Origin of the sequence: Marimonas lutisalis (assembly GCF_005434965.1) — a bacterium.
GTDB lineage: Bacteria > Pseudomonadota > Alphaproteobacteria > Rhodobacterales > Rhodobacteraceae > Marimonas_A > Marimonas_A lutisalis.
In genome coordinates, this window is the sequence record NZ_SKCI01000001.1 from 808886 (window position 1) to 866556 (window position 57671).

Consider the following 57671-nt stretch of genomic DNA (forward strand, 5'->3'; position numbering starts at 1 on the left):
TCTCAATCTTGGGGCAAGTGCTGACAACACGATTGCCGATCCGGATGACGCGATTCCGTTCCTGTCACGTGACCAGGTGACCTTTGAAGGCGACGTGAACTTGGGGACCATGGACCTCATCATTGAAGGTCAAGACCACAAGGATGTGGTGATCGTCAACGGGACGCTGACCGTCGATGACTTGACGATCAATGCCGAAGTCATCGAGGTTTCGGGGACCATTACGGCCAGCGGCAACGTGATCCTCAATTCGCTTGCCGAGGATGACGGCGTCATTGTCGATACGGATTCCCCGTCGTTCCTACAGGGCATCGGCCTTGAAGGCTTCTTCGTCGCTGCCACCACGGCCACGATCGACGTGACGGGTACGATCACCGCAGGCGGCGATTTGACCATGACCGCCGAAGGCGCGGTAGACATCACCACGACCACAGGCGATCTGGCCGGGGCAGGCGTGCTGGACCTGACCGGCGTGGGCGTCGTGCCCGATGTCGGGATCACCCTGACCGGCGCCACCCTGTCGGCCGACAGCATTACCGCTACGGCGACGGCGGATATCGACGTGGCGGTCGGCGACAATGCCGGTGACAACGGCGACGATGACAGCACCTCGAACAATGCTGATGCGGCGGTTTCGGTCGTCGTGGTTTATGGCAACAGCGCCGTGACCGTGGATGGCGCATCGTCCATCACATCCAGCGCAGGCGCCGTGAGCTTGGGCGCCGTCTCGGAACTGAACATCGAATCCGAGGCTGACGGATCGACCGATGCTGGGGCCAAGGGTGCCACGCTAGCCGTTTCGACCATTGGCATCGAGACCAGCACCAACGTCGCGGGCACGGCGTCGATCAGCGCAACCGGCGGCGATATTGGCCTGACTTCCACGCTGACTTCGGTCGTCACCACCGATGCGATCTCGACGGCGGATGGAGCGTCCGGGGCTGGCGGCGGCACGGGCAGCACCAATGCGTCGGAACAGCGCCTGGCGGACCCGAACGACGATGGCAACACCAGCGACCAGGCGGCGGCCAGCGACGGGGCTGGCGGCAGCAGCAGCATCACCTTTGCCGCAGCGGTCGTGGTGTCGGATTATCGCCCGGTCACCTCGGTTGATGTCGACGGCACGATCAACACCGATCAGGCGCTGACCATCACCGCGATGAGCACCGACAGCGTCACGGCAAAGGCCGATGGCACCACCACCGGCGACAGCGGTACTGGTGTCGGCATCGCCGTGGTTCTGGGCATTGTCGATCCAACCGTCAGCGCAATTATCTCGGGCGGCAGCCTGACCGCTTCGAACGGCATCACCATGACGGCGCATATGGACGCCGACGAGACTTTCTCGATCGAGGCGGTTTCGGGTGTGGGTGGCGGCACAACCGCCGCGGCCGGTTCGCTTGCCATCAACGTGGTGACGGCGAATGTCGAGGCCCGCGTTGGATCGGTTGACCTCAACAACTCCAACCTCAGCGTCAGCGCTCTGGCCGAGACCAAGACCGTCACGAAGGCGGTTCCTTCGGAAGATGGCGCGTCCGGCGAGACCATGGGTTTTGGCGCCTCGGTGGCCCTGGCGATCATCGACTACCAGACAACCGCCGCAATTGATGCAGATGCAACGATATCGAACGGCGCCGACCTGACCATGGCGGCGACCTCGACGCATGAGGTCGAGACGCTTGCCAAGAGCGGCGCTTCGGGCGGCACCTCGATCGTGCCTGTCGCGGCTATCACCCTGCTGTTCAGCGACACCTACACGGAAATCGGCATCGGCACCGGTGCCGTCAGCTTCAATGGCGACATCGGGCTTGGTGCGACCCACAACGCTGCGAACGTGACGACCGCCGAGGGCGCGACCGAAGGCACCAGCACGGCCGTCGGCATCTCCTTTGGCCTGACGGTGGACGAGCAGACCTCAATGGTGCGGCTGCTGCGCGACCTGTCCTCGGCCACCGGGGCAATCGCGTTGACCTCGACCGGCGTGATCCGGTCGCGCACCGATTCCAAGGCTTCGGCTGCCGGGGCGGAAGGCGAGGATTCCACGACTTCCGCCGATGGCGTCGACCAGACTTCGCAATCGCAGGCCGGTTTTGCCAACCAGCAATCCCAGAGCCGCACTGGCCAGCAGGCGGGCTCGTCTGAAGGGCAGACGCCGCCGAGCGCTTCGAACAGCGGCGGCACCATGTCTGTCGCGGCGGCGCTGGCGATTACGGTGCAGATCACTGACATCAGCGTCGAACTGGCCGACGGGGTCACTGTTGACGCTGACGACGAGCTGTCTCTGAAGGCGCGGTCGAACGTCGACAGCTGGGCGAATGCCGACGGCACGGCCACCAACGGCGCCAGTGGCACCACGGTCGGGGCGGCGGCATCGCTGAACTATGCCAACGTGCAGACCACGGCGAATTCCGGCACGGCGACTCTGCTGGGTGATGGCATCACGCTGGAGGCCAACAAGGCCAGCCGCGAGATGAGCCTGACCGCCACCAGCGGCCCGACCGTCAGCACCGCCGACGACACGATCTTCGTCGGCAAGGGCGCGGGGCTCGAAGACGGTGACGAGGTGGTCTATTCCGCAGGGGGTGGCACTGTCATCGCCGGGCTGACCGAGGGAACGACCTACAAGGTGTTCAATGTCGGCGACGGCAAGATCAAGCTGGCGCCGCAGGCAACGGCTGATACCGACCTCGAGGCCAACACGATCGACCTGACCAGCCAGGGCGCCGGCGACGAGCACACCCTGACCAAGTCGGGCGAAGATCCGATCACTTTCGATCCCGATAAGGACGTTTTTGCCCTGGACAGTGATGGCAAGGAAAGCCTGCGCACCGGCGACGAGGTGGTCTATGGCAACGGCGGCAATCCGGACATCACCGGCCTGACGGGCGGCAAGACCTATTTCGCCATCATCGACGAACATGGCGACCTCAAGCTGGCCACGAGCCGCGACAACGCGGCCAAGGGCGACGCGGTCGAGATCACCGGCACGGGCACCGGGACGCTGACCGAGACGACCAGCCGTGCGGCGGCGGATTCGACCTCGGGCGCGGGGCAGGGCAACCTGTCGATTGCCGGGTCGCTGGCGATCAACGTGGCGGAAATCAATGCTTCGGCGACGCATGCTGCGGGAGCGACAGCGACGCTGAACGAAGCAGACAATGATGGCGATAGCGATGTCGGTGCGCTGACGATCCGGGCGGTGTCCGACACCTTTGCGGGCGTCGATACGGGCGCCAAGCAGGAAAAAAGCGGCGGTACCGGCGTCGGGTTCTCGTTTGGACTGAACATCGCCGACAACAGCACCCGTGCGACCTATGAAACCGGTGCTATCCTGAGCGCGGGCGCGGATGATCTGACGCTGGAAGCTGACGGCAAATATGGCATGCGCACCGATGTCACCGGTGGCGCGGAATCGACCGGCGGCACTGGGGCGACCCCTGTTCTGGGTATTTCGGTTGCGCTGAACGACACCTCGGCGGTCATCGAGGCCGGCGACGCCCTGACCCTTTCTGGCGACCTATCGTCCACCGCGTCCCATGTGGCGGAAACGGTGACGACGGCCAAGGGCGACACCAAGGGCACTGACGCCGCTGTCGGTATTTCCTTTGGCCTGACCGTGGCCGAGGACGATGTGGTGGCGCAGCTACTGCGTGACGTGACCTCGACCGGCGGTGGCGTATCGCTGGTGGCCCAAGGGGCCGCGGCCAGCCGCACCGAAACCGAGGCCAGCGCCACTGGTGCGCCCGAAAGCAATGGCGGGCAGAACGTCAACGACCAGACCAACGCGCAAGCCGGCCAGGCAACTACGCAGACGCAGAACCGGACCAGTAGCGGGGCGACTCCGTCTTCGGCAAGCACTGGCCAGTCGCAGTCGAATGCCTCCAACAACGGCAGCAGCTTGACTGTCGCAGCGGCAATCAGCCTGAATATCGCGGATCTGGACGTCGTCTCGTCCATCGACAACGGTGCGGTTGTGAACACCACCGGCGCAGTCGAAGTGACGGCGCGCGGCAATCTGGATGCGTCGGCAAAGGCCGACGGCAGCGCTACCACTATTCCGACCAGCGGGACCAACAGCAGCAACATCGGCGCCGCCGTCGCGCTGAACTGGGGATCGGCGGATATCGACGCCAACCTGGGCAGCGCGGATGTGACCGCCGGCGGGCTGACCGTTCAGGCGCTGATGTTCGAGCGCGGCGACGACGATACCCATACGTTTAGCGCCGAAGCGACCTCGGGCGCCTCTGGCGGGTCGACCGGCGTGGCGGGCTCCTTTGCCCTGAATCTGCCCAGCGTTTCAACCTCGGCGCTGGTTTCCGACCTGGCGGTTGTGAACATCACCGGCGGCGGTGACGTGACGGTCAAGGCCGAGTCGAAGACCGATGCCACGGTCAAGGCGGGCGCGGCAACGGATGCCAAGAAGGCGCAGAGTTCCGGCACGTCCGGCACCAGCGGGACCACGGGAACCGGTTCCACCGGCTCAAGCTCGACCAGTTCGGGCAACACGATCGGCGTGGGCGTGTCGATCGGCGTCAATGTTAGCGACATGCTGACCGAGGCTTCGATGGGCGGCGCCGCGGCGCTGACCGGCGCCAACAACCTGATGATCGAAGCCAATGGCACCCATGCCATGGCGACCGAGGTCGAGGGCGGCGCGGCCGCCACCGGCGGTACCGCCGTGTCCCCGGTCATCGGCATCACGGTGGCGCAGAACGACGTTCTGGCAACCCTGCCGTCCGGCGCGGCACTGACCATCGGGGGCGACCTGACTCTGAAGGCGACGCTGGACGCCGACACCTCGACCGAGGCCAAGGGCAGCGCTGATGCGACCAATGCGGCCATTGGCGCCTCGCTGGGTCTGACCATCACCTTCGACAGTGCGGTGGCCACCCTTTCGCGGTCGATCACCGCGGGCGGTGCGATCCTTGTCACCGCCCGGTCCCTGGCGACCAGCCGCAGCGATGCGCGCGCCTCGGCGGTCGGCTCGCAGCAGGCCAACAATGATGGCACTGCGCAGAATGGCAACAGCGTTCAGAGCCAGACCGACAACCAGGTGGGCGAGGCCAATACCCGCTCGGCGGGCACAGGGACCGGCAATTCGGCCACCAGCCCCAGCAACCGTCAGAGCACCAATTCCGGCGCGTTGACCGTTGCAGCGGCCATCGGCATCAACATCGCCGATACGGAATCCCACGCCCAGATCATCGGCGCCGATGGCGCGCCGATCACTGTTGTGGCCGGTGGTTCGGTCACAGTGAAATCCGAGGCCAATGCCGATGCCAACGCCCGCGCCGACGGGCAGGCCACCTTGAAGAAGAAAGCCAGCCAAGGCAGCAACACCAGCAACGACACCACTATCGGCGCCGCGATCGCCGTGAACGTGGCGGATGTGGACAATATCGCGTTTGTGGACGATGCCTCGGTCACGGGCGAGGGGGTCAATGTTCAGGCGCTGATGGTCTCGCGCGATGTGAAGATCGAGGCCAGCGAACTTTCCGTGGTCGACACCAGCGATGACACGATCTTTGTAGGCGAGCCCGAGGTGGCCTTCACCACGGGCGAGAAAGTGACCTACAACAAGGGCACCGGGGGCACCGTCATCGATGGGCTGACCGATGCCACCGATTACTACGTCATTGTCGGCGAGAACGGCAAGATCCAGCTGGCGACCAGCCAATCCGAAGCCGAGGAAGGCAAGGCCATCGACCTCAAGGACCAGGGCGCTGGCGATGCTCACGAACTGGTTCGAACCGATGCCGGCGCCGATACGATCAACTTCAATCCGGACGAAACCCGGGTCGAGATCGTCTTTGACAATCCGGGCGGCATCCAGACCGGCGAGGCGGTTGTCTATGATACCGACGGCGCTGTCATCACCGGACTTTCGGATGGCGAGACCTATTATGCCATCGTCGAGGCGGATGGCCGGCTGAAGCTGGCCGAGGACCGCGAGAAGGCGCTGAAGGGTGAAGCGATCACGCTGACCGACCCGGGTGCCGGCGCGGAACAAAAGCTGACAGAGGCAACTCACAGCACCGGTGCGACCACGATTTCCGGCGCTTCCGGCGGCAAGTCAAGCGTGGCCGGTTCGGTCGCAGTGAACGTCAGCCTCGGCGAAGCCTCGGCGCAGTACGGCGAAGATGCCGCGCTGACGGTGACTGGCAATGGCGCCAGCACCGTGGGAGCCGAAAGCACCACCTACAGCTTGACCCGCGCGCTGGCGTCGAAAGACGCCGCTGGCAAATCGCTGGGTCTCGGTCTGTCCTTTGCCATCGGCGTATCCGATCACAACGTTACGGCATCCATCGCAGGCGGCGCGACCTTGGCCGACTTCGGTGACCTGACGGTTGAGGCGACAGGTAAACACACCGAGGTGACCAAGGCCAACGCGGGCGGCGTGACCACCGCCACGGACGGCACTTCGGTCGGCGGAGCGCTGGCGTTGATGGTCTCCCTCAACAACACCGACGCCACGATTCCGTCTGGCGCGACCGGTCTGTCGGTGGACGGTGACCTAGCAATCAAGGCCAACCACACGCTCGACCTTTATACCGAGGCAGACGCAGACACCAAGGGTGGTGAGACAGGCCTGGGCATCGCCCTTGCCATTGCCTGGGCCGAAGACGATACCAGCGCTCTTCTGGCACGCGATGTCTCGGCGACCGGCAACACGGCTGACGATGTGAACGTCTCGGCGGAAAGCACGATTACCTCGAAGACCGTCGCCACAGGCAGTTCGGAAGGGTCCAAGAAGCAATCCTCCGGCGGCCAGACCGCCAACCAGCAATCGACCAGCGCGACCTCGGCCGCCAGCGGTCAGTCGGGTTCGACCCTGGCAACGCCGCAGCCTGGGTCCCAAGTCACCGGCGCCAACAACCAGGCCGCCGGGCAGACGGCGAATCCGGGCGGGCAGGGCGGCACGGGCCAGCAGGCCTCGACCCAGACCAGCGGCGGTTCGGTACGTGTCGCGGGTGCGCTTGGGGTTTCGGTGCTGCGCACGGATGCCACCGCCACGGTTGCGGACGGCGTCATTATCCGCGCGACGGGCGACATGGGCGTCACGGCCGACGTCTCGGCGAAGTCCAAGATTCTCGCCACAGGGCTGGCGCTGAACCTGACGGACGGCAAGACCGGCGTGGGAGCGGCGGTTGCCTTCAACTGGGTCGAAACCGACGCAGTCGCCACCGTTGGCGCGAATGCGGATATCGAGACCGGTTCGCTGAGCGTGTCCGCCACGCAGGACAACGAATCCAGCGTGATCGCACTGGCCGGCGCCGGGGTTAACCAGAAGTCCAGCAGCGACACCGGCAGCAGTTCTGAAGACACGTCCGGCGGGCTGGCGATTGCAGGCGCCGCGGGCGTCAATGTCGTGCTGAGCACGACGACGGGATCTATCGGTGACGACGCCAAGGTGAACGCCACAGGGGGCGATGTCGAGGTCAAGGCCAAGACCGAAAATGGGATTCAGAACATCGCGGGCGGCGGGTCGCTGCTTCTCAACAGCAGCGGCACGAGCGTCGGCGCGGCGGTTGCCGTCAACGTCGTCACCGCCGACACTAACGCCAGAATCGGCGCGCGCAACGACATTGACGCCGCGGGCGACGTGACCGTCGAGGCCGAAAGCATCGCCACGCCGATGAAGATCGAACTGCCCGACATGGTAAGCAAGCTGGGCATCGACCTTGACGTCACGGCCATGGCCGTGGGCGCGGCCATCGGTTCGGGTGGCGGACAGAACGGCTCGGGCGGCGCGGGCTCCGGGTCTAGCAGCGGTTCCGGCAGTTCGGGTGCCGACGCGGGCGCCGGGTCGGCTGTGGTCAACATCTTCCTGACCGACACCCATGCCAACGTTGGTGCAGGCACCGATGTGACCGCAGGCGGCGATATTGCCGCCAAGGCGATCTCGAGCGTCGAAATACTTGATTTTGCAGGCACTTTCGCCGGATCGAAAGACGCCAGCGGAGTCGGTATCGGGCTTGATGTGACAGTCAACACAGCTGACACGACGGCCACAATTGCTGGGTCGGACAATGCGCTCGACCCGACCTTTATCAGCGCGGGCGGCAACATCGAAGTGTCCGCTCAGGGCAGCGAACGAATCTTCCAGCTGACCGCCAACATCGGCGCGGGCGATAGTACCTCGGGCGCGGGTTCGCTGAACGTGCTGGTGAACATCACCAACACTAAGGCGACGGTGAACGGCGGCCTGACGCCTGAAGGCGACCCTGTGCCGCCGGCCACGCACCTCGACATCTCGGCCATCGGCTCCATCGAGATCGCCGCCGACAGTTCCACCGACATCGAATCCTACGCCGGTTCTGCCGGGATATCGCTCAGCGGTTCGGCAGTGGGCATTTCGGTGGGAGTAGTCGTAGACCTCGACGATACTCATGCGGTGATCGGCGACGGCACGAACGTGATCGCGCTGGGCCAGGGCACCGAGATGACCATCGTCGATGACTTGGTGCGCGAACAGCCGACCGAAACCGATCCCGAGGTCGGGACCAAGGTCGAAACCCAGGCGCGTGGCCTTGCCGTCACGGCGACCAGCCACGAGGACATCTTCCAGCTGGCAATCGCGGCTTCGGCGTCGCTTGGCCAGGACAGCAGTGGCAACTCCGGTTCGGGTTCGGGCGGGAGCCAGGGGTCGACCGGCGGCGGCACCAACGTGGGCATCGCGGGCGCGGTCACGGTGGCTGTGCTGAGCGGTGAAACCAAGGCCGTGATCGGCACTGACGTCGACGTGAACCAGGTCAACGAAATCAACGGCACGCTGCCGCATGCCGACCAGGGCATCGTGGTGCGCGCCGAGGACGTGACCGAAGTGCAACAGGCCCTGGGCGGTCTGTCCTTCGTTCTGAACGGCGACGCGGGGATCACCGGTTCCGTCGGCGTCATCGTCGGCAGCCAGGACACCTGGGCGCTCGCCTTGGGCCAGAACACGTTGCGCAGCCAGAACGGCGGCGTGACCTTTGACGCGGTAGGCGGCAACGACATACAGACGCTGGTGATCGCCGTCGCGGGCGTGGTCGACAGCGGCAGCCAGAGCACGAACAACAACTCCAGTTCGTCGAGCGTGATTTTCGCCGGGGTGGGCGCGGTCACGGTAAATGTGCTGACCTCGACCATCTTGGCCGAAATCGGTGCGGGCGGTGAAGTCGACACCGAGGGCACGCTGACGGTCAACGCTTCGGATGAATCGAAAATTGTATCGGATGCGGGAGGGGTGGCCTTCGCCATCTCGGCGGACAACACCAACGGGGATTCCGCCGGGTCGGTGGGGATTTCGGTCGCGGTCAACGACATGACGCAGACCATCCGCGCGACAGTGGCGGATACGCCGATCACCGCCGGGGCGGTTGATATCGACGCCAGCAACAACGCGACCATCGATACGCTTGCCGTTGCCGGTGCGGCTTCTGTCTCGGCCAGCTCCGAAGCCTTTGCAGGCGCGGGCGGCGTGGCGCTGAACTACATCAACTCAGCCACCGACGCTGGGATTCGCAACACTACCCTGCGCAGTGTGAATGCGGGCACCGGTCAGGTGTCGGTCGTTGCAACGGACGATTCCACGATCAACGCCGACTCGGCTTCGGCGGCGCTAGCCATTTCCAACAAGTCGAGCGGCAATAACCTTGGCTCAATCGCGGCAGGTGCTGCGGCGGCGGAAAACAAGATCACCAAGACTACCACGGCAGAGATCGTACTGGGCGATGTGGACGGTGGCAGCTTTGAACTCAAGGCGCTGTCTACGTCCGACATCGACGCGTTGACGCTGGGGATTTCCGGCGCGATCAGCAATGGTGGTACACTCGCGATCGCGGGTGCCGGTTCGGGGTCCGGCAACTACATTACCTCTGCGACCGAAGCGAACCTGCTGCAAAGCGATGTCGACACGACCGGCAAGATCGACGTCGAAGCGTCGGATTCCAGCACCATCGATGCGCTGGCCGGGGCTGCGTCTTTTGCGATTAATATCGGCGGCCAGGACGGCAACAACGTTGCCGTGGGTCTTGGCTTTGCGATGTCGGTGAACGAAATAACAGCATCGTCGGTTGCGCTGATCGAAGACACGACCCTGAACACCGGCGACCAGATCGAGATCACGGCCGACAATAGTGCCTCCATCGATTCAACCGCCTTTGGTGTCAGCCTGAGCGTTTCGACCTCGAATTCGGGAGTTGCCGTGGCAGCGAATGCCAATGTTGCGATTACGTTCAATGATATATCGCTGACTACGCGGGCCGTGTTGCAGGATGCAACGGGCGACGTGGATACCGCCACGGCGGGTACTGGCGTCATTATCAGGGCCACCGACAGCGGCGACATCACGGCCAATGCCGTGTCGGCGGGGCTTTCGGTATCCTCGTCTTCGGGCAGCCTGTCAGTCAGCGGAAATGTCAACGTTTCGGTCGCCGACAACACCATCGTGGCGACCACCGAGGCGCTGATCGACAATGTCGATACGGATGCCGGAGCAGGGTATGTCGATATCGACGCCAGCTCGTCCAAGGCGATCACGGCGACCGTCGTTGCCGCCTCGTTGGGGGTCAGCGTGGGATCGGGCAGCGGGGCATCGGTCTCACTCAACGGCGCGGGGTCGCGCTCGTATAACACCACGAACAATTCTGTTCTGGCGATCGTGCGGGATGCACGGATCGACGCGGTAGGCAACGTCACAATTGACGCGATCGATACATCCACGATCGAGGCGACGCTTGTCGCCGCAACCGTTGGTGTCAGCGTCAGTTCCAGCAACGGGGCTTCGGCCACGCTCAACGTCGCCATCAGCGATGCCAACAACGAAATCACCAACACCACCCGCGCGGTGGTCGAAGGGGCGTCTGTCGTCGACACTGACGGGGCGCTTTGGATCAACGCGGAATCCACCGGCCTGATCGAGGCGACCGCCGTCGCCGCGTCGGTCGGCGTGGGCGTTGGCACCGGCAGCGGCGTGTCGATGAGCGGCGCAGGCGCCGGGGCAAATGCCACCAATGCGATCACGAACACGATCGAAGCCGGGATCACCGGCAGCAGCCAGGCCATCGTGGACAGTGATCTGGATATCTTTGCAACCGACAGCGCGACCGTCCGCGCCAATGTTGTCACGGCGGCCATTTCCGCAAGCATCGCCGGCAGTGGCGCGTCCATTTCGTTGACGGCGGCCGTGTCCGTGGCCAACAACGCGATCAACAACACGGTCGTCGCGCATGTCGCCAATTCGACGCTTGATATCGGCGGCAACGCAACGATCAAGGCCGACAGCACCAAACTGATCGAAGCGGTGCAGGTCGCGGCCTCGGTTCAGGTTGGCATATCCTCGGGTGGTCTGGCCATCGGTGGCGCCTTTGGGATCGCCCATGCCGTGAACGAAATCGGCGGGTCGACGACGGCTGGTATCTTTACGTCCTCAATGGCCCATGTCGACGGGTCGCTTGATATCGACGCTGTCAGTGGCAGCACCATCCAGGCCACGCTGGTGACGGTAACGGCATCGATCTCGGTCGGCTCGGGTTCGGTGTCGTTGGCGATGTCGGCGGCGGTTTCGCTGGCGACCAACACCATCACCAGCACTGTTCTGGCGGGCGTGCACAATGTCACAGACCTGAACGTAGGTGGCCTGTTGACGGTCGACGCGACCAACAGCAGCGATATCGACGCCATTTCGGTTGGAGCCTCGATCTCTGTGTCCGCTGCCTCAAGCGGCGTGGCTGTCTCAGCCGCGCTGGCCGTGGCGCAGGCCAATAACACGATTACCGGGACTACCGATGCTGAGATCCTTGGCAGCACGGTTATCGCCGGCAGCGGGGTTGCGGTGGGTCTCAGCGATACGTCGAATATCCATACGGATGTCATCGCGGCCTCGATCTCCATTTCGCTGTCCAGCGGCGGCGTGTCCGGTAGCCTTGGCGTAGCGGTTTCTCTATCGCAGAACACTATTGGCGGCAGTGGCCGCGCGGCAATTGATGCCTCTTCGGTGACGTCCACGATCGGTAATATCGATGTCGATGCCGTGTCGACCAAGTCGATCACGGCAACCGGGATTGCTGCCGCCATCACATTGGCGGCCTCTGGTTCGCTAGCCCTGTCCGGTGCAGGATCGGGGGTCGACGTGCGCAACGTCATCACCAATATTTTCGACGCCGAAATCGTCGACGCGACGCTGGTTCAGGCCAGCGCGGGCGCCATCGGCGTGACGGCCTCGGAGATCTCAACCATCGAAGCCACGATCGCGTCCTCCTCGGTTGCGGTTTCGGTCGGCAGCAGCGGCGCGATCTCGGGTGCGGTTGCGGTGACATTGGTCGAAAACGTGATCAGCGGCACGCTGAAAGCGTCCATCGCGGATTCCAAGGTTGACGCCAAGGCGGGCGGCATCACTGTCGAGGCGACGGCGAATAACACCATCAATGCCATCGGCATCGCGGCCGCTCTTTCGGCTTCCGCATCGGGCACCTTTGGCATCGGCGGGGCCGGCGCAGGCATGAGCGCCACGAACATCATGACCAACCGGATCGAAGCCTCGATCACCGGGGAGTCCGACATCGACGCCACCGGTCTGCTGAACGTCAAGGCCACAGACAGTTCCATGATCAAGGCCGAACTGGTCGCCGTCAGTGCGTCGCTCGGGTTCGGGTCTTCGGCCGCGGTGGCCGTGTCCTTTGCGATGCCGATCGCGACAAACGATATCTCCAGCATTACGCTTGCAACGATCGACGGCACCACGGCCACAACTGCTCTGACCGCCGACGCGGGCACGGTTGAGGTGAAGGCGCTGCGCAACGGACGCGTCGATTCACTGGGTGTTGCGGTTTCGGCGAGCTTCTCAGGCTCGGGCTCGTTCTCGCTCAGCGGCGCCGGTGCGGCCGCAGTGGCCACCAACGTCATCGGCGGCAGCACGGAATCGTCCATCCGGTCGAGCACGGTCAATTCAACCGTCGGCGGTATCACGGTCGAGGCGGATGACGAAAATGTCATTCACGCCGAACTGGTTGCCGTGGCTGCGAGCATTTCCGGCAGTGGGGCTGCGGCGATCAGCATCGCCATCGCGGCCACCGTTGCCACGAACGAACTAACCGGGTCCACACTGGCCACGATCGACGACTCGGACATTGACGCCAAGACCCTTCTGACGGTCGATGCGCGCAACGCCAATACGATCGAATCCATCGGTGTAGCGGCTGGCATTTCCGTCGCGGCAGGCTCGGTAGGTATTGCCGGGGCCGGTGCGGGCGCGGTGTCGATGAACACCATGGAAAACTCGGTCGAAGCATCGATCACAAACAGTGACGACGTGGACGCCGACACGGGTGTCGATATCGACGCCAAGGACGAGTCCAGCATCAACACGACCACTGTCGCGGCGGCACTGGCCGTCGGCGTCGGTGGCGGTGGCGGCGCGATCTCGGTCGCGGTCACGATTGTCGAAGTGAACTACGACACCTCGGTTCGGGCGGTCATTTCCAATTCGGACATCGAAACCACGGATGGCAATGTCACGCTTGATGCCACGACGCTGGGCAGCATCTTCCTCGAAGGCTATGGCATCGGCTTTGCCATCTCGGCCGGCAGCGTGGCCGTGTCGGGTGCAGGCGTGGGTGTCGTGACACGTGTCAACGCCACATCGCTGGTGGAATCCGCGATCCTGTCGAATTCCGATGTGCGCGCGCTTGACGGTTCGGTTCTGTTGAATGCCAGCGACAGCCGCATTTCCGATGTCAACGCACTTGGCGTCTCGCTGAGCGTGTCGGCGGGTTCGGCCGCATTCGCCGGCACCGCGACGGTGATTATTGCCGAAACCAACATGGACGGCACAGTACGGTCGCAGATCAACGACAGCAGCGTCAGCGCCGCAGGCACAGACGCGGGCGAAGGCGATGTCTGGGTCAAGGCACGCTCCGATGCCCAGTCCAACCTTGAAGCCGTCGGCATCGCACTCAGCATTGCGGGCAGCGCAGGGTTTTCGGGCAGCTTTGCAGCAGCAGCCGGTGTCGTGCTGAACAACGTGGGCCAGAATGTCGAAGCGATGATTGTCGATGTCGATCTGGCCAGTGGCCAACAGGTCGTCGCCAGCGGCGAAGTCGTGGTCGAGGCCGTCGACAATGTCACCTTGACCGCGGATGCGCTGGCCCTGTCCATCGCGGCCTCTGCGGGTTATTCCGGCGCGTCGGTTTCGGTAGCTGCGGCGGTGGCGGTCCAGACGCTGACCGGGGTCACTCTGGCCAAGATCAGCAATTCGCGGGTCGATGCCAATGGCGGGGGCGTCACCGTCCTTGCTAAGAGCGAAAGCGACCTGACCGCGTCGCCCGAGGCTGTTGCGGTGTCCGCAACCATCGCCCTAGCAGGTCTCGCGGCCGCGGGGTCGGGTGCGGTTGGCGAGAACTCGGTCACCCGTTCGGTCGGGGCCAAGGTTGAAAATGCCGCGCATGTGACGGCATCGACCGGTGTGAATATCGAAGCGCATGATACATTGACCGTCGCCACGGATGTCGTGGCCATTTCGGTCGCGATCGGTCCGGTGGCCATCGCAGTCGGCATCGGCATCGGCCGGTCCAAGGTTTCGACACAGGTCGAGGCCGTGGCGGATGGCAGTCAGGTAGTCGCCGAGAATGGCAACATCCTGATCGACGCCGATTCCACGCATCTGAACGGGGCCGTGGCCACCAGCGTCACCATTGCGTCGATTTCCGCCGGTATTGGCGGAGCAGCGGCGGGCGGCGAGGCCAAGACGGTGGTGGACACCGATGTGACCGCGCGGGCCACCAACGCGGTCCTGACTGCCAGCGGTCTGGGCGTGGGCCTGATCGACATCGATGCGGACAGCACCGATTATGCCAAGGCCGATATTCTTGGCGTGGCCGGTGGTCTGGGCTTTGGTGTCTCGGTCCTGTCGGCCGATGCCAAGGTCGAAGGGTCGACCAACGCGATTATCGACGGCGTAACCACCGTGACAACGAACGGCGCGCTGGATGTGACCGCCGACAGTATCGCGCAGGCATTGCCTTCGGGCGACTCTGTCGCGGTCGGTGGAATCGCGGGTGCCGTGACGATCATGAATGCCGAGGTGAATCGCGTGACTGACGCGCATGTTGGCGAACAGGTCCGCCAGGGCTTTATCGTTGATACCCGCTTTGACACCGTCACGCTGGACGCGCAGGACGTGCCGCTGGTCGACGGCGAGATCGTGACCTATTCCTCTGGCGGTGGCACGGCCATCGGCGGGCTAAGCAACGGGGCGCAATACTATGTGCTGCTTGGTGAAAGTGGGCGCATCCAGCTTGCGGAAATCCTGGACGACACATTGGTCATCGGCAACCAGACCAAGGCGGTAACGACGGGTGAGGCGCTGGTTTACAGCAAAGGGGACGCCGGAAACACCGCCATCGGCGGACTGAGCGATGGCGGAACCTACTATGCGATCGTTCTTTCGGACGGCAAGATCAGGCTGGCCAGCTCGTTGGCCAATGCCCAGAACGGCAACGCGATCAACCTGACCTCTTACGGGTCGGGCGACGGCCATGAACTGGCGCGGACCGGGGCCGAGACCATTGTCTTTACCCCGAACGAACCCGAGGTCGACGAAGATTATCTGGCGCGAGAAGCCATCGACCTGACCTCGCTTGGGACTGGGTCCAACCACAGCTTTGGCCGTGTCGGCGTTGCAGATGTCGATAGCGTGGAAACCGACGAGAACCGTCTGGTTCTGGTTGATGATGCCGGCGCACCAATGCAGACCGGTGAACAGGTGGTCTATAATACCACCGGGACGGCGATCGGCGGGCTGGTCGACGGCGGCACCTACGTCACATTTGTGGGTGAGAACGGAACCGTACAACTGGCCGAACTGGCCCCGACCGGGCCGGTCGTGAATGTCGGCGCCAACACCATTTTCGTAGGTGAACTGGACGTTGACTTTGAGGACGGCGATATTGTCACATACGACAATGGCGGCGACACGTCCGTTGGCGGCCTCGTGCATGGCCAACAATATATGGTCATCGCGGGCGATGACGACGGCTATATCCAGTTGGCCGAGATCGTCATCGGTGTCGTAAACGCCGAAGATGACAGCCTTGATCTGGCACCACCGGCCACGGCCTTCGTCACCGGCGAAGAAGTCGTGTACAACGCAGGCGGCGGCACCAATGTCGCGATCAACGGCCTGACGGATGGCGGCACCTACTATGTCATCGCGCTGGGCGGGGGAGAAATCCGTCTTGCGGCAACGGCCGACGATGCAACTAACGGCATCGCGATCGATCTGCTTTACGCGGGTGTCGGCACTGGCCACGAACTGGTTCGCGACGGTCTGCCGACCATCACGTTCGACGCTTCGGCAGTCGCGGCGGACCAGAACGTCACCAACGGGAACGAGATCAACCTGACCACGACCGGCGTGGGCGACGGGCATTCGCTGCTGCGCAGCCTGCATGACGATGTGAGCTTTGATCAAACCATTGATTTGCCCGAAGATTACTATGTCCAGCTTGGCCAGTTCGTTGGTTTGACCTCGACCGGAACCGGCGATCACAGCCTGACGCGGACCGACGTGACCTCGGTGGCCTTCAACCCGAATGATTTGACGGGCGACGGGCTGACCTCTCCGGCGACGATCACGGTCGACCTTCAGGGGCAGGCGATGAACGTGACGGCCACGTCGCAATACATCGCCAAGGCGGACAGTCTGGCAGTCGGTGTCGGACTTTTGGCCGGTGCCACGGTCAGCAAGTCGTCGGCCAGCGTGGTGGGCGATACGCTTGCCTATGTGGGTGAATCGACAACTGTGTTGGCGAGCCAGTTGGACATCACCGCGACATCCGATGATCAGGCCTATTCGATCAACAACTTTTTTGCCCTTGCCGGCGGCCTGTCAGTCAACGTCACCATTGCGGATGCGACCATCGACAGCCGGACCGAGGCGTTTATCGGCACCCAGGCCGGTGAAATCCCGGGCGGTTCGGGCACCACGGTGACCCTGACCCAGGGCGCCGGTGGCAACGGGCGCACAACGATCGACGCCAATGGCAGCCAGCAGGCTGAGGCCAGTGCGGAAGGTCTGAGCGCCTCGTTCGGGATCGCTGTCAACGTGCTGCTGCCCGAAGCAGATGTTTCGGGCGCCGTGCGTGCATATGTCGGTGAAGGTACCACGTTGACCACCGACAAGCTGACGATCACTGCCGATGGCGACGTGATGGACGCCACCGCCGAGGTGACGTCGGGCACGATTTCGGGCTTTGCCTCGGTCAGCGTTCTAAGCTCGCTGGCCAAGGTGACCGGTGAGGTCGAAGCCTTTATCGGTGCCCATAATGACCAAGGGGCAAGTGCGACTTACGCGCCGTCGATCAACGTTGTCGGCACGGGTGGCCAGACCGATGATGGTGAGGTGATCATCGCCGCGGATGCGACAATGGATGCGTTGGCCGACACGATTCTGGTCGGGGCCTCTTTCGGGATCACGGTCAGCGCGGCTCTGCCACGAGCAGAGGTAACCGGCGCGACCCGGGCCTATGTGCGCGACGGAGTGTCGATGACGGCTTCGCTGCTTGACATTGACGCAGGCAGCGACACCGACGACGTCAAATACAATGCAACGACGACAACATTCCTGCTCAGCCTTGGCGGGATCGCCTCGGTCTCGATCCTGAATTCCGAAGCGATCGTTGACGGTGAGGTGTCTGCCTATATCGGCGCGCCCTTTGACGGCCCTGTAACCGGAGGCAGCGGGATCACCAACATCTCGGGCGCGGTGACAATCGACGCCTGGTCGGACATGAACGCAACCGCGGGCTATGATGATGAAAAGCCGGGCTTCGCTTCATTCAGCGGTAATCTGGCCGGCCTCGCCGCGATCAGCATCTTCGACAGCTACACCGAAGTGTCTGGTGACACCCGCGCCTTTGTCGGGCAGGGCGGTACGCTTTATGCGGATTCGCTCAATGTGAAAGCCGAGGGCGACTACGACTCGCTGTCGACGACACTCTCGGTGGCCATCTCGGGGGCGCTCAGCTATTCCGATGTCACGGCCACGGCCATTGTGTCGGGCAGTGTCGACTCGCATATCGGCTCTGCGTCCGGTGTCACGCCGAACGGCAATATCGGAATTGTGCATATCAACGGCGATGTCTTTGTCACCGCGATCGGCAAGATGTATGCCGCACCGAAAGTGACGACGGTGAACGTGTCCTTTATCGCGGCCGCCTCGTCGATCGACCAACAGGCCACCATCAGCGGTGCCGTGCGCGCCTATGTGGGGCAGGGGATCGATCTGAATGCGGATAATTTGACGATCCTTGCCGACACACCCTTTGTCGACGATGGCACCGTTGATCCCGACGATTATGGTATGGGTGCCGTGGCCAACAGCCAGAACCTTGCACTGTCCGGCTTCTTCACGGGTGGGTTCATCGAATCCAAGGCCGATATTACCGGTGCGGTCGAGGCCTTTATCGGGGCCGGGTCCAGCCAGCAGGCGACCAACGTGATGACCGATGTGGACATCACCGACGGCAGCATCAAGGTCGTTGCGGATAGCGACATGCGGGCCATCACCACGGTCGACAGCCTGTCGGCCACCGGCGGGTTGTCTTTGAACCTGTTTGAAAACAAGTCCACGGTTCAAGGGCGGACTTCGGCCTTTGTCCGCGATGGTGTAAACCTCAAGAGCGCTTCGCTGAACGTCAGCGCCGGCAAGCTCACGGGCAACGACGCCGTGATCAACCGGGCCGAGGCAGAGGCCAACGCCCTGAGCTTCGGCTTCCTCGCGGCGGCCACGAGCATGGAGCCAACCGCCGAGGTCAACAGCGTGATCGAGGCCTATCTTGGCGCCACCGATGGTGTTGCTGCGGGCGGGGATCCGAATGCGCTGATCCATGTCACCGGGGCTGTTGATACGCTCAAGATCCGTGCAGAAGGCGATATTGATGCCGTCGCGACTGCAGAGGGGCTTGGCCTGTCGGCGGGCGCGTCGATCAACCTTTTCTCGCCCACTGCAATCGCGGGTGGCCGCACCAGCGCCTATGCGGGCAACGGGGTCGACGTGCGCGCGGCGGATCTCAATCTTGATGCACATGGCGATGCCAATGCCGATGCCGAATTGCTGAGCGTTTCGGTCGGCGGCGGGGCATCCATTTCGGGCCTGTCACCGACGGCCAAGACCACCAACAATGTCGAAGCCTATGTGGGACGCAACGCCGACAGCACGCAGACCAGTCTGGTGGTGATCGACATTCGCGGGTCGGATGGCACGAGCCGCGGCACGATCGACGCGAATGCGACGGCCGATAGCTTGGCCAAGGCCGAAACCAACGGGTTCGACATCGCCGGCGGCGTTGCCGTATCGGTGTCGACTGCTGTCGCCGAAATGGCGGGTAAAACGCGCGCCTATATCGGCCGCTACACCGATCTGACGGCCGGTGACGTCAACCTGACCGCGACCGAACTGACCGCGCTGGCCGATGCCGATATGCAGGCGCTTGGCCTCAGCGGCCTTGCCACGGTCAGCGACCTCACAGCAGAGGCCTATGCGGCCCGCATTACCGAAACCTTCGTGGGGGACAACTCGGTCGTCAAACTTGGCACTTTCGATCTGACAGGCACCGCGACGAACGCAATCCTGAACGGAAACGACCCCGAAGCCATGGCCAGCGCGACGATTGGGTCGATCAACGCCTCGTTCGGCGTCACCGCGACCAGTTCCAACGTCAAGGCCGTGATTGGTTCGCGCGGTCTGCCGGGCAGCCAGGAATCCGCAACCCGGTCTTATATTGGCAATTCCGCCAATGTGACGGCGGAAAACGTCACATTGGATGCCATTGCGAAATCGACGCTCGAGGCCGATTTGTCGGGCTTCTCGGGGGCGGGTCTTGTAACGGTGACGAACAACACCACCGTGGCCAAGAACGCGCATGATACCGAAGTCTATATCGGTAACGGAAGCACTGTGACGCTGTCAGGCGATCTGAAAATGACGGCCGATGCTGAAACCAAGGCAAGCCCGCAATCGCGGACCACGACCCTTTCCGGTGTTGCGAACGTCACCAATTCGACCATCCGAACCGAGTTGGACAGCGACACCCGCGCCTATATTGGCAAGAACGGGACAACGAGCGCCGACAAGATCATCCTCAAGGCCGATGCCGAACACACCGCTGAGGCCGCCAACCTGCAGGTCGGTCTTTCGGGACTGGCCGATGTGGCCTCGCTCACCGTGGACGTCGTCGACAATGGCGGTGCGGAAATCCGTATCGGCGCAGAAGAAGGCGACGGATCCCCGGGCACGACGACCGTGACGTCGAACACCGGCAAGATCGACCTTGACGCGGTGCTGGTCTCGAATGTGTCCGCCATCACCGGGGCCACGTCGATTGGCGGGCTGGCTTCCTCTGTCAGTTCGGACACCACGGCCACCAACAATGCCAAGGCCATCGGCCGGATCGGCACGGGCGCCGATGTCCAGGCCGAGACCACGTTCAATCTTCAGGCGAAGATGACAGGTAAATCAGACAGTTCGGCGACATCTTTCTCGGGCTCGTTCGGGGCGACGGTCACCGATGCCGACACGACTTCGACCTTCGCGGGCGGTGTCGACATTTCGACCGGTAGCGGTGCGGTGAATGCCAAGGATGGCGTCACGGTCCGTGGCCTGGTGAACCATAACGGGTCGGATTACCTGCGCGTAAGCAACGGTTATGGCGCGATTGGGTCTGCCAGTTCCACCGGTATTGCCGGTCTGGCGACCGTCAATAGTTCGGTGATCGACGTCCACAACAATTCATCGGCCGAGCTGAATATCGGTTCGGGCATGTCGTTCACCGCGATCGATGACACCGACCCGCAGAACCTCACCTATGCGGATATCAGTGTGTCGCTGCGGCACGGCAATGAATCCATCGGAGCCTTGTCCAGCGGTGGTTTTGCCTTTGGGGCGCGTGTCTCTGATGTCGAGGCCAACGTTTACACGAACGGCACGACGACTCTGGGTTATGAGGGTGACGTGGGTGACGGCAACGCGCCTGCGGCCAACAATCTCAACGTTGACGCACAAACGCTTTCGACGACGGTTTCGACGATGCTCTCGGGCGGTGGCGCGATCTTTGTCAATCTCGATGCGGGCGACGCGTTTGCTGACACGGCGCACACGATGGATGTGACCTTTGGCGGTGCGAACAGCACGATGAACCTGTTGGGGAACATCCGCAGCTCTGGCAATCTGGTCACCGACTCCGATGCCAGCGCGCGCACCAATGGCGGTGCATTTGCCAGCGACACCGGCGTGACGACCACCGCGTCGGCCAACGGGACGGTGAACTTTACCGTCGGCGCGACCGACCATGTCGAAGCGGGCGGGCTGATTGAGCTCAAGGCAGAGCATGGTGGCGATGGCGGCGATGTGTCGGATGGTTCGGTCATCAGTTCGAATGATGCGGCCAACACGATCTCGTTCGGCAAGTCCGATCTAGTGACCAGCGCACCCCATCTGTTGGAGACCGGGGCGACCATCACGTTCAATTCCTCTGACGATGCAGGGGTTGAGGAAGGCAAGGATTATACTGTTATCGTCACGAGCCCGACCGAGGTGCAGCTTGGCTCGCTCTTCGGATCAAGCGATATCAACTATCTCAAGGACGAAATCACGATCCAGAACCACGCGTTCGAACCCGGTGACAGGCTGATTTACAAGCAAGGCAGCGGAAACATCGACGGACTGTCGGATGGCGTGACCTATCAGGTCAAGGTGATCGACGAAAACACGATCAAGCTGCAATCGGATGGTTTCACCGAAACGACCGATACCTTCACGCGAAGCCAAGTGGATGCGGGCGACGACCGGATCGGTGGGTACACCAATCTCAACAACGACGATTTCGTGACTTACCGGCTGCCAGAGCCGCGCACATTCCTGTCGGAATTCGTCGATGCCAATGTGACGCTCGACAATCCGAATACGGATGCGAACGAATATTTGGCAACCCAGGACTTCTCGAATTCGGGCCGCATTTACGTGCCGGGCCACGGATTCACGAACGGGCAGGCGGTGATCTACACGGCGCTGAACGGTGTGAATGTTCCGGGCCTGACAAGTGGGCAAACCTACTACGTCGTGAATGGGGGGTCCAAGATTCCGGGTGACCCCGAGGGCGTCGGATATTATTCCGACTACAATTACATCCGCTTGGCGACGACCGAGGCCAATACCCGTAACATCTATGGCGATCACGACGCCGATGCGAATACGCCTGACCAGCTTATTGACGACGTTGACTTTATCAACGTGTCCTTCGTGAACAGCCAGAATGGCCATCAGTTGGTCGGTGTGGGTGAGCAGGCGATCGGCGGACTGGTTGAAGGCCGCAGCTACTATGTCGTTAACAAGAACAACGACGGTATTCAGCTCTCGACCACCCCCGGGGGGTCGGCCATCAATCTGTTCCTGAGCGGCAATACCGAGGCTGGCACCCATAGCCTGGTGACCGAAGGGGTTGATCTGAAATCCGGGTCGGGATCCAATCATTCGCTGATCTTCGATGTCGAAAACGGGCTTAGCGGCCGGTTCTCGGGTATCGGCGGTGCGGCGGCCTTTAACCTGCCGTCTTCGGCCGATGGTGTCGTGACCGGTTCGGCGGGCGGCGGCACAGGCGGCGCGTTCAACAACAAGGACTCCAAGACCTATGCCGCGCACCATGTCAGCACCAATTTGACGGTAACGGGTGGGGCGCATCTGCTTGCCAATGACATCAGCATCCTGACCAACAGCAAAGCGGGCGCAGTGGGCACCGCTGACGGCGGCGGCGGTGGCGGTATTTCGCTTGAAGGCGCCGAGGGTCATGCCACGGCGGTCAATATCAGCGCAATCGACCTTGAGACGGATGCCTCGATCACCGCTTTGAACGATCTGTTGGTGGATGGCACGATCACCACCTACGTGTCGTCCGAAGGCCAGACGACCAGCGGTTCGCTGCTGGGGGCCGGTGCGGACGGCAAGGCCTTCTCGCGCCTCTATTACGGCATTGATCAAGAGATCAACGCCGACCTGACGGCCGGGAATACGCTGGACATCTTCAACAACGTTGACAATTTCGCCAAGGCGAATGCCGAAGCCTATGGTGGCGGTATCTTTGGGGTGTCGACCAGCGTCGAAGCCAAGAGCTGGATCTACAAGGCATCGCAGATCAACACCGGCAACAGTTTCTGGAACAACCACAGCGTTAACAAGCTGACCAACTCGCAATACGACAAGTATCGTGGTGCCGAGATCACCGCACAGGGCAGCGCGGACCTGTTGGCGCGGGAAGTCGAGATCAACTCGCAGATCCTCCAGAATAACAGCGAGGCAACGACCAATACCACCGCGGGTGCCGCGGGTGGTTCGGCCGTGTCGAAATCGACCGCGGAGGTCTATAGCCACAACGAGGTGCGGCTGAGCCACAGCTCGGAAATCACCGGCAACGAAAAGATTGTCATTGAGGCGCATACCGACAACTCGACGGTCTATGCCAAGTCCAAGGCGCGGCTCTATGCCATCGGCGGGTCCACGCGTGCGAATTCAACCAATACGCTGGACAATGTGGTCAAGATCGAAGGCCATTGGGAAGCCATCCTGCGCACCGCCGATCTGGACGTCAATGCGCTGGAAACCAGCAGTTCGAACACGCGTGATCGCAGTCCGGGCGGCGGCTATATCGGTCCGCGCCACAAGGGTGGATCAAGCTCGACCAGCCAAGATCGCGATATCTTCTGGGAAGCACATGTCATCCTGCTGGGTGAACCGAACCCGGTTCTGGAAATCGACAGCGATGGTGTCATCACCAAGCTCACCAACATCTCGTTCCTTGGCGTCAATGCCGGCAAGGGCGTCGGCGACACTCTGGAGGCTGCCGATGGTTCGAACCCGCAGGTGGTGATTGATAACATCATCTTTGACCAGGCGGGCGACGCGACCTTCTACGCCAACGGGTCGATTGGCCGAATCTGGGGTAACGAGGGCCTGATCGAAAGCCAGCGGTCTTGGAACTATGTGACGATCCTGAACGACTCGGAATTTGATCTGGTGATCAACCATATCGACACGATCGACGGGTCTGCCGCAGTCAAGGTCAAGGTCGAAAATATCCCCTATGATGGCAGCAACGACGACAACAATTCGAGCCTGAGCGCCGACACTTTTGGCAACACGTTCGAGTTCGCGTTGAACCTCTTCTATCCGAAGACCCATGTCGAGATTCGCAATCGCGATGCGAACCAGACCGGGTCGGATATCATCTTGCTGGGCGGGATAGAAAACACGCTGGGCCTGACGACGATCGAAAACGAACGCGGCAGCATCCGTGCGGACGAAGAACATCTGCGCGTCGCCGACAATCCGGTCGACAAGCCCGATGTCGACATCCCGGCGATCTTTGAAGAAGCGCTGATCCGCACCAACCGGATCGATCTGGATGCCTCGGTTGATATCGGCAACCAAAGCAGCACGTCGGGTCAGGCCCGCAAGGCGGTTGTGGTCGAACTTATCCGCATCACCCATGCTACTGAGCCGGGTGATACGCCGACTGAAAGCGAAGTGTCCTTTACTGCGGATGCCGACGGTGACACGGTGATCGATCTGACCTTTACGGATCGGTCCTTGGTCACGGCAGCAAGTTTCGCCACCGTGGAAATCGAGAGCCTGACAGCAGGCGACGATGTGGATGTCGTGATCAACGACTCGCGCGTCGGCGATGCCGTTTCGGAAATCGACGGTGTTACGGTGCAGACCTTTACACCTTCGATCAACCTGACGACGCCGCAAGCGCGCTCGGGCACCTATTTCACCTATTGGAGCCCGGATACCGGTGATGGCCAGGCAACTTATGACTTTGTCGGGCGCAGCTTGGGCACGACCACCTACCAGACGCCCGGTGACGACACGTCGGCCGAGGTGGCGATGACCGAGGTCGATTCGACCTATATCTTCGCCAATGTCCGGGCGGGTGACGACATCGACATCGGTCACGTCAGCACCAACGACACCTATACGGGGGCCGAGAACCGCAGCTACCGGACGACGGATATCGACTTTATCTCGTTCAACGGGTCGACCAAAACCTGGGATGTTGACGTCACACCGTCCACGTCCAGCACGACGGTCAATTTTGTTGTCTATGGCGACGTGAACTGGTCGCAAGGCAGCAGCGATGACGGGACCGAACAAATCTGGCTGACGACCAATGGCTTTATCGAGGCCACCGAACTGTCCGGCAACATGCTGGTCGGCCATATCCATTCGACCGATGACGATGTGACCTTGTGGTCGCCCGCCCGCATCCTTGATGCGGACGGACAGCCGACGGTCGATGTGTCGGGTGTCAACATCACGATGTATACCGGCGTGGCTACCGGCGGCGGTACGACGCCGGGCGGTCTGTCGATTGGTTCGGGCACGACCACTCCATCCGAAGGCGGGATTGGTGAGGCCGGCGATTTCCTTGAAATCAATGTCGACCGCAATGATGACGGTGGCGCCACGGGCAACAACCTCGACGCCTACGATGTTGAAAACGTGGGCTCGCATGGCGGTATCTTTATCGACGAACTGACGGGCGACCTGCGCATCGGACAGGTGGAAACCAACGAAAACGTTGCCCTGCGCACCGTCGATGGGTCTATCTTCGACCGGCCGGAAAACGGCGGAGAAGATGCCACCGATGCGGATATCCTGGGCCAGGCGGTCGATCTTGACGCCAATGGCGCGGTGTCCAGCATTGGTGAGGCCGGCAACGATCTGGAGATTGACTCGCGTCGCAATTCGGCCGGGGACGACAGCTTTGTCGGCGTCGACCTGAACGACGCGCTGCGCGATGTCGCGCTGGAAGCGTCGATGAACATCTTCCTGACGGAAACCGATGGCGCCCTGCGCCTTGCTCTGGCGCATGCCTTCTATGGCGCAATCCGTCTGACGGTCCGCGAAAGCGGCGAAACTGACGAACATCTGTTCCTGGTCGACAGCGGATCGGCACGCTTTGCAGAAAGCAACGGTCGTAATCCGGGGGATCAGACAGATGCGCCGCGTGCCATCGACAACGGCATGATCTTTGCCGAATGGGGCAGCGTGACGCTGCTGGTGGGCGACAATATTGCCGTTGATCCGAACGCCAAGATCTGGGCCGGCGAGGATATCACCATTCGCGGTGACGCCAACTGGACCGATGGCGTGGAAAGCGCATCCGACCCCGACAGCAATATGGCCAATGACTTTGGCACCACGATCATCCTGCGCGGCGAAATCATCGCAGGTGCGGGCGTGCATACGGGCAATGATTTCTACGGCAATGACGGCTACAGCGGCGGTCAGACGGGCGACCCGGCCATTGGTCATGTTTCGGCAGACTACTTTGCGCCCACGCACACCACGTGGATCTTCGGCAATACCGGGCAGGACCTGATCCAGTTCGGTGACGAAGGCGGTGCCGCAGGCGGCATCGGCGAAGACGATCCGGGTTACATCTACCTCGGGTCCAAGACCCGGGCCTATGGGTCGAATACCGTGCCCGCCATCGGAACCGGCACCCAAGGGCGGAATCTGTCCACAGGGGACGAGGGAGAAGATCTGTTCCGCGTCTATTACCTGCAGGATACTGCGACCGTGACGACGCCATGGCAGCTCGATATGCTTGAAGGGCTGGGTCAGGATCAGGCGGAACATACTTTGACGCTGGACGGTCAGGCCGATAGCGACACCTACGAAGTGTTCGTGCTTGGCTCGAACGGCGAAGATGTCCGCAACGTTCTGGTAAACGCGCTGGACACCGGCGGCGACAATGATGGCGTGGACGAGCTGCATATCTTTGCGCCGTCCAAGTCCAATGACCAGCCCGACGGCACCGACGATATCTTCCTACTGCGGGCCATGCAGAACATCCACAATGAAAACGTGCATCGCCCGGGATTTGTCGCGCTGCTGCACGGCTCGGTCGATGAATACAAGGATATCGTCCAGAACAACGAAGACAGCGCCGAATCCGTGCGTGTCCAGTACGATAGCGGCATCAACGGCCGCCTCGTGGTCGAAGGCCGCGAAGGCGATGACCAGTTCTATTCCGATGATGTGACCGTGATCACGACTCTGGATGGCGGGGCTGGCCATGACAGCTTCCAGATCGGTCAGATCTTTGGCCAGAACAGGACGCTGGACGCCAACATGTTGCCCAATGATGTCTTCCCCGAACTGGTGGCGACGACCCGTGGCTGGCTTAGCCCGGGCTCCACCGCGCCGCTGATCGCTCAGGGTGGCACGGGCAATGATACGTTCCGCGTCTATTCCAACCAGTCCGAGCTGCGGCTTGAAGGCGATGACAACAACGACCTATTCATTATCCGCGCCTTTGCGCTGGCAGCGACGACCGACTTTGACTGGGATGGCAGCGGTGAGATCGACAAGGCCGATCTTGACGCCGGCGTTGCGGTCATGGAGGCGCTGGAGGAAATCCGTCTCGACGGCGGGTTGACAATCAATGCCTCGATCGACGAATTGACCGATGCCGATGTGGACGGGTTCTCGATCCAGATCGACAACGACTGGCGCCAGGACCTGAAGGACCAGATGGCCATCAACGGGGCCAGCTCGTTCAACATCAACAATGACTTCGGGATCAACTATCTTGACCTGATGCTGACCGAAACCACGTCGGACGACACGATCGTTCTGGACGAGGACGGTGTCGCGACGCCGCAAATCGGACTCGGATTCTCGGTCGCGCAGGCGCCTGACATCCGCGCTGGCGGCGGTCAGGACGAAGTCCGCTATAACGTCAATGCGCCGGTCAGCGTCGATGGCGGCACGGGCTTTGACAAGATGGTGATCCTTGGCACCGAATTCGCCGACGACATCGTGATCCGCGCCGATGGCATCTTTGGCGCAGGGCTGAACGTGCGTTATTCGACGATGGAAGTGATCGAGGTCGACGGGCTCGAAGGCGATGACGAATTCTTTGTCGTCTCGACAGCGTTCGGTGTCAGCTATCGTGTCATTGGTGGTCTGGGCTCTGACGTGATCAATGTCGGCGGCGACGTGACCGAAGATATCGTCACCCGCGAACTGGAAGGCGCGACCGGCACGGTGAACCACCTCGTGACGTCGGATGACGTGCTTTATAACGGCCTGGTGGTCGACGGCTTTGACTACAATGTCGCCCGCGACGGCGAAGGTCTGGTCGTCATCAACGAAGAGACCGCGAGCGATACCGCATCGCCCGGCCGGACCGTGGTGGGCGAAGAGGCAAACGTTCTTGACCAGTTCGCCGACTATTACGAAATCAGCCTTGCGCAATTGCCGACCGACACGGTCTATGTGACGGTTTCGGCGGCGCGCAGCTTCCAGGAAGAGCGGACGCTCGACCCGATTACCGGGCTGCCCTATGACCTGAACCCGGACTTCCTGACCGATGCGCTGGGCAAGTCGATCTGGTTGTCGGCGGTCGATCCGGGTGGGGTTGTCACCGATACCGATTTCCAACGGGAAATGTATATCAACGGCGTTAAGGCCTTTGTGTCGCAGAATGCGATCACCTTTGAATTCAACGCGGGCAACTACAATACGCCGGTCGGTGTCTGGGTCTTTGCCCCCGATGATGACCGTTCCGAAGGGGACCGCGTGACGGTGATCCAGCACAGCGTGATTTCGAATGACACCGCTTATGACGGCATCGACGTGCGCAACGTCGAGGTCGAGGTGCGCGACAATGATACGCCTGGCATCAAGGTGCGCGAGCTTGACGCCGCCCGCAACGAAGACGGCCGGACGGTTGTCGTCGAAGGTGAAGGCGGGACCGAGCTGTCGGATCTGCTGGGTCTGTCGCTCTCCAAAGACCCCGCGCTGAATGAAAGCGTGACGGTGAACCTCGTGGTCGATGACGACAGCGACAAGGCGCTGCGGTTCACCAATGTCGACAGCGACAGCCGCCTGACGCTCTACACGACGGCCGAAAAGATCGCCAATTCCGCTGGCCGGACGGATGGCAAGGTCTTGATCGGTTACATGACCTTTGCCAATGACGGCAGCGCGGGTTGGGATGATGAGATCATCGTTCAGGTCGACGCACGCAACGACTATATCCGCGAGGATCTGGAATACGGCGTCATCGAATTCGAAGACGCTGATCCGAACGACGACTACGTCTTCCCGAACCTGCGGTCGGGCTTCCAGTTGATCGATGTCGAAGTCTATGACAACGAAACCTCAGGTGCGGTCGTGCTTGAAGCGGGCGGCAAAACGCTGTTGGTGCCGGAAGATTCCAGCACGCCTGCAATCGAACAAGAGAACGATTATTACGATCTGCGCCTGACACGTCAGCCTGACGAAAATGTCGACGTCGCGATCGTGACCGATGGGTTGGCCGATGTGGTATCGATTGATGGGGTCTCCGTATCACCTGATGGCTATGCGGTTGTCGGTGGCCTGATCACGACTCAGATGTATGCCGGTCAGTTGCTCTTTGACGATGACGGGACGAATCTTACTCTGACCCGCGGCCCGGGAGCAGACTTTGGTAGCTTTGTGGACGAAGGGTTCTTTGGTGCGCAAGGCGATGTCGATGGTCAACGCATCCAACTGGCTGGGACTGCGGGCTTTGACGGCGAATACATGATCCTGTCGCTGTCCGACGACGGCCTGACCATGACACTGACCGCCGAGGTTGGCGACGTGGCCGGTTGGTCCACCTATGAAACTGAGGATGTGCTGACGATTTCGGACATTGCCGAACAAGGCATCTTTGAAGGGACCGTAACGGTCGGCGAAGAAACCGATCCCAAGGCCTTCCCAGGCGTCTTCCTCGAACGGGGCCTGATTGGCGCGCAAGAGGGCTGGCTGGCCGATGGCTTCCTCGAAGGCATGTGGGTGCGGATCATCTCTGACGGACAGGCCGATATCGAGGCCAAGATCCAGCTGATCCGTGGCGACAACGACGACAAGGATGCCAAGCTGCAAGTGATCCGGGCGACCAGTGGCGGTTTGGATGTCGATCTGACGACCTCCTACCTTGCTGGCGGTGCGGACGTGACCGTGGTGCGGATCGCGGCCGAGGCGACCTTTACCGATGCGGACTGGTACGATCTGAAACGGATCGAGCTTCAGGCAGACGAAGAATATGTTGTTCCGCCGACGCGCGAAGGGGTCAAGATCTTCCCCGTCCAGACGCACCTGCTGTCCAAACTGCGTGGACCTCTTGCTGTCGAAGGTGGCCCTGCGGGCGCAGACCGTTCGCTGACTGCGGGCGTCAAGCTGCCGGGCGAAACCGACGAGTTCCTGATTGCGATCGGGGCACAGCCGCCAGAAAGCCAGCAGGTCGATGTGCTCAACATCTTCAACGACTCGAGCCTCGCGGACACGTCGGGTGTTCTGACCCAGACCACGCTGACAGGCTTTGGCATGGCCAAGGATCTGGTCTTTGAAAACGTGGTTGGTCCGCTGCATGGCGAAGCGGCCGAGGTCGAAGGGGCGACGGATATCGTCGTTCCGGGCGGCATCAGCTTTGGTAAGGTGAACTATGGCGCGGCCAGCGTCGGCACCGATGGCGCGCAATCGACCATCGAAGTCGTGAACATCATGCTGGGCCAGGGCAACGACTATATGGACGTGAACGGTACGCTTGATCCGGCGCCGTTCGTATCGGCACAGAATGAGTTCGACTTCTTTGATATTGGCAGCGACCCGGACGAAGAGGACGCTTGGGGCGCCTATTACACCGTTCGGTCCGATATTCTGGACTGGAAGGCCGAGGGCTTCCTGCCCGGCCAGACAGTCACCGTTGACGGCTTCCCGAACGTTCAGTTCACCGTGGTCGAGGTGGGCGACGCGGTTTACCGCGATGGCAATGGCCTCACGGTTGATGATGGCATGGGCAACCTTCTGCGCGACCCGAACGACAATTCGGTTCTGGTGCTTGAACTGGCGGCCGGGTCGGTCACGTCGAGCCTGATTTCGGCCTTTGATGAAGAAGTGCGCCTTGTGGCCATCGACGCGCTCGTGCTCGACTTCTACACCTATGGTGTCGAGGAAACCGCCGAGGGGGCAATCCTGTCCGGTGTCGATTGGGAGGCCGAAGGCTTCCTCGAAGGGCACCTGATCAACATCGGTGGCGAGGACGGCAGCTTTGACGAGGCGGTGCAGTACCGCGTGCTGTCGATTTCCGAGACCTCCTCGATGGAGATCCTCGGCGATCCGATCGCGGATGCCACAAGCGTCAGCAGCAATATCTGGGTGCAAGGCCCGCATGGCGCGTTGACCGTGCTGCATGGCGGCGGCAACCTGCCGGTGGATACGGTCGGCGACCTGTCGATCCAACCCATCCCGGACTTTGATGGCGACGAAAACGGCGACAGCGCGCTGCTGCGCCAGGACGGCCGCGGCTGGGTTGAAAACGGGTATAAAGAGGGCGACATCATCCAGCTGGATGACGAAGAATTCACCCGTACCGTGCTGGGCTTCGGCGATGCCACCGACTATGGCTATGTCGCGCCCGAAGATGCCGCCGCATCGTGGGGTGAGGGGGCGATTCTGATCCTGTCGGGTGACTCGGTGGCTGACGATCTGCTCGATATCCACAAGTCGATCCCGCTGCGCACCGAAGTGACAACCACCGTCGAGTTGCTGAATGACCAGCTGACCAACCTTGATGGCGACTGGAGCGACTTCAGCGTGGGTGACATCCTGTTCATCGAGGGCATCCCCGGCGGTTTCGAAATTGTGGCCAAAGACACCAACGTCATCACGCTGGGCGGTGCCGCGATCCATAAATGCGTCATCGAGCCGGGCAGCGAAATCACGGTCTACAGCATCGACGTCACCCGCGACGCGGGATTGGGCGGCATGGTGGGCGGCGATCACTTCGTTGTCGGTCTGGCCGAAGGCGCCGATCCCGAGACCAGCGTGCTGGCCGGGTCGCACAGCCCGCTCGTGATCTATGGCGATACCAGCCAAGATGGCGTGTGGTATTCTGGTCATCCGGGCGATCGTCTGGGTCAGGAATTCGGACCCAAACCGTTCAACCCGTTCCCGCATCTGCCCGACGAAGAGAACGAAGATGACGAGTGGGTGTTCCCGCTGGCCAATCCGTATGTCTATGCGGGCCATGACATCATCGACGCTTCGGCGCTGTTCACCCAGCGTCCGGTGCAATCGGTGGGCCTGACCGCCTATGGCGGGGCGGGCAATGACCTGATCATCGGCTCTCAGGCGGGTGACCATCTGGCAGGCGGGTCCGGCGATGACACGATCATCGGCCACGATGGCAGCGACCACATCTATGGCGACAGCGGGTTCAATGTGAACATCATCACCCGCGCGCTGGACGTGGCGACCATCGACAACAGCCCGGCGCCGACGGTCGATCCGACCCTTGGTTCGTCTGACCAGACCTTCAAACCGATCAAGGTTCAGGCGCCAATGCGTGACGACATGGTTGCCGGTCAGGACGTCATCTATGGTGACACGATCACTGGCGACGACGAGATCACGCCGAATATCATCTTCGGTGATCACGGCGAAATCCTGATGTGGGTCGATGATCCGAACCTACCGCCAAACCTGCTGCAGCGGATCGAAACGACGGATCTTACCCTTGTGCTGGAAATCAATTCCAAGGAATTCCAGAACGGGGCCGACGATACCATCTTTGGCGGCGCGATCGAGGACATCCTGATCGGCGGTGCCGGCAATGACATGATTGACGGTCGCGGCGACGATGACCTCATGTTCGGCGACAACGTCTTCCTGAAACGCCGTGCCGCACCGGCAACGCCGCTTTTGGGTGGCGATGTGACCAGCCTGCGCTTCCAGGCGTTGGCAGGCACGTTGATGTATTCGCGGACTGACCGGAACTCGTCGTTCTACATGGGCGAATATGCAGGCACAGGCGGCGATCTGCTGACCACGGCCGAATTCGCTTACGATGAAACCGGCATAAATTCGCTGGGTGAGGACAACGCGGGTCGTTTGATGACCAACGGTGTGGCCTATACCTATCGCGATCCCGAAGGTGTCGACTGGTGGGCCGAGTACGAAATCGAATACGCCATCTTCCACAACTTCGCGGTGGAATACGGCGATGCCGGCCAGAACAGCTTTGGTAACGATTACATGGCCGGTGGCGCGGGCAACGACCAGATTTTTGGCCAGATGGGCCATGACTGGATCCAGGGCGACGGCTCGATCGACTCGGCGGTGGCCAATGGCGACCACGTGGGCGCGGCCCGCGTGCCCAACTTGGATGACCCGATCGTCAAGGACCCGCTGGGCCCGTTGAACGTCGTGGCCAGCTTCGAAGCCCTGACGGATGGTCAGGACTATATCGAAGGCGGCGGCGGACGTGACGTGGTCTTTGGCGGTCTTGGTCAGGACGACATCGTTGGCGGCGCTTCGCACTTCTTCAACCTTGACGCCCGCGATGATCTGGACGTAATCCTGACGGACCTCGGCCTGACGGATCTTGAGAAGGGCATGGTGCTGAACAACGGCAGCTTCTTCCGTCCTGACAGCGACGACTGGCTGTTTGGCGGCGCTGGCACGCAGATCAGCCGCAACAACGGTTTCGCCCCCGATGCCAACCCGATCTACGAAGACGGCGAGCTGGTACAGGTGGGGGACGACGTTCTGACCACCGACATCGAACTGCAACCCTCTGAGATCGCCGAGGCCTATGCCTCCAAGCATGGTCGCGACAGCGATGCCATCGTCGGGGACAACGGCGATATCATCCGGGTCGTCGGTGTGCAGGGGAATGACGTGAACCCGGATATCGATCTTAACAACCCGCTCTATGTCGAATTCAACTACGACAATTACGGCGGTGAAAAGATCGTCGTTCGCGGTATCCGCCTGATCGATTACACGCCGGGCGGGCCGGACTTTGACGACAGCCGGTTTCACACCGAACAGCCGGGCGCTTATCAGATGTGGTCCGAAACCTGCGACCCGACTGACGGTTTCTGGTCGATGGATATCGGTGGCCATGACGAGGTGCACGGCGAAACCGGGGATGACTTTATCTACCTCGGCGGCGGCTGGGATCGTGCCTTTGGCGATGCCGATGACGATGATATCATCGGTGGCTGGGGGCACGACTGGATTTCCGGCGGCACCGGGATGGATGGCATCCTTGGCGATGACGGACGTATCTTTACCAGCCGGAACAGCGATGCGGAGAATCTGGTCTCGCCCGGCGGCGACAAGCTGAACGAAAGCCTGTCGGGCGTACTGTCGCTGCTGGGCCGTGATCAGGATACCCGTACCAGCCAAGGCAACGTGCTGAACGAACTGATCCGCACACCGGGCAACGTCCAGGTTGAACTGATCAACGTCGAAGGCGAACTGAAGAAGCAGGTCGACCTGACACCGTTCGAACTGACGGGCCATAACTGGGTGGTGGACGATCCGCTGCTGGCCAATCCCAAATACGCCGATGACGTTATCTTTGGCGGTCTTGGCGTTGACTGGCTGCATGGTGGCGCGGGTGACGACGCGATCTCGGGTGCCGAAGCGCTGGATGACAGCTATGCGCCGCGCTTTAATCAGCTGTCGGACGAAAACGGTAATCCGCTTGTCGATGAAAACGGCGATCCGGTGATCGGACTGGTCGGTCTTTACAAGTCCGATTTCTCCAGCCCGTACAACCCGGTGGATATCCTCAAGTTCGGCGACGACACCGATCCGTGGAACAACCCGACGCCGGTTCGTCAACGGTTGGGCGAATTCTTCCTCTATGACGAATATGATCCGCGCCGCGTGATCCTGTTCGACACCGAGGATCCGAACCTCGTCTGGAAGGGCGACGCCTATGATCCCGATGGCAAGTTCCAGAAGGGTCAGTTGCTGCAGTACTTCCTCAACCACAATGACGACGAAGGCGTCAGCCAATTGGGCTATGTGGCCTTTAAACCCGATGGCCGCACTCCCGATCCCGATGTTGCGCCCGAGCTGCGCAATTCGGACGGCGACGATATGATCTTTGGCGATCTGGGCAATGACTGGCTGACAGGTGGCACGGGACGTGACCGGATGTATGGCGGCTTTGGCAATGACTTGCTACAAGCTGACGACGTGCTGGGTACGCTTGATCCGGACGGCGCGCAGCGCGAGCGGGGTCAGTTGCCGCTGGATACGACGGACCAGTCGCCCGACACCCACTGGCTCTATGAAGACCGGGCCTTTGGCGGTGCGGGTCTGGATATCCTGATCGGCAACACCAAGGGTGATCGCCTGATCGACTGGGTGGGTGAATTCAACAGCTTCATCGTACCCTTCGCACCCTTCGGGATCGCGACGGTCAGCCGTCAGGTGCCGCCGCACCTGTTCGACTTCCTCTACGCTCAGGCGTTCGGGGATGGCGCGGATATCACGCGGACCAGCGACACCGGCCAGCGCAACCACAACGACCGTTATTCGAATGTGGCCAAGCTCCAAGGCGGTATCTACGGCGAGATCGGCCTCGTGACACAGAAAGATCACGGTTACTGGCAGGATCAGACCGGCGGACCCACCGATCCGCAGGCGGGCAACGTGCCCGGTGGTCGCCGCGACGTGCTGCGCACGTCGGACTTCAACAACAACTCGGGTGATATCTTTATCCGTGACAGCGGTCAGATGACGGTGCAGGGCGGGGTGATGACACTGTCGGCAACGAACGACAGCCAGGCTTCGGCGGTCTATAACCTCGATGAATACCTGCCGGTCTACTATGAAGTCCGTGCGCTTGTCTCGACCGAGAAGCCGACCGGGGGTGCCAAGGCGAATGCCTATATCATCTTCGACTACAAGTCGGATATCGACTTCAAGTATGCAGGCATCAACATCTCGAACAACAAGATCGAGATGGGCTATCGCGATGCCACTGGCTATCACGAGCTGATCCAGTCGAACAAACCGGTCAAGATCAAGCCGGACCAGTTCTATAGCGTTCTTCTGGCCGTTAACGGGAACAACGTGACACTGCAGATCGACGGCGTGAACTGGTTCAACCACGATTATGTGCCAGAGCTTGACGAAGATGGTCTGCCAATCTCGCTCAACAGGGGCTTTGTGGGCTTTGCGACGGATGGCGGTGTTGCTTCGGTCGATAACTTCACCGTGCAGATTCTGCCGCCGGACTGGACGCTGGAGGCCGAAGATGACTTTACCGGCGCCGTGCGGAACGTCCCGATGGCGGTCGAGACAGGTGACTGGCAGCTGATCAATGGCGAATATGTTGCAGCGCTGGCCGGTGCGGACGCGGCGATCAGCCTTGTCGATCTTGGCGTCGATATCAACGCGAGCTCGATCATCGAGGTGGAAACCACAGTGGCACAAGGCGACTTGGGCGGTATCGTCTTCGACTATTACGACGACACCCGCTACAAGTTCGTCCTCGTGAATGCGGCCAATGACCTGATCTCGGTCGGGCACGTCGACGGCTTGAAAGAAATGGTCATTGACCAGACCTTTAGCGTGTCGCTGAATGCGGCCGAGGCGCAGCACCTCAAGTTGCGGACATCGGGCGCGTCGATCCAGCTTTACGCAAACGGGTCGCAGATTGGCAGCTACGGGTTCAACTCGGTGCTTGTCGATGGTGACTTCGGGCTGGTGACCTTTACCGGGGCCAACTTCGAAGATGTCGCGGTTCGCACCAATGATTCCGCTTTCGAAGTCGAAGAAGGGCTTCGTGCAACGTCGATGGGCGACGGCGATGTTTCGGTCCTGACCGAAGCTGAGCTGGTCGTTCTGAAGGCAGCGGCCATCGACATCATGGTGGATCGTCTGGGGCTGACCCCGGATCAGGAAGCCATGCTGCGGGCGGTCGATGTTACTGTCGCCGATCTGGGCGGCACGCTGCTGGGCCACGCCAACGACGACGGTATAGTCCTGGATGCCGACGCAGCGCGTCACGGCTGGTTCGTCGACCTCACGCCGCTCTCGAACGAAGAGTATGTGGCGGATGTCAACGGCCTGCTGCGGGCGCTGCCGGGGGCTGCAGCCGCCGGTCGGATCGACCTGCTGAGCGTGTTGACCCATGAACTGGATCACATGCTGGGTTCGGTGCACCTGTCCCACGCCGAAGAAGGCGACCTGATGGATAGCACGTTGGATCCGGGTCTGCGCCTGTCCTTCCTCGCAAACGATGAAGGCGAACCCGAAGCCGGTACCGATAGCCAAGGCACGCTGATCTATGATGATACGCTGGGTCGGTTCGTCACAGACGAAGGCTTGCGCCACATGACTTCGGCGCGGAAACTGGGGCTTGATCTGGGCCAGGGTGACGTGGTTGTCGAAGTGGCACAGGATCAGGAAACGTCAGGTGTCGTGGCCAATGTCGCCAGCTCGGTCGGACAGGCCGCACGTGAGGGTGAACGCCCACACGACGGCACGTCACCAAAACCCGGCGAAGGGCTGGTGGCTTGGGGGTGGTCGCATGATAAGGCTCCCGAGCTCCACCTGAGCGAGGGTGCTGCCATCGCTGACGCAGCGCGGTCACAAGAAGCACCCGGTAGCGTAGCGGGCTTGGCCGACGATGCCGGCGATACCGGCCGGGAGGAGGCTCCACAACCCGATGGAAAAGTCGAAACGCCCACAGAAGCGGTGGTAAGCTGGAAAGAGCGCAGCGGCCTCTTAACTCGGTTGACAAGCCTATTCCGGAAGTGATGCGAATGGATCGAAGGGATTGACCAGACTATGACTACTGACAATCCGGCCGATCCATTGGCCAAACGGGAAGCGGCGACCGGGCAGATCAGTTATGCGATCTTTGACCAGGCGCTGTGGAACCAGTTTTCTGGTGCAGAATCTATTGAAGCTTTTCTAGAAAGCTGGTTGGCTCTTTTGTGCCGCAATCTCAGTGGTGCTACGGCTGCGGTAGTCCTTTTAGGCGATCCGGACACTGGACCTTTTGTCCCGGTCGCCCAATGGCCCGATGAAAATGCGGTTGGGCAGGGGCTGATGGCCGCCACGGAAAACGCGCTTGGCAAACGCCAGCCGGTCCTCACGAAATCAGGTGATCATCACGATATCTGCCTGCCCTTCCTTGTCGATGATCAGCTTTACGGTGCCGTGTCGGTTACTGTCGGAGCCGACAAAATGGCTCCCGGCGAGGTGATCCGTCACCTGCGCTGGGGGGCCGGTTGGATCGAGGTGCTGCTGCGCCGCGACCAGAGCCGGTCGTTCGAAAAGCTGCAGGCTCGCACTGCTACTGCGCTTGGAATGCTGGCCACGGTGCTAGAACAGAAACGCTTTCATAGTGCGGCTAGCGCTCTGGTCACAGAACTCGCCCGAAAGCTCGGCTGCGATCCAGTAAGCCTGGGCATACTCAAACGCAATGGCGCCAAGGTGATTGCGGTTAGTCATGTAGCGGGATTTGGTAAGAGGATGAGCGTGCTGCGCGACGTTCGCGCGGCCATGAACGAAGCCGTCGATCAGGAAGAAGTCATACTGTATCCGCCCAACCCCGGCTGGGATTACAGGGTCACGCTAGCGCACGAAGAGATCGTGCGAAGCCACAAGGCCGACGGTGTTCTGACGGTGCCCATTCAGCATCAAGGAGAAATAGTAGGCGCGGTGACGCTAGAAAAGGCCGGCAATGCGGGTTTTGATGACGACACAGTCGAACTGGTCGATGCCATCGCCACCGTGGTCGGGCCTGTTTTGGAAGAGAAGCGTCGCAACGATCGGATGCTGATTGTTAAGGTTTTCGAGGTGTTCGGCAGCCAGCTGAAACGTCTTCTCGGACCAAGCCATTTAGGCCGTAAGCTCGCCACACTGATCTTTGCTGGCATGGTCTGGTATTTCGCGACTGCGACTACGACCTTTAACGTGACCGCACCTGCTCAGTTGCAGGGCACAGTGCAGCGGACGGTCGTCGCGCCGTTTAACGGTTATTTGGCCGACGGAGCAGTTCAGGCCGGCGCTATTGTGCGGCAGGGTCAGGTGTTAGCGCGGCTCGACGATCAGGACCTCGCGCTGGAACGGTTGAGGTTGACCACCTCACGCGGGCAGCGACAAGCGGAATACGCCCGGGCGCTGGCTGCTCGTGAACGAGCCGAGGCGAATATCATCGAAAGCCAGATCCGTCAGATCGATAGCCAGATCGCGTTGGTCGACGAACAGATCGCTAGAACAGAAATTCGCGCGCCCTTTGACGGCGTCGTTGTATCGGGCGACCTGAGCCAGAAGATCGGAGCCACGGTAGAACGAGGGCAGGAACTGTTCAAAATTGCGCCGCTAGACGGCTGGCGCGTGGTTCTCGAAGTCGATGAAACCGACCTAGCCGAAATTACTCCGGGGCAGAGTGGCCAGCTACGCGTAGCCTCCTTGCCCGACCTGCCGCTTAATTACACTATAGAACATATCACGCCAATTTCGGATCAGCGTGAAGGGCGCAACTTCTTCAGGGTCGATGCAGTGTTGGAAGACGCTGACCCGCGCCTGCGCCCATCGATGGAAGGTATTGCCCGCACGCAGATCGATGAACGCCTACTGATTGCAGTCTGGACGCGGCCGCTGGTCAATTGGGCCAAGCTTTTGTTCTGGCGGTGGAAACCCTGATCCATGGAAAAGGCATTCTTCTCGCAGAATTGGTATCGCGTGGCCAAGCTAAAGCCCCGGCTGCGCCGCCATGCGCGGCTCTATCGTACGCGCTATCGCGGCCAGCTTTGGTATGTCCTACAGGATCGTACGTCTGGCCGGTTTCATCGCTTTTCTCCCTCAAGCTATCGTGTGATCTCGATGCTGGACGGCACCCGCACCGTGCAAGAAATCTGGGACACCACCTGCGAACAGCTGGACGACGAAACCTTGACACAGGATGAGGTAATCCGACTTCTAGGCCAACTACATGCGTCAGACGTTCTTCTAGGTGACATCCCTCCCGATATTGAAGAATTGTCCGACCGCGGGGAACGCCAGCGCAACCGCAAGTTCCTGATGAGCTTCATGAACCCGCTCGCAGTGCGCCTGCCTTTGATCGATCCCGACGATTTCGTCAGTGCGACCATGCCGCTTGTTCGACCTTTCATTTCTTGGTTTGGCGCGCTGATTTGGCTAGCGGTGGTGGGCTATGGTGGGTTTCTTGCACTGTCGCACTGGGATGAACTGACAAAAAATGTTGTTGACCGGGTGCTGACGGCGGAAAACCTTGGGCTCCTGGTTTTTTGCTACGCAGGTGTCAAGGCAGTGCACGAACTTGGCCACGCCTATGTCGTAAAACGATGGGGCGGCGAGGTGCACGAAATCGGCGTTATGTTCCTCGTGTTTATGCCGGTGCCCTATGTCGATGCGTCAGACGCAATGAGATTTCCGTCGAAGTGGCAACGTGCGCTTGTCGGCGCCGCGGGCATCCTTGTTGAGGCGTTCCTCGCTGCCGGCGCGATGATTGTCTGGCTGAATGCGGAAGACGGACTTGTACGGGCTTTTGCGTTCAACGTCATGCTAATCGGTGGGGTGTCGACGCTCCTTTTCAACGGTAACCCGCTGCTGAAGTTCGATGGCTATTACGTACTTTCTGATCTGATAGAGATCCCGAACCTCGCGCAGAGGTCGAAGAACCATATCGGCTATATAATCAAGCGCTATTGTTTCGGCATGAAAGAGGTACAAAGCCCGTCCACTGCGAAAGGAGAACCGTTCTGGTTCACCTTCTACGCCATCTCGGCATTTCTGTATCGACTGTTCATCACTTTCGCGATCGTGCTGTTCGTGTCGACAAAGTTCTTTTTCCTGGGGGTCATTCTTGCTGTATGGGCGGTAGCGCTGATGTTTGGCTGGCCGATGCTTAAGCACGCGTGGTTTTTGCTGGCTAGCCCAGCGCTTCGCCGCCATCGAAGCCGCGCCTTCGCTGTGACAGGCGCGGTTCTCTTCGTTCTTGCCGGACTGGTGTTTGCTGTGCCTTTGCCTCATGCCACGATGACCGAAGGCGTTGTTTGGGTGCCAGGAGACAGGATCGTGCATAGCGACTCCGATGGCATCGTTACGGCTCTATCTGTCCAGCCAGGTTCTGAGGTCGCTGCCGGTACGGCCCTGATGCAACTGGAGGATCCGCTTACTTCAGCCCGAGTGCAGATGCTGGACGGATTCATCGAGGAACTGCGCCGCCGGCTTGCTGCGCAAGATTTTGTCGACCGTTCCGCAGCTCGCGTCCTTCAGGAAGAACTGCGCGCAGCACAGGCAGATAGGGCGCTAACGCTGGAACGTCGCGAAGCCTTGACCGTGCGTGCGGAAACCGAGGGCGCGCTGGTGTTGCCGCAGGGAGAAGACATTGTCGGGCGGTATGTGCACAAGGGGGAAGTTGTCGCCTACGTGGCAGATTTCCGTGACCCACTGATCCGCGTAATCGTACCTGAGGATCGCAGCGATCTGGTACGCAGCGAAACCAACGGGGTGCAATTGCGATTCGCCTCCGACCTTGGCCGCGTGCTTCCTGCCCTGATAGAACGCGAAGTTCCGGCGATGTCGGCAAGCCTGCCGTCGATGGCGCTGGCCACCGAAGGTGGTGGGCGCGTGGCGCTCGATCCCGGTATAGGCGATGCGGCTGGTCAGCGTCAGGCCTTGTCCAACCTGCTTCATCTTGACATGCGCCTGCCCGAAGACACGACATTTCGTGGTATTGGCGAGCGCGTCTATGTGCGTTTTGACCATGGTCGCGAACCGCTCGCAGCGCAAATTTACCGCGTCATGCGGCAAATCTTCCTGCGCAAGTTCGATATCTGAGTGCGTGCAAAAAAGGTAAAATCCTTGTTTTACAACGTGCTGTTGTTATCCTTTTAGATGTTCTAAACACGTTTCTTTTTGTTTTCCGCTAATTCATTGAAAGGATGTCAAGATGACCCAGCTTCTGTTCTATGAAAATGTAGTGCCCGTCAGCTCCGAGCGCCACAAGAAGATCTCCGTAAAGACCGGTGCTGATTACCGGTTTGCCGAAAAGGTCAACTCCGTGCCCTTGACCGCAATCGAATTTGGGCAAGCTGCCGTCGAATACCCCATCGTATTCTCTGGAAATGACGAAGCCGTCATGCCTTGCGCTATCCTTGGCGCGACGGCCACCAAGAACCTATTCGTTAAGGAGGATGGCAATTGGGGCGGCAAGTATGTGCCAGCCTTCGTGCGGCGTTATCCGTTTGTGTTCGCGCAGGACCAGTCCGGCAAGCAACTGATCTTGCATATCGATGAAAGCTTCGAAGGTTGTAACGAAGAGGGTAGGGGGGAACGTCTGTTCGATTCCGAAGGTAACCAGACCCAGTATCTCAAGAATGTTTTGGCCTTCCTTCAAGATTACCAACAGCGGTTCAACCGCACCCAGCTGTTCTGCAAGCGGCTGATAGAGCTTGAGCTACTGCGACCGATGGAAGCCCAGTTCAGCCTGCCCTCGGGTGAGCGTCAGTCCCTTTCCGGCTTCCAGACCGTTGACCGAGAAAAGCTCAAAGCCGTATCGAACGAAGATCTCGGTAAGATGCTGCGCACTGATGAACTGGAATGCATCTTCCTGCATTTGGCATCGCTGCGTCATTTCGGTTCGATCGCCGAACGGTTCTCAATCGAGGGTGACATTGGAGGCGAAGCGACCTTCATCTCCCACCAGAGTGGCGGCGAGGCTGAGGATGCCGAGGTAGTCACCGAGGAAAAACCAAAGGAAAAGCCGAAAGCAAAGAAATCGACCAAGTCAGATGCTTGACGCCGGCCAATTGGTCGGCCTTCCACCCCGCGCGCGCCCGCGGGGTGCCAGTTTGCATTCTACTTCACTGGTACTCTACCCCGAACGTGACGAACCACCGCACCATTGGCTCGACCCAGCCGAGAACGCAACACGCTTCGTCTATGGCCGGTTGTCAGTGCCGTTGCTTCGTTTACGTCTGCGGCTCTTGCTGGCGCTTACCTTGGCCCGCGCCGGACGAATCGCGACGCTGGAAGACGCCCAACTTGACGCTCAGATTGCGGAGGCGCGCCTTCGCGCCCGTTGCAGCGGGATGACTGATGCGAACATCGTCGAATGTTTCGCCCTAATCCGCGAGGTCTCGCGTCGCACTTTGGGACTGTATCACCATAAGGTTCAACTGTTGGGGGCACTGGCCATGGCCCGCGGTGCTGTAGCCGAAATGGAGACTGGCGAAGGCAAGACCCTGACTGCGACTCTCACAGCTGGTGCCGCTGCTTTGGCGGGCATCCCTGTGCACATCGTGACAGTGAATGATTATCTGGCTGAACGCGACGCCGACACGATGGGCCCACTTTTTGAAAGGCTCGGACTGAGTGTTGGCGTCCTGAAACACGGTATCCAGCCGGACGAACGCCGCCAGATCTACAGAAGTGATATTGTATACGCGTCCAACAAAGAAATCGCATTCGATTATTTGCGCGACAGGGTCAAGCTGGGTGGCCCGCCGCAGAACACCACGATGAAGGTGCGGCAGTTCTTTGATCTCGCAGGAATACATGACCCGCCGGTCATGAGAGGGCTTCATTTCGCAATTGTCGACGAGGCGGACAGCGTTTTGATCGACGAAGCTCGAACTCCTCTGATCTTGTCGCGCGAAACTAATGCCGAAGCCGAACGGATCTGGGCGGAAACTGCTCACCGCCTAGCAAAGGCGCTGTTCGAGGGACGCGACTATGTCTTACACCAGCGTGATCGCCGCATCGAACTGACGAAGCGCGGCAAGGCCACCCTCGAACGCCTGGGGTTGAGCGCAGGGGGCGAATGGTCGATGCGTATCCGGCGCGAACAGGCCGTACGGCAAGCGCTTTCGGCGCGGTTCCTGTTCAATAAGGGCGACCACTATATCGTGGCTGATGGCAAGGTTGTGATCGTTGATGAATACACCGGCCGTGTTATGGAGGAGCGTAGCTGGAACGATGGATTGCACCAGTTAGTCGAGGCTAAGGAAGGCGTGGAGATCACTCCGCGCAAAGATGTGCTCGCGCGGATCACCTACCAGAGGTTTTTCCGCCGTTACAAAGGCTTAGCTGGTATGACTGGCACCGCGCGCGAAGTTGCACCCGAACTTAGCTCGGTCTATCGCATGAACGTGGTGGCGATCCCAACGAACGCTCGGTCTCAGCGTCGCCGTGACAGCCCTCGGCTGTACCCCACCGCCGAGGCTCGCTGGCGAGCGGTTGCTGAACGAGCGAACGCGCTGTGCGAAGCGGGCCGTCCAGTGCTGATCGGCACGCGGTCGGTTGCCGCATCAGAGCGGGCCTCGGCTTGGCTGACGGAACTTGGTATTCAACACGATCTGTTGAATGCAATGAACGAAAGCGAAGAGGCCGAAATCATTGCTCGAGCGGGTGATTTAGGCCGCGTTACGGTCGCCACCAACATGGCTGGGCGAGGTGTAGATATTGCGTTGGGTGACGGAGTCGCCCAACGTGGTGGGCTTCACGTGATTCTGACTGAACGTCATGACTCCAAGCGAATAGATCGCCAATTGGAAGGCCGCACGGCCCGACGTGGTGAACCGGGATCGAGTGAGGCGATACTGTCGCTCGAAGATGCAATTTTGGAACAGACATCGGCGGGGAAGGGCGCGTTGGCGCGATTAGCGCGGTTGCCCGGACCAGTGGGGAGAATGGCTGCAAGGCAACTTTTTCGGCGTGCGCAGAAAGTGGCTGAACGGGCCCATGGCCGGGCGCGGCGTATCCTGCTGGATCAGGATCGGAGACTGGGCACCATGTTGGCTTTCTCCGGTAAACCGGAATAACGAAGGAGGCCGATATGTTTCGAACGTTTTTTGCTCTCGCGGTTTCTTGTCTCATGTTTTCCGCTGGACGCTCTTTGGCCGAAACGTATGATTGTGTAATCACCCCGGCCGTCACAGTTCGCGTGGGATCGCCAGTTTCGGGACTTCTAGCTGAGGTCTTGGTTGATCAGGGGGATAAGCTAAGAACCGGTCAAGAGATCGCACGGCTGCGCTCGGACGTTGAAGCTAAGACCGTGGAATTGTTGGAAGTGCAGGCCATCAACACCGCTGAAATCGAAGCGCAGGATAGCCGTTTGGCCTTGGCGCAGAAACGCCTGGAACGCGCGCAAGATCTTGTCGAACGAAACGTGGGCACACTTGAACAGCTTGAGGCCTCTGAGGCCGAAGTGGAGGTTATATCCCGCGAACGCGCCTTGGCGGAAATGCGACGAGAAGTGGTCGCGCTAGAACTAGAGCGCGCCCGTGCGCAACTCGATCAGCGCGTCATCCGGAGCCCGCTGGATGGGATTGTTGTCACCCGGCACCTATTCGGAGGCGAATTCATGAGCACAGAGGATAGCGTCGTCACCATTGCTCAGATTGATCCGCTACATGTTGAAGCGTTTTTGCCGGTCGCCGTATTCCGTGCGGTGCACCTAGGAATGACGGTGAGAGTCTTTCCCGACGCTCCGGTCGATGGGGTGTTCGACGCGCAGATCGACGTAATTGACCGCATATTCGACGCCGCATCTGGTACTTTCGGTATTCGCCTAACCCTGCCCAACCCGCAAGCTTCAATCCCCGCCGGACACCGCTGCCAGTTGGAGCTTGAACTGGCCGGGCAATAATTCGTTTTTCAGTAGGTCATGTCAAAGGAACTCGGCCTAGTGCGGCGAGGGGGCTTTAGTATCCTTTTTAGATGAACAGGCGCTCCCCGCAAAAAATTTCAATATCAACCCCGAGATCATCCGTTGGACCCACAGGGACGAAGCTGCCATTCGCTGCAGTCTCAAGGAAAGGCGGAATGTCGCTCTGAAGCTAGGGGATGCGCGTGAACTGAGCAAGTCGGGGGTGCAGGTATCCGCGTTTGACCAGGATACCGGCTGTCAAGCCAGTGTTCTTGCGGGATTCCAAGGCGGAAGGCGCCGGTGAATCTACATTTCAGCCGCGATCAGGGCAGGGCCGGGCGTAGACATGGCGGTTTTCAAGGCTTCGAAGAGAGCAGGGGCATCCGAGACGTCCTGGCCAGGCACGCCATAGCCTTTGGCTAGGGCAGGCCAGTCGATTGGCGGATTGTCGAGGCTCATCAGTGGGTCCGAGTTTTCGTCGGGGCTGCCCGCGCCGATCTTGGACATTTCATTGGCCAGGATCCGGTAACGGCGGTTCGAAAGGATGACGACCGTGATGTTCATTCCGGCGCGGGCCATTGTCCAGAGAGCCTGTGGCGTGTAGCTGGCCGAACCATCGCCGACGATTGCCAGCACGGGACGGTCGGGGCAGGCGGCCGCACAACCGACAGCGACGGGCATGGAATAGCCGATGGACCCGCCGCGATTGTTGATCCAGTCATGTTCGGGGGCCGCGGCACAGCTGGGATAGAGATGCGGGCCATTGGTAACCGACTCGTCCGCGACGATCGCACCTTCGGTCAGGGCGTTGGCCACGGCGGCGCCCAGGGCCTCGGGGGTGATCGCGCCCTGCGGCACCGGCGGCAGGGTCTTGGCCTCAGGCTTTGAAGGTGTCGCGCCGAGGTGGTCTGCCAGCGCGGCCAGTGTGGCTTCAAGATCAGCCTCGGGAGGGCAGAGCGTGGTCGTTTCGCAGTCCGCGGGTAAAAGCGCGCTTGGCCGTCCGGGATAGGCGAAGAACGCCACCGGTGCGCGCGCCCCGGCCAGAACCGCGTGGCGCACATCCGAAAGTGCGTCGAGCGCGGCGTCGATCTGGAACGGGATCCGCACCAGATCGGGCGTACCGCCGCCGCGCGAGGTGCGGGCCGTCGCAGCCTCGCCCCGGAGTTTCGCGCCCGTTTTCGTGGCGATCGCATGGGCCAGCGCAATTGCGCGCCGCGTGATATGCGGGCTGCCGAGAAGCAGCAGCGCGCCGGGCTCGGTCAGGGCCTTGGCTGCGGCCTTGATGGCGTCTTCGTCCGCCCCGGCAGGTGGCGGCACTTCCACCGGCGGCTGGTTTGCCGGCGCAACCTCGCTCCAGGCGATGTCATTGGGCACGATCAACGTGCCGACGCCTGTCGGCCCGCTCTGGATGTCGTGCAGCATTTGCGTTGTGACGCCGGCGATTTCCCCGGTGGAGCGCAGGGTGGCCACGGTTTTGCTGACCGGCGCGGCAAGCCCGGCAATGTCTGCGGTCAGCGGCGCGTTGTGGTCGATATGGTGAAGGGCGTGCTCGCCCACGATATTGATGATCGGGGTTGCCGCCTTGCGCGCGTTGTGCAGGTTGGCCAGCCCATTGGCGAGGCCCGGACCAAGATGCATCAGCGTGGCCGCGGGCTTGCGGGCCATCCGGGCATATCCATCGGCGGCCCCGGTGGCCACGCCTTCGAAGAGGCACAGGTGATTGGTGATGCCCGCATCGCGGGTCAGCGCCGCGACAAGATGCATTTCGGTGGTGCCGGGGTTGGAAAAACAGGTGTCGATGCCGTTTGCGGACAGCACTTGTGCCAAAAGATCAGCGCCCGTGGCGGTCATGTCTTACTCCTCGCGCGGTAAAGGGTTGGCCGGCGAAAAAGCCGGCACCGCAGACCGTGACAGCCTGGACGCGGATGTGCAACCACACGATCAGATGCGGAACAGGGGTTGCAGCAGTCGCGGTACGAGGGTGTTGAAGCGCAAGGAGGCATCCGTGGCGGCAAGGCAAATGCAGGTTTCGCCCTCATCGGCCACCGGTGTGTGTTCGAGATCACTGTCCGCAACCTCGAGATCACCGGGGCCGAAATAGCCCGTTTCGTCCTTGAATGCGCCCTGAAGCACCAGCGTGAGTTCGAGCCCGTTATGGCCATGATCCGGAACTGCCTGACCGGCCGGAATGCTGAGCAGGCGCACCGAGCCGGCGCGGCCATGTTCGATGATGCACTGGCGCGTGCCAAGCCCCAGGGATTTCCAGCGCGGCGGTTGCCCCTTCAGCGCCTCCATCACCGGCCCCGGGTAAGGTCCGCGGCGTGTCTTGCGTTCAGGCAGAACAATCGGGTCGTCCAGCGCTTGCAGCACGCGCGCGCGCAGGTCGTCCGAGATAGCCGAGGTTTCGGCGGTGTCCAAAATCGCGCCGCCGGCGGTTTCTTGTGCCGTCAGACGCGCGCGGCATTCGTCGCACATCGACACATGCGCCGCCACGACAAGCGCGAACGGCCGCGGAAGTGCGCCCGAGGCATAGGCGATGATGAGGTTTTCGGGGATATGATGCGTGATGCCGGTCGTCATGGCTTGCCCATCTCTTTCAGTTCATGCCGCAACCGTTCCAGCCCGAGACGGATGCGGGATTTGATCGTTCCGAGAGGCAGACCCGTCTCGGCTTGGATGTCGGAATGGCTCAACTCACCCAGGTAAGCCCTTTCGACCATTTCTCTCTGCGCCGGTTTCAGCCGGGCCAGTGCTTTCTTCAATTGTGCCGTTTCCTGTTCGAGCGCGACGATCTGGCTTGCGTCCTGCGACGCCTCCTCGGGGCGTTTGAGCTCTTCCGGGAGGGGGCGGTTTTCCCTGCGCAGGATGTCGATCTGGCGATTGCGCGCAATCTGGTAGATCCAGCTGGAGACCTGCGCGCGCTCGGGGTCGAACTGCGCAGCCTTGTGCCAGACGGTCAGCATGACATCCTGAACGATGTCTTCGACCTGGGCCGATGGCGCACCCGACCGCGCCACCACACCTTTGAGCCGCGGGGCGAAGTAGTCAAAAAGCCTGGCAAAGGCGGCGCGGTCGCGATTGTCACGTACAGCAAGCATCCACTGTGTCTGTTCCGAAATTTCGTTGTCGCTCACTTGGGCACGCTTTTTGGCAACTGACCGTTTGATGATCAGAGTAGCGGCGGACGCCGTGTCTGCAAGGCCTGTGTCGCGCGTCTCGGTGAACATACATCCCTTACGCGGGTTGTTCCGGGCTGGATCAAAACTTTTTTGTCCTGTCGCGCCACGTTTTTGATCCGCTTTCCGTCACGCGGCGTAACTGTCTGAAAATCGACGAGGAACGCCCATGTCATTTGATGCCCCACCATCACCGCGCCTGCGCGTCGCCGTTATAGGCGGCGGAATTTCCGGGCTTGCCGCGGCCTATCGGCTGTCGCCGCGCCACGATGTGACGCTGTTTGAAGCCGAACCGCGCCTTGGCGGGCATGCGCGGACCGTGATGGCCGGACTGAACGGCGATCAGCCGGTCGACACAGGCTTCATCGTGTTCAATTTCGTCAACTACCCGCACCTGACGGCCATGTTCCGCGATCTCGACGTACCGCTTGAGAAAAGCGACATGAGCTTCGGCGCGTCTGTCGATGACGGGCGCGTCGAATACGCTCTGCGCACGCTGAAATCGCTCTTTGCGCAAAAGCGCAACATGGTGCGTCCGGCGTTCCTGGGCATGGTGCGCGACATCATGCGGTTCAACGCGCAGGCCGAACAGTCGGCACGCGATGACACGCTGACGATCGGTGAGATGGTGCGCGATCTGAAACTGGGCGATTGGTTTCAACGTTATTACCTGATGCCTGTTTGCGGCGCGATCTGGTCTACGCCACCGGACGAGATCGGCAGTTTCCCCGCGCAATCGCTGGTCCGGTTCTTTCGAAATCACGCGCTGATGAACGTTAAGGGACAGCACCAATGGTGGACGGTGTCGGGTGGCAGTATCGAATACGTGCGCAGGCTTGAAGCCCGGCTGACCAGCCTTGGATGCCGGATCCGCACGGGCGCGCCCGTGCAGTCGGTTGAGCGTGATGGCGAGGGCATTACGATTCGTGCCGCCGGCCAACCCGCGGAAAACTTCGACCAGGTCATTTTCGCCTGCCATTCCGACGAGGCCCTGCGCGCGCTGGCGCAGCCCACCCGCGAGGAAGCGGCGGCCCTGTCGAATCTGAGCTACCAGGACAACTATGCCGTGCTGCATCGCGATACCGCGCAAATGCCGCGGCGCAGGGCCTGCTGGTCGTCCTGGGTCTACAAAGCGGACACGGGGCAGCAGAGCGATGCAATCGGCGTGACCTACTGGATGAACCGCCTACAGAACATCCCCGACAATGATCCGCTTTTCGTCTCGCTCAACCCGTCGTCTCCGGTGCGTGAGGAGATGATCTATGATGCTGTCACGTTCCGTCATCCGGTCTTTGATCGTGCCGCCCTGCGTGCGCAAAACCAGATCGCGGCGATCCAGGGCCAGAACAACACTTGGTTCGCCGGTGCTTATCTGCGGCATGGGTTTCACGAAGACGGATTCGCCACGGCAGTGCGTGTTACCCGGTCGCTGGAACGGGCCTACGCATGAGCCTTTGGCCCGAGCATATCGCCGGTTTTACGACCCATGCGCGGCGCGGCGCTATCCGGAACGCCTTCCGCTATGGCGTGGACTACGTGCTGATCGACCCGCGGGCGAAGAGCGGTCCGATCCTCTTTTCGCGCAACCGGTTCAACCTGTTTTCGGTGCGCGACCGTGACCACGGCGGCACCCGCGGGCGGGGTCAGGGTATCGCCTGGGCCGAGGGTGTGTTCGGGCGTGCCGGTCTTGATACCGGGACAATCGACATCCTTCTGCTCACACAGCCTGGATTCCTGGGCTATGTGTTCAACCCGGTAAGCTTCTGGTTGGCAATGGAAGGTGATGTGTTGCGCGCGGTGATCGCCGAGGTCAACAACACCTTTGGCGACCGGCACAGTTACTTGTGTTACCGCGACGGGTTTGCCCCGATCGGGCCCGATACGCCGCTTGAGGCGCGCAAGATTTTCCATGTCTCACCCTTTCAGGACGTGGCGGGCGGTTACCGGTTCAATTTCGACATCCGGCCCGACCGGATTACGATCCGCATCGCGCATGAAAACGGATCCGAGGGCGTCATCGCAACGCTTGGTGGCCCGCGCTGCGCGTTGAGTAATCGATCCATCCTTCGAGCGGCAATGCGCCGCCCCCTTGGCGCCCTGCGCACGATCGCACTGATCTATTGGCAGGCGCTCATTCTGAAACTGAAAGGCGCGGTCTATCGCGGCCGCCCGGCGCCGCCGGAACAGGAGGTAAGCTGATGTTTCTGGTCACCAATCGCGTGAAACATGAATTCATTGAAAGTTGCGCCCGGATCGAGCGTGGGCGCCTGCGCCTGATTACGCCCGAGGGCGAGCGCTATGACTTCGGCACTGGAGAGCCGCAAGCCGAGATGCAGATCAACGATTGGTCGGCCATCACGGCCATGGCCGCGCGCGGAGATATCGGGCTGGGCGAGACCTATGTAGCCGGTCTGTGGGATACGCCGTCGATCGAGGCGCTGGCGACATTGGCGATGCAGAATATCGACAAGTTCGACAGCTTCTCGGATCCGGGCCCGTGGAACGCGTTCAAGTTCCGGCTGGTAGACCGGCTGTTGCGGGTCAATTCGGTCAAAGGCGCGTCGCGCAACATCAGGGCGCATTACGATGTCGGAAACGAGTTCTACCAGCTCTGGCTGGATGCGGGGATGACCTATTCCTCGGCCATCTTCGCGCCGGGCGATGACGATCTGGAGCGCGGGCAGAACCGGAAATACGATCGCGTTCTGGACCGGTTGAGCGACGGCGAGCGGGTTTTGGAGATCGGCTGTGGCTGGGGCGGATTTGCCGAGCGCGCGGCCGAGCAGGGCCGGAACGTGACCGGGATCACGATCTCGCCCAGCCAGAAAGGTTATGCCGATGCCCGCCTTGACGGGCGCGGACAGATCGAACTTCGCGACTACCGACACACGGCGGGCACCTATGACAACATCGTCTCGATTGAAATGATCGAAGCGGTGGGCGAAAAATACTGGCCCAGCTATTTCGCCACGCTGCGGGATCGGCTTGCCGAAGGCGGACGCGCTGTGATCCAGGCCATCACCGTGAGCGATGAGCATTTCCCGACCTATCGCGGCCGTTCAGACTATATCCGGCAATATACCTTTCCGGGGGGCATGTTGTTGTCGGAACGGGTGATCGCGGAGGAAGCCCGCAAGGCAGGTCTTGCCGTGCGCGAAGCGTTCGGTTTCGGCGAAGACTATGCGCGAACCTGCCGGATGTGGGCCGAACGCCTTGTTGCCGCCGGCCCGCGCATTCGCGCACTGGGTTATGACCAGCCATTCCTGCGAAACTGGCAGTATTACCTTGAAACCTGCGCTGCCTGCTTTGCCGTCGGACAAACGAATGTCATGCAAGTGGAGCTGGCCCATGCGTAGAACCTTGGCATCGTCGATCGTCGTGCTGGCCCTTGTTGCCGGCAGCGCCAGTGCGCGCCCAGACCTGGAGCGTGCAGGGCTGAGTGCACCGGGCAATGTGGGGCAGGTGACCTTCCGCTGGCTGGGCCTGCCGCTTTACCGTGCGGCGCTGTTCACCGAGGAGGGCGCGGATTTTACCTGGCAGCGCCCGATGGCTCTGGAATTGGCCTATCTGCGTAACATTTCACGCGACAACCTCCTCGAGGCGACTCTGACGGAACTGGAGCGGATCGAAGGCCGCAAGCCGGATCACGACAGCCTCTTGGGCAAATTGCGCGGATGTTTTCGGGATGTACGGAAGGGAGACACGTTTGTTGCTGTCGCGCGTGCGCGCGATGTGCTCAGCTTCTGGCTGAACGGTCGCAAGACCTGCGAACTGCGCCATACCGGCGTGCGCGAGCGGTTCCTGGGGATCTGGCTGTCCGACAAGAGCCGTTCGGCCAGTCTTTCGCGCCAGCTTCGGGGCGAGTGATGGCCTATTGGCAGGTCAGCCTGTTTGCGATGCTGCTCGCGGCGGCGGGTCTGCCGCTCTATATCCATCTGCCGCGCTATGCGACGGCGCAGATGGGATTGGACATGTCAACCGTCGGAGGTCTTCTGATCGCGCTGCGTGCGGTGGATTTCGTGCAGGACCCGTTCCTGGGTCGGCTGATCGACCGGTTTCCCGGCGCGCGTGCCGTGTTTGCGGCGGTGGCGGCGTTTGGCATGGCGGTCGGGTTCCTGATGTTGTTCACGCTGCCGGCCCCGGTGGACCAGGAGGCCCGGCTGGTGCTGTCGCTGGTGCTGGTATTCACCGCCTACAGCCTGGGTTCGATCCTTTTCTACGGGCAGAGCATGGCGTTTGCAGGGTCCCGGGCCGGGTTGATGCGCTTAGCGGGCTGGCGCGAAGCGGGCAGCCTGGCGGGCATCATACTGGCGGCGATAGCGCCCATGGCGTTTGTCCTGCTGGGTGCCGGGAGCGGGGGTTATCCCGCCTTCGGCCTGGCGCTGGCCTGTGCTGCAATTCTGGTCTGGTTGCTTACGCGGTCCTTGTGGCGGGTCACGGGCGGCGAGGGTGCCGCGCTGAGCCTTGCTGTGCTGCGGCAGTCCGGGGGGCTGCGCCTGCTGGTGCTTGCACTGGTCAACAGCTTGCCGGTTGCCATGACATCGACATTGTTTCTGTTCTTCGTGGAGGATCGGCTGAAATTGCCGGGCCTGGCAGGGCCATACCTGATCCTGTTTTTCCTGGCGGCCGGACTGTCCGTGCCGGTCTGGGCGCGGCTCACGCGGGCCATCGGAGCGCGTCGCGTGCTTCTGTGGGCGATGAGCCTGGCGATCCTGTCCTTCGGTGGCGCGGCCCTTTTGCCGGAAGGTGCTGCCCTTGCCTTTGGCGTCATCTGCCTGGCGTCGGGCGCTGCGCTTGGCGCCGACATGGTGATCCTGCCCGCGCTTTTCGCGGCAAGCCTTGGCCGGGCGGGGATACAGGCCGGGCAGGCCTTTGGCTTTTGGTCTTTCGTGGGGAAGCTGGCGCTGGCGATCGCCGCGGCACTTTTGTTGCCGGTGCTGGACTTGGCCGGGTTTCGCGCCGGCGGTGAAAACAGCGCGACCGCTCTGACGACCCTGACGCTGTCTTATGCCGTGCTGCCCTGTCTTCTGAAACTCGTGGCGATCTGGATGGTCGCCCGCCTGTCCCGGGAAGTGGATCTGACATGAAACTGACCATCGTAATTCTGATTGTTTTCCTCGCGCTGGCGCTTTGGCGGCCGGGGTTCGGCTTCAAATCGCAGCGTGCCGGACACTACAGCGAGACGGGCCCCGACTTCGTGATTACCACGCATCTGGGGGGCGAGATGATCTCGGAGGGCATGATTTATGGGCCGCGCGGGCGCGTGGTCTCGCGCTTTGTCGCGGATATGACGGGCACCTGGAATGGCGAGACGGGCACGTTGGCCGAAGCCTTTCGTTATGCCAACGGGGGTGTGCAGAATCGTGAGTGGCGGCTGACCCTCGGTGAAGGCGGCGGTTTGACCGGCGAGGCCGACGACATCATCGGCGAAGCGACAGGGCAGGTAAGCGGCGCGACGCTGAACCTGCGTTACCGCATCCGTCTTCCCGAGGACGCGGGCGGGCACGTTCTGGATGTGACGGACTGGCTTTACCTGATGGAGAACGGCACGATCCTGAACCGGTCGGAGATGCGAAAATTCGGGGTCAAGGTGGCCGAACTGATCGCGACGATCCGCCCGAAGGCGCAATAGCATGCTTGACGGGCGCAGCTACTGGATTGTGGGTGCGAGCGAGGGCCTGGGCCGTGCGCTGGCCAAAGCGCTTGACCGCAAGGGCGCACGGCTGATCCTGTCGGCGCGATCGCGCGGGCGGTTGGAAGAATTGGCCGCCGAACTGGGGCCTGCCCGCGTGGTGCCGATGGACGTAAGCGATGCAAACTCGGTCGCACAGGCGGTCAAGTTGGCGGGCGAGGTGGACGGTCTGATCTACTGCGCGGGGTTCTACGAGCCGTTGAGCGTGCAGGAGTGGGACGCGGACGCGGTGGAAGCCATGGCCGATGTGAACTTCAACGGCGCATTGCGGGTTCTGGGCCATGTTGCGCCGAAAATGGCAGGGAGTGGCCACGGCCACTTGGTGATGATCGGCTCGCTGGCCGGGTTCAGCGGGTTGCCAGGGGCGATCGGCTACGGCGCGAGCAAAGCCGCGTTGATGCACCTGGCCGAGAACATGCAGGCCGATCTGCGCGGCACCGGGTTGAAGGTGCAGGTGATCAACCCGGGTTTCATCCGTACGCGCCTGACCGAGAAAAACAGGTTCAACATGCCCTTCATCATGGACCCGGAAGAGGCCGCTGACCGCGTGGTGCGCGCGATGGAAAGCAGGCGATTTTCAACCAGTTTTCCGCGGTTGTTTTCCTGGCTGTTCCGCGCGGGCCGGTTTCTGCCCCGTGGCCTGTTCCTACGCCTGTTCTGAGAATCTTGCGCCCAGGGGATGGCGCGACAACAGGTGAAAGCGCCCGTCCGGGGCTTCCCCGAAAAGGCTCAGATCGCGGATCACGAAGGGCGAGGGCAATAGCGGGTCCAGCACCCCCGACAGGGCCCTCGTGACCACGTTGCGTTGATCGTCGGGAAGCGGCCCCGTGAGGGTGAGGTGAAAGCGGAACTCCTCCATCACGTAAGGGTATCCCCATCTGTCGAGATTGGCGCGTTGCGAGGGCGAGAGCCGCGCCTTGCTGCGCCTTTCGGCCTCTTGCGCGGTCATGGACGCGCGGTGGGCATCAAGCTCCGAAACCACGCGTGCAGCGAGGGCTGCAATCGCGTGCGTATCGCCTTTGGGCACCAGGGCGAGAAACCGGCCGATCCGGGCAAGTCTCAGCCCGTCGGCCCGTACGGGGGCAAGACTTGCCGCCAGGGAGGCGAGAGCGTTCTCGAGCCGTGAGCGGCTCGATCCTGGTGCGAGGCGAAAGGGCGGTTTCAGCGTGGCGTGAAGGCCGTATTTGCGGGGACGGGCGGTAAGCTTTTCGACCTGGACAGGCAGGTCGGCAAGGGCGGGGTGCGGCACGCTATGGCCCGATGCGGCATCCCAGCCCAGCCATGCGGCCCCGAAGCGCGCCAACGGCCCGGGTTCCGGGGCGTAGTAGATGGCGTATCGTGTGAACTGGGTCATGGGACGGGGCCTGCGCGTCAGGATGTGTCATCAGTTATCCGGGAGAGCAGGCGCGAAACAAGAGCTTCGTAGCCGGCGCCGAACAGACGCAGGTGCACGATGGCCGGCCAGAGCTGGTAGATTGCCTGGCGCCGGGGCCACCCGGGCGTGAGCGCGCCGTAACGTTCCCAGAACTCGCGGGGCGGAGATCCGAAAAGCGAGAGCATGGCGAGATCGACCTCGGCATGGCCGAAATAGCAGGCCGGGTCGATCAACCCGGTGATCGAACTGCCATCGGCCAGCACGTTGCCGGCCCAGAGATCGCCATGCAGAAGGCTGGCCGGCGGATGCAGGGGCAGCCATTCGGCCAGGTCTTCGGTGACGGCCGCGATGTTTCCGGCCAGGCGGATCGGCAGGTGCGGCAGTTCGGGCAGCAACCGTTGGTTGGCCCAGAAGTCCGGCCAATTGTCCTGCCAGGTATTGTGGACGGGAACGCGGCCAAGGGCATAGTCCGTATCCCAGCCATAGCGCTGGCCGGTACTTGAATGAAGAAGGTGCAACTGACCTGCCAGGTCGGCCCAGGCGCGCGGAGAGAGGCGGCCGGTGTCAGGTAGGGATTCCAGGACCAGAACCCGTGCATCAGCGGCAAGAACGGCGGGTGCGGTTGCGCCGGTCGCGGCGATCGCGCGGAGCATGTCCGCCTCGGTCTCGGGCGCGGGTCCGCCCTTGGCGATAACGGTGCGGCCCGAGGCCAGATCCATTCTCAGGACATCGGAGAGATCGCCGCCTTGAAGCGGTTCTGCCTGCGTGACGGTATCGCCCAGAAGCGTTGCCGCGGCTTGGGCAAGCGGGTGCATTCCGCCCGCCTAACCCTTCAGAACATGGCCCAGATGGCGCATGGCGAGCTCATACCCCTGGACGCCGCAGCCAACGATCACGGCATCGGCGCGGAGGCTGACATAGGAGTGATGGCGGAAGCTTTCTCGCTTGTGCACCTGGCTGATATGCACCTCGACGACCGGGCCTTCGAAGGTGTTGAGCGCGTCGAGCACCGCGACCGAGGTATGGGTGAAGGCCGCCGGGTTGATCACGATGCCAGCCGCTTTTTCGCGGGCTTCATGAATCCAGTCGATGATCTGGCCTTCGTGGTTGGATTGCAGCAGCGTCGTCTGCAAACCGAATTCGGCGCCGGTTTCTTCACACCGTTTTGCCACGTCGTCCAGCGTGTCATGGCCATAGATCTCGGGTTCGCGCTTGCCCAGAAGGTTCAGGTTCGGGCCATTCAGGATGTAGATCAGGGTGCTCATGGGCCTATTCCGTCGGTATCGGGCCCGTTATGCGCGCAAGCGGGCCATGCTGGCAAGCACGATGCGACGGTGGCGCCTGACCTGTGGCATGGCTGCCCGGACTGGCGAATGCGTGCCGGAGGGAGCAGCCGGCGCGCGTCGCAGGTTTCCCGGCCTGCGGGGCCGGGCGGAAGAGATCAGGCGAAGTAGAGGCCCGAGAAGGTGCGGTGCAGGATCTCGGCCTTGCTCAGGCCAGTGCGGCGCAGCTGGTCATCGGTCATCGAACCGAGAGCGAGATCGTTGAAGCGCGCGCGCCGGGCACGGCCGGTGAATGCGAAAAGAAATTGCATGGCGGTTTCCTGTTTCTGGCGTGTGTTTCTTGCCTGCCAGATAGGGGGCGAGGGGCGAAATGATAACTGCCAGTTTCGAAGCCCCGCCATGCAATTGCTGCAACGCAGCAAGGCGGGGTCACGCCTTGAACGCGTCGTCCACGGGCACCTGCAGGGCACTGGCCAGCGCGTTGGTCTGGCTGGCCAGACCGATCACGGCGAGAAGTTCGGCATACATCTCGTCACTCATGCCCTTGGCGCGCGCGCTGGCGGTGTGCGAATGGGCGCAGTATTCGCAGGCATTTGCCGCCGAAACCGCGATGTAGATCATTTCCTTGACCAGCGGATC

General features: G+C 61.5%; 21 protein-coding genes (2 of these 21 running past the window's edge). 13 read left to right on the forward strand and 8 right to left on the reverse strand.

Annotated elements, in window-relative coordinates; all coding sequences use genetic code 11:
* The 6 genes from E0501_RS03985 to E0501_RS04010 form a co-directional block, all read left to right on the forward strand.
* A protein-coding gene (locus tag E0501_RS03985) for a hypothetical protein (RefSeq protein ID WP_235857739.1) crosses the window boundary here: on the forward strand, nt 1-37639 show its 3' portion. It extends 1118 nt beyond the left edge of the window; only the last 37639 of its 38757 coding nucleotides appear in the window; its start codon lies off the left edge, out of view; it ends in the stop codon at nt 37637-37639.
* A 30-nt stretch (nt 37640-37669) separates the two neighbouring features.
* Nucleotides 37670-39535 carry an HlyD family efflux transporter periplasmic adaptor subunit gene (locus tag E0501_RS03990; RefSeq protein ID WP_137700037.1) on the forward strand — a complete coding sequence of 622 codons (1866 nt, stop codon included), beginning with the start codon at nt 37670-37672 and terminating at the stop codon, nt 39533-39535.
* Between the two features lie 3 nt (nt 39536-39538).
* Entirely contained in the window at nt 39539-41695 is a 2157-nt protein-coding gene (locus E0501_RS03995) for a PqqD family peptide modification chaperone (protein ID WP_137700038.1), read from the forward strand.
* Between the two features lie 112 nt (nt 41696-41807).
* Nucleotides 41808-42656, forward strand: a complete 849-nt coding sequence (locus tag E0501_RS04000) for a SapC family protein (RefSeq protein WP_137700039.1) — start codon at nt 41808-41810, stop codon at nt 42654-42656.
* Entirely contained in the window at nt 42649-44679 is a 2031-nt protein-coding gene (locus tag E0501_RS04005; protein WP_137700040.1) for a preprotein translocase subunit SecA, read from the forward strand. Before E0501_RS04000 ends, E0501_RS04005 begins: the two co-directional genes overlap by 8 nt.
* A 14-nt stretch (nt 44680-44693) precedes the next feature.
* Entirely contained in the window at nt 44694-45506 is an 813-nt protein-coding gene (locus E0501_RS04010) for an efflux RND transporter periplasmic adaptor subunit (RefSeq protein ID WP_137700041.1), read from the forward strand.
* Nucleotides 45507-45812: 306 nt separating this feature from the next.
* On the opposite strand, the gene E0501_RS04015 is transcribed toward E0501_RS04010, so the two are convergent.
* The 3 genes from E0501_RS04015 to E0501_RS04025 all read right to left on the reverse strand — a co-directional run bounded on the left by E0501_RS04015 (nt 45813) and on the right by E0501_RS04025 (nt 48733).
* Complete coding sequence (locus E0501_RS04015) at nt 45813-47357, reverse strand: acetolactate synthase large subunit (RefSeq protein ID WP_137700042.1); 1545 nt, start codon at nt 47355-47357, stop codon at nt 45813-45815.
* A 90-nt stretch (nt 47358-47447) separates the two neighbouring features.
* Nucleotides 47448-48086 carry a ChrR family anti-sigma-E factor gene (locus E0501_RS04020; protein ID WP_137700043.1) on the reverse strand — a complete coding sequence of 213 codons (639 nt, stop codon included), beginning with the start codon at nt 48084-48086 and terminating at the stop codon, nt 47448-47450.
* Nucleotides 48083-48733 carry a sigma-70 family RNA polymerase sigma factor gene (locus tag E0501_RS04025; RefSeq protein ID WP_407943398.1) on the reverse strand — a complete coding sequence of 217 codons (651 nt, stop codon included), beginning with the start codon at nt 48731-48733 and terminating at the stop codon, nt 48083-48085. Before E0501_RS04025 ends, E0501_RS04020 begins: the two co-directional genes overlap by 4 nt.
* 118 nt (nt 48734-48851) lie before the next feature.
* On the opposite strand from E0501_RS04025, the gene E0501_RS04030 reads away from it, so the two are divergent.
* From E0501_RS04030 to E0501_RS04060, 7 genes are read left to right on the forward strand one after another with little or no spacing between them, the layout of a single operon-like run.
* Complete coding sequence (locus E0501_RS04030; RefSeq protein ID WP_137700044.1) at nt 48852-50132, forward strand: NAD(P)/FAD-dependent oxidoreductase; 1281 nt, start codon at nt 48852-48854, stop codon at nt 50130-50132.
* On the forward strand, nt 50129-50881 hold the full coding sequence (locus tag E0501_RS04035) for a DUF1365 domain-containing protein (protein WP_137700045.1): 753 nt from the start codon (nt 50129-50131) through the stop codon (nt 50879-50881). Before E0501_RS04030 ends, E0501_RS04035 begins: the two co-directional genes overlap by 4 nt.
* Entirely contained in the window at nt 50881-52038 is a 1158-nt protein-coding gene (locus tag E0501_RS04040; protein WP_137700046.1) for an SAM-dependent methyltransferase, read from the forward strand. Before E0501_RS04035 ends, E0501_RS04040 begins: the two co-directional genes overlap by 1 nt.
* The gene (locus tag E0501_RS04045) at nt 52031-52549 is read left to right on the forward strand and encodes a chalcone isomerase family protein (protein ID WP_161594547.1); all 519 of its coding nucleotides are present in this window, start codon (nt 52031-52033) and stop codon (nt 52547-52549) included. Before E0501_RS04040 ends, E0501_RS04045 begins: the two co-directional genes overlap by 8 nt.
* Nucleotides 52549-53769: an MFS transporter gene (locus tag E0501_RS04050; protein WP_137700048.1), complete on the forward strand. Its 1221-nt coding sequence runs from the start codon at nt 52549-52551 to the stop codon at nt 53767-53769. The genes E0501_RS04045 and E0501_RS04050 overlap by 1 nt, the downstream gene beginning before the upstream one ends.
* Nucleotides 53766-54314 (forward strand): DUF3833 family protein, encoded by a 549-nt coding sequence (locus E0501_RS04055; RefSeq protein ID WP_137700049.1) that lies wholly within the window; start codon nt 53766-53768, stop codon nt 54312-54314. Before E0501_RS04050 ends, E0501_RS04055 begins: the two co-directional genes overlap by 4 nt.
* 1 nt (nt 54315) lies before the next feature.
* Nucleotides 54316-55035, forward strand: a complete 720-nt coding sequence (locus E0501_RS04060) for an SDR family NAD(P)-dependent oxidoreductase (protein ID WP_137700050.1) — start codon at nt 54316-54318, stop codon at nt 55033-55035.
* Here the strand turns inward: E0501_RS04060 and E0501_RS04065 are convergent.
* The 5 genes from E0501_RS04065 to E0501_RS04080 form a co-directional block, all read right to left on the reverse strand.
* The gene (locus tag E0501_RS04065; RefSeq protein WP_137700051.1) at nt 55021-55728 is read right to left on the reverse strand and encodes a DUF1045 domain-containing protein; all 708 of its coding nucleotides are present in this window, start codon (nt 55726-55728) and stop codon (nt 55021-55023) included. The two genes, E0501_RS04060 and E0501_RS04065, sit on opposite strands and share 15 nt — an antisense overlap.
* A gap of 17 nt (nt 55729-55745) precedes the next feature.
* Nucleotides 55746-56564: a fructosamine kinase family protein gene (locus E0501_RS04070; RefSeq protein ID WP_137700052.1), complete on the reverse strand. Its 819-nt coding sequence runs from the start codon at nt 56562-56564 to the stop codon at nt 55746-55748.
* Nucleotides 56565-56573: 9 nt separating this feature from the next.
* Nucleotides 56574-57014 (reverse strand): type II 3-dehydroquinate dehydratase, encoded by a 441-nt coding sequence (aroQ, locus tag E0501_RS04075; protein ID WP_137700053.1) that lies wholly within the window; start codon nt 57012-57014, stop codon nt 56574-56576.
* A 176-nt stretch (nt 57015-57190) separates the two neighbouring features.
* Nucleotides 57191-57343, reverse strand: a complete 153-nt coding sequence (locus tag E0501_RS21090) for a hypothetical protein (RefSeq protein WP_161594548.1) — start codon at nt 57341-57343, stop codon at nt 57191-57193.
* A gap of 118 nt (nt 57344-57461) precedes the next feature.
* A protein-coding gene (locus tag E0501_RS04080; RefSeq protein ID WP_137700054.1) for a carboxymuconolactone decarboxylase family protein crosses the window boundary here: on the reverse strand, nt 57462-57671 show its 3' portion. Its footprint extends 186 nt past the window's final position; the window shows 210 of its 396 coding nt (coding positions 187-396); the start codon falls outside the window, past its right edge; its stop codon occupies nt 57462-57464.

Bases quoted from the DNA above. Each gene is read 5' to 3' on its own strand.
- E0501_RS03990 (WP_137700037.1), top strand. From the start codon at position 37,670: ATGACTACTGACAATCCGGCCGATCCATTGGCCAAACGGGAAGCGGCG.
- E0501_RS03995 (WP_137700038.1), top strand. From the start codon at position 39,539: ATGGAAAAGGCATTCTTCTCGCAGAATTGGTATCGCGTGGCCAAGCTA.
- E0501_RS04000 (WP_137700039.1), top strand. From the start codon at position 41,808: ATGACCCAGCTTCTGTTCTATGAAAATGTAGTGCCCGTCAGCTCCGAG.
- E0501_RS04005 (WP_137700040.1), top strand. From the start codon at position 42,649: ATGCTTGACGCCGGCCAATTGGTCGGCCTTCCACCCCGCGCGCGCCCG.
- E0501_RS04010 (WP_137700041.1), top strand. From the start codon at position 44,694: ATGTTTCGAACGTTTTTTGCTCTCGCGGTTTCTTGTCTCATGTTTTCC.
- E0501_RS04015 (WP_137700042.1), bottom strand. From the start codon at position 47,357: ATGACCGCCACGGGCGCTGATCTTTTGGCACAAGTGCTGTCCGCAAAC.
- E0501_RS04020 (WP_137700043.1), bottom strand. From the start codon at position 48,086: ATGACGACCGGCATCACGCATCATATCCCCGAAAACCTCATCATCGCC.
- E0501_RS04025 (WP_407943398.1), bottom strand. From the start codon at position 48,733: ATGTTCACCGAGACGCGCGACACAGGCCTTGCAGACACGGCGTCCGCC.
- E0501_RS04030 (WP_137700044.1), top strand. From the start codon at position 48,852: ATGTCATTTGATGCCCCACCATCACCGCGCCTGCGCGTCGCCGTTATA.
- E0501_RS04035 (WP_137700045.1), top strand. From the start codon at position 50,129: ATGAGCCTTTGGCCCGAGCATATCGCCGGTTTTACGACCCATGCGCGG.
- E0501_RS04040 (WP_137700046.1), top strand. From the start codon at position 50,881: ATGTTTCTGGTCACCAATCGCGTGAAACATGAATTCATTGAAAGTTGC.
- E0501_RS04045 (WP_161594547.1), top strand. From the start codon at position 52,031: ATGCGTAGAACCTTGGCATCGTCGATCGTCGTGCTGGCCCTTGTTGCC.
- E0501_RS04050 (WP_137700048.1), top strand. From the start codon at position 52,549: ATGGCCTATTGGCAGGTCAGCCTGTTTGCGATGCTGCTCGCGGCGGCG.
- E0501_RS04055 (WP_137700049.1), top strand. From the start codon at position 53,766: ATGAAACTGACCATCGTAATTCTGATTGTTTTCCTCGCGCTGGCGCTT.
- E0501_RS04060 (WP_137700050.1), top strand. From the start codon at position 54,316: ATGCTTGACGGGCGCAGCTACTGGATTGTGGGTGCGAGCGAGGGCCTG.
- E0501_RS04065 (WP_137700051.1), bottom strand. From the start codon at position 55,728: ATGACCCAGTTCACACGATACGCCATCTACTACGCCCCGGAACCCGGG.
- E0501_RS04070 (WP_137700052.1), bottom strand. From the start codon at position 56,564: ATGCACCCGCTTGCCCAAGCCGCGGCAACGCTTCTGGGCGATACCGTC.
- aroQ (WP_137700053.1), bottom strand. From the start codon at position 57,014: ATGAGCACCCTGATCTACATCCTGAATGGCCCGAACCTGAACCTTCTG.
- E0501_RS21090 (WP_161594548.1), bottom strand. From the start codon at position 57,343: ATGCAATTTCTTTTCGCATTCACCGGCCGTGCCCGGCGCGCGCGCTTC.